The sequence below is a fragment of the Dendrosporobacter quercicolus genome (genome assembly GCF_900104455.1).
In the GTDB taxonomy this organism is placed as follows: domain Bacteria; phylum Bacillota; class Negativicutes; order DSM-1736; family Dendrosporobacteraceae; genus Dendrosporobacter; species Dendrosporobacter quercicolus.
The window spans coordinates 1-57,671 of the sequence record NZ_FNHB01000007.1; the positions used below are offsets into that span (position 1 = coordinate 1).

55 protein-coding genes and 1 other annotated feature are annotated in these 57,671 nt (G+C 50.4%); of the genes, 41 read left to right on the plus strand and 14 right to left on the minus strand.

Going from position 1 to position 57,671, the window contains the following annotated elements; all coding sequences use genetic code 11:
- From BLR06_RS13135 to BLR06_RS13170, 9 genes are all read left to right on the plus strand, one after another.
- Positions 1-276: sodium ion-translocating decarboxylase subunit beta (locus BLR06_RS13135; protein WP_139164494.1), on the plus strand; the 276-nt coding region annotated here is incomplete at its 5' end.
- An 18-nt stretch (positions 277-294) separates the two neighbouring features.
- Positions 295-432: a hypothetical protein gene (locus BLR06_RS19580; protein ID WP_173812694.1), complete on the plus strand. Its 138-nt coding sequence runs from the start codon at positions 295-297 to the stop codon at positions 430-432.
- Positions 433-652: 220 nt separating this feature from the next.
- The gene (locus BLR06_RS13140) at positions 653-2,029 is read left to right on the plus strand and encodes an SLC13 family permease (RefSeq protein WP_092073963.1); all 1,377 of its coding nucleotides are present in this window, start codon (positions 653-655) and stop codon (positions 2,027-2,029) included.
- 96 nt (positions 2,030-2,125) lie between these two features.
- On the plus strand, positions 2,126-2,629 hold the full coding sequence (locus tag BLR06_RS13145; RefSeq protein WP_092073965.1) for a hypothetical protein: 504 nt from the start codon (positions 2,126-2,128) through the stop codon (positions 2,627-2,629).
- Between the two features lie 182 nt (positions 2,630-2,811).
- Positions 2,812-3,081, plus strand: a complete 270-nt coding sequence (locus BLR06_RS13150; RefSeq protein WP_092073967.1) for a DUF1294 domain-containing protein — start codon at positions 2,812-2,814, stop codon at positions 3,079-3,081.
- A gap of 54 nt (positions 3,082-3,135) precedes the next feature.
- Positions 3,136-3,993, plus strand: coding sequence for an NAD(+) diphosphatase (gene nudC / locus BLR06_RS13155; protein WP_092073969.1), 858 nt, complete (start codon positions 3,136-3,138; stop codon positions 3,991-3,993).
- A 210-nt stretch (positions 3,994-4,203) separates the two neighbouring features.
- The gene (locus BLR06_RS13160) at positions 4,204-4,776 is read left to right on the plus strand and encodes a helix-turn-helix domain-containing protein (protein ID WP_092073971.1); all 573 of its coding nucleotides are present in this window, start codon (positions 4,204-4,206) and stop codon (positions 4,774-4,776) included.
- A gap of 128 nt (positions 4,777-4,904) precedes the next feature.
- Entirely contained in the window at positions 4,905-6,008 is a 1,104-nt protein-coding gene (gene ddlA, locus BLR06_RS13165) for a D-alanine--D-alanine ligase (protein WP_092073973.1), read from the plus strand.
- A gap of 117 nt (positions 6,009-6,125) precedes the next feature.
- Entirely contained in the window at positions 6,126-7,556 is a 1,431-nt protein-coding gene (locus tag BLR06_RS13170; protein WP_173812721.1) for a tetratricopeptide repeat protein, read from the plus strand.
- A 167-nt stretch (positions 7,557-7,723) separates the two neighbouring features.
- On the opposite strand, the gene BLR06_RS13175 is transcribed toward BLR06_RS13170, so the two are convergent.
- The gene (locus BLR06_RS13175; protein ID WP_092073977.1) at positions 7,724-8,365 is read right to left on the minus strand and encodes a flavodoxin family protein; all 642 of its coding nucleotides are present in this window, start codon (positions 8,363-8,365) and stop codon (positions 7,724-7,726) included.
- A gap of 206 nt (positions 8,366-8,571) precedes the next feature.
- Between BLR06_RS13175 and nudC (BLR06_RS13180) the strand changes: the two genes are divergently transcribed.
- Positions 8,572-9,387: an NAD(+) diphosphatase gene (gene nudC / locus BLR06_RS13180; protein WP_245698149.1), complete on the plus strand. Its 816-nt coding sequence runs from the start codon at positions 8,572-8,574 to the stop codon at positions 9,385-9,387.
- Between the two features lie 19 nt (positions 9,388-9,406).
- Here the strand turns inward: nudC (BLR06_RS13180) and ilvA are convergent, their stop codons facing one another.
- Positions 9,407-10,651, minus strand: a complete 1,245-nt coding sequence (ilvA, locus tag BLR06_RS13185) for a threonine ammonia-lyase (protein ID WP_092073979.1) — start codon at positions 10,649-10,651, stop codon at positions 9,407-9,409.
- A gap of 99 nt (positions 10,652-10,750) precedes the next feature.
- Positions 10,751-10,975: a binding site (T-box leader), on the minus strand.
- Between the two features lie 271 nt (positions 10,976-11,246).
- On the opposite strand from ilvA, the gene BLR06_RS13190 reads away from it, so the two are divergent.
- From BLR06_RS13190 to dcuC, 4 genes are all read left to right on the plus strand, one after another.
- Positions 11,247-12,137 (plus strand): LysR family transcriptional regulator, encoded by an 891-nt coding sequence (locus BLR06_RS13190; RefSeq protein ID WP_092074215.1) that lies wholly within the window; start codon positions 11,247-11,249, stop codon positions 12,135-12,137.
- Positions 12,138-12,380: 243 nt separating this feature from the next.
- Entirely contained in the window at positions 12,381-13,772 is a 1,392-nt protein-coding gene (locus tag BLR06_RS13195) for an FAD-binding oxidoreductase (protein WP_092073981.1), read from the plus strand.
- 10 nt (positions 13,773-13,782) lie between these two features.
- A complete protein-coding gene (locus tag BLR06_RS13200) occupies positions 13,783-15,012 on the plus strand; it encodes a (Fe-S)-binding protein (RefSeq protein ID WP_092073983.1) in 1,230 nt (409 codons plus the stop codon).
- 69 nt (positions 15,013-15,081) lie between these two features.
- Positions 15,082-16,341, plus strand: coding sequence for a C4-dicarboxylate transporter DcuC (gene dcuC, locus BLR06_RS13205; RefSeq protein WP_092073984.1), 1,260 nt, complete (start codon positions 15,082-15,084; stop codon positions 16,339-16,341).
- Here dcuC and BLR06_RS13210 read toward each other — a convergent pair.
- The 4 genes from BLR06_RS13210 to BLR06_RS13225 form a co-directional block, all read right to left on the minus strand.
- The gene (locus BLR06_RS13210) at positions 16,322-17,527 is read right to left on the minus strand and encodes a pyridoxal phosphate-dependent aminotransferase (protein ID WP_092073986.1); all 1,206 of its coding nucleotides are present in this window, start codon (positions 17,525-17,527) and stop codon (positions 16,322-16,324) included. The genes dcuC and BLR06_RS13210 overlap by 20 nt on opposite strands.
- Before the next feature lie 138 nt (positions 17,528-17,665).
- A complete protein-coding gene (locus BLR06_RS13215; protein WP_092073988.1) occupies positions 17,666-19,072 on the minus strand; it encodes an FAD-binding oxidoreductase in 1,407 nt (468 codons plus the stop codon).
- 33 nt (positions 19,073-19,105) lie between these two features.
- A complete protein-coding gene (locus BLR06_RS13220) occupies positions 19,106-20,161 on the minus strand; it encodes an ABC transporter substrate-binding protein (protein ID WP_092073990.1) in 1,056 nt (351 codons plus the stop codon).
- Between the two features lie 36 nt (positions 20,162-20,197).
- Positions 20,198-20,983 carry an ABC transporter permease gene (locus BLR06_RS13225; protein ID WP_245698150.1) on the minus strand — a complete coding sequence of 262 codons (786 nt, stop codon included), beginning with the start codon at positions 20,981-20,983 and terminating at the stop codon, positions 20,198-20,200.
- A 408-nt stretch (positions 20,984-21,391) separates the two neighbouring features.
- Between BLR06_RS13225 and BLR06_RS13230 the strand changes: the two genes are divergently transcribed.
- From BLR06_RS13230 to BLR06_RS13255, 7 genes are all read left to right on the plus strand, one after another.
- On the plus strand, positions 21,392-23,506 hold the full coding sequence (locus tag BLR06_RS13230) for a sigma 54-interacting transcriptional regulator (RefSeq protein ID WP_092073992.1): 2,115 nt from the start codon (positions 21,392-21,394) through the stop codon (positions 23,504-23,506).
- A gap of 130 nt (positions 23,507-23,636) precedes the next feature.
- Positions 23,637-23,780 (plus strand): hypothetical protein, encoded by a 144-nt coding sequence (locus BLR06_RS19585; protein ID WP_173812719.1) that lies wholly within the window; start codon positions 23,637-23,639, stop codon positions 23,778-23,780.
- Positions 23,737-24,126 carry a dihydroxyacetone kinase phosphoryl donor subunit DhaM gene (dhaM, locus tag BLR06_RS13235; RefSeq protein ID WP_092073995.1) on the plus strand — a complete coding sequence of 130 codons (390 nt, stop codon included), beginning with the start codon at positions 23,737-23,739 and terminating at the stop codon, positions 24,124-24,126. Before BLR06_RS19585 ends, dhaM begins: the two co-directional genes overlap by 44 nt.
- A 21-nt stretch (positions 24,127-24,147) precedes the next feature.
- Positions 24,148-24,414, plus strand: a complete 267-nt coding sequence (locus BLR06_RS13240; RefSeq protein ID WP_092073997.1) for an HPr family phosphocarrier protein — start codon at positions 24,148-24,150, stop codon at positions 24,412-24,414.
- Positions 24,415-24,418: 4 nt separating this feature from the next.
- The gene (gene ptsP, locus BLR06_RS13245) at positions 24,419-26,146 is read left to right on the plus strand and encodes a phosphoenolpyruvate--protein phosphotransferase (RefSeq protein ID WP_092073999.1); all 1,728 of its coding nucleotides are present in this window, start codon (positions 24,419-24,421) and stop codon (positions 26,144-26,146) included.
- A 111-nt stretch (positions 26,147-26,257) separates the two neighbouring features.
- Complete coding sequence (locus BLR06_RS13250) at positions 26,258-26,965, plus strand: L,D-transpeptidase family protein (RefSeq protein ID WP_092074001.1); 708 nt, start codon at positions 26,258-26,260, stop codon at positions 26,963-26,965.
- Between the two features lie 137 nt (positions 26,966-27,102).
- Entirely contained in the window at positions 27,103-28,200 is a 1,098-nt protein-coding gene (locus BLR06_RS13255) for an FUSC family protein (protein WP_092074003.1), read from the plus strand.
- Positions 28,201-28,271: 71 nt separating this feature from the next.
- On the opposite strand, the gene BLR06_RS13260 is transcribed toward BLR06_RS13255, so the two are convergent.
- The gene (locus BLR06_RS13260; protein WP_173812717.1) at positions 28,272-28,673 is read right to left on the minus strand and encodes a helix-turn-helix domain-containing protein; all 402 of its coding nucleotides are present in this window, start codon (positions 28,671-28,673) and stop codon (positions 28,272-28,274) included.
- A 430-nt stretch (positions 28,674-29,103) separates the two neighbouring features.
- Positions 29,104-29,370, minus strand: coding sequence for a hypothetical protein (locus tag BLR06_RS19260; protein WP_173812715.1), 267 nt, complete (start codon positions 29,368-29,370; stop codon positions 29,104-29,106).
- Between the two features lie 220 nt (positions 29,371-29,590).
- On the opposite strand from BLR06_RS19260, the gene BLR06_RS13275 reads away from it, so the two are divergent.
- Both BLR06_RS13275 and BLR06_RS13280 read left to right on the plus strand, forming a co-directional pair.
- A complete protein-coding gene (locus BLR06_RS13275) occupies positions 29,591-29,884 on the plus strand; it encodes a hypothetical protein (protein WP_092074011.1) in 294 nt (97 codons plus the stop codon).
- Between the two features lie 193 nt (positions 29,885-30,077).
- A complete protein-coding gene (locus BLR06_RS13280) occupies positions 30,078-30,896 on the plus strand; it encodes a hypothetical protein (protein ID WP_092074013.1) in 819 nt (272 codons plus the stop codon).
- 342 nt (positions 30,897-31,238) lie between these two features.
- Here the strand turns inward: BLR06_RS13280 and BLR06_RS13285 are convergent, their stop codons facing one another.
- The gene (locus BLR06_RS13285; RefSeq protein WP_092074015.1) at positions 31,239-31,460 is read right to left on the minus strand and encodes a hypothetical protein; all 222 of its coding nucleotides are present in this window, start codon (positions 31,458-31,460) and stop codon (positions 31,239-31,241) included.
- 196 nt (positions 31,461-31,656) lie between these two features.
- Here BLR06_RS13285 and BLR06_RS13290 point away from each other — a divergent pair, with 196 nt between their 5' ends.
- From BLR06_RS13290 to BLR06_RS13330, 9 genes are all read left to right on the plus strand, one after another.
- Positions 31,657-32,325, plus strand: a complete 669-nt coding sequence (locus tag BLR06_RS13290; RefSeq protein ID WP_173812713.1) for a response regulator transcription factor — start codon at positions 31,657-31,659, stop codon at positions 32,323-32,325.
- Between the two features lie 233 nt (positions 32,326-32,558).
- Positions 32,559-33,212 carry a response regulator transcription factor gene (locus BLR06_RS13295; RefSeq protein ID WP_092074019.1) on the plus strand — a complete coding sequence of 218 codons (654 nt, stop codon included), beginning with the start codon at positions 32,559-32,561 and terminating at the stop codon, positions 33,210-33,212.
- 205 nt (positions 33,213-33,417) lie between these two features.
- The gene (locus BLR06_RS13300) at positions 33,418-33,825 is read left to right on the plus strand and encodes a flagellar hook assembly protein FlgD (protein WP_092074021.1); all 408 of its coding nucleotides are present in this window, start codon (positions 33,418-33,420) and stop codon (positions 33,823-33,825) included.
- A 94-nt stretch (positions 33,826-33,919) separates the two neighbouring features.
- On the plus strand, positions 33,920-35,266 hold the full coding sequence (locus tag BLR06_RS13305; protein ID WP_092074023.1) for a flagellar hook protein FlgE: 1,347 nt from the start codon (positions 33,920-33,922) through the stop codon (positions 35,264-35,266).
- A gap of 23 nt (positions 35,267-35,289) precedes the next feature.
- Positions 35,290-36,771 (plus strand): flagellar hook-associated protein FlgK, encoded by a 1,482-nt coding sequence (gene flgK / locus BLR06_RS13310; protein ID WP_173812711.1) that lies wholly within the window; start codon positions 35,290-35,292, stop codon positions 36,769-36,771.
- A 36-nt stretch (positions 36,772-36,807) separates the two neighbouring features.
- Positions 36,808-38,340 carry a flagellar hook-associated protein FlgK gene (gene flgK / locus BLR06_RS13315; RefSeq protein ID WP_092074027.1) on the plus strand — a complete coding sequence of 511 codons (1,533 nt, stop codon included), beginning with the start codon at positions 36,808-36,810 and terminating at the stop codon, positions 38,338-38,340.
- A gap of 20 nt (positions 38,341-38,360) precedes the next feature.
- Positions 38,361-39,416: a flagellar hook-associated protein FlgL gene (flgL, locus tag BLR06_RS13320; RefSeq protein WP_092074029.1), complete on the plus strand. Its 1,056-nt coding sequence runs from the start codon at positions 38,361-38,363 to the stop codon at positions 39,414-39,416.
- A gap of 25 nt (positions 39,417-39,441) precedes the next feature.
- Complete coding sequence (gene fliD / locus BLR06_RS13325; protein ID WP_217636905.1) at positions 39,442-41,352, plus strand: flagellar filament capping protein FliD; 1,911 nt, start codon at positions 39,442-39,444, stop codon at positions 41,350-41,352.
- 11 nt (positions 41,353-41,363) lie between these two features.
- Positions 41,364-41,771 carry a hypothetical protein gene (locus BLR06_RS13330; RefSeq protein WP_092074031.1) on the plus strand — a complete coding sequence of 136 codons (408 nt, stop codon included), beginning with the start codon at positions 41,364-41,366 and terminating at the stop codon, positions 41,769-41,771.
- 57 nt (positions 41,772-41,828) lie between these two features.
- On the opposite strand, the gene BLR06_RS13335 is transcribed toward BLR06_RS13330, so the two are convergent.
- Positions 41,829-42,485, minus strand: a complete 657-nt coding sequence (locus tag BLR06_RS13335) for a response regulator transcription factor (RefSeq protein WP_092074033.1) — start codon at positions 42,483-42,485, stop codon at positions 41,829-41,831.
- Positions 42,486-42,785: 300 nt separating this feature from the next.
- Positions 42,786-43,469 carry a CAP domain-containing protein gene (locus BLR06_RS13340; RefSeq protein ID WP_092074035.1) on the minus strand — a complete coding sequence of 228 codons (684 nt, stop codon included), beginning with the start codon at positions 43,467-43,469 and terminating at the stop codon, positions 42,786-42,788.
- Between the two features lie 541 nt (positions 43,470-44,010).
- On the opposite strand from BLR06_RS13340, the gene BLR06_RS13350 reads away from it, so the two are divergent.
- Positions 44,011-44,292 (plus strand): hypothetical protein, encoded by a 282-nt coding sequence (locus BLR06_RS13350; protein WP_092074039.1) that lies wholly within the window; start codon positions 44,011-44,013, stop codon positions 44,290-44,292.
- Positions 44,293-44,308: 16 nt separating this feature from the next.
- Here BLR06_RS13350 and BLR06_RS13355 read toward each other — a convergent pair whose 3' ends face one another.
- Both BLR06_RS13355 and BLR06_RS13360 read right to left on the minus strand, forming a co-directional pair.
- A complete protein-coding gene (locus BLR06_RS13355; RefSeq protein ID WP_245698151.1) occupies positions 44,309-45,529 on the minus strand; it encodes a sensor histidine kinase in 1,221 nt (406 codons plus the stop codon).
- Complete coding sequence (locus tag BLR06_RS13360) at positions 45,516-46,190, minus strand: response regulator transcription factor (RefSeq protein ID WP_092074041.1); 675 nt, start codon at positions 46,188-46,190, stop codon at positions 45,516-45,518. The genes BLR06_RS13355 and BLR06_RS13360 overlap by 14 nt, the downstream gene beginning before the upstream one ends.
- 253 nt (positions 46,191-46,443) lie before the next feature.
- Here BLR06_RS13360 and BLR06_RS13365 point away from each other — a divergent pair, with 253 nt between their 5' ends.
- From BLR06_RS13365 to clpB, 3 genes are all read left to right on the plus strand, one after another.
- Positions 46,444-47,511 carry an efflux RND transporter periplasmic adaptor subunit gene (locus BLR06_RS13365; protein ID WP_092074043.1) on the plus strand — a complete coding sequence of 356 codons (1,068 nt, stop codon included), beginning with the start codon at positions 46,444-46,446 and terminating at the stop codon, positions 47,509-47,511.
- Between the two features lie 53 nt (positions 47,512-47,564).
- Complete coding sequence (locus tag BLR06_RS13370; protein ID WP_092074045.1) at positions 47,565-47,882, plus strand: FlxA-like family protein; 318 nt, start codon at positions 47,565-47,567, stop codon at positions 47,880-47,882.
- A gap of 343 nt (positions 47,883-48,225) precedes the next feature.
- Positions 48,226-50,799, plus strand: coding sequence for an ATP-dependent chaperone ClpB (clpB, locus tag BLR06_RS13375; protein WP_092074047.1), 2,574 nt, complete (start codon positions 48,226-48,228; stop codon positions 50,797-50,799).
- Between the two features lie 161 nt (positions 50,800-50,960).
- On the opposite strand, the gene BLR06_RS13380 is transcribed toward clpB, so the two are convergent.
- Positions 50,961-51,296, minus strand: coding sequence for a cupin domain-containing protein (locus BLR06_RS13380; protein WP_092074049.1), 336 nt, complete (start codon positions 51,294-51,296; stop codon positions 50,961-50,963).
- A gap of 268 nt (positions 51,297-51,564) precedes the next feature.
- Here BLR06_RS13380 and BLR06_RS13385 point away from each other — a divergent pair, with 268 nt between their 5' ends.
- From BLR06_RS13385 to BLR06_RS13405, 5 genes are all read left to right on the plus strand, one after another.
- Positions 51,565-52,890, plus strand: coding sequence for an MATE family efflux transporter (locus tag BLR06_RS13385; RefSeq protein WP_092074051.1), 1,326 nt, complete (start codon positions 51,565-51,567; stop codon positions 52,888-52,890).
- A 125-nt stretch (positions 52,891-53,015) separates the two neighbouring features.
- Complete coding sequence (locus tag BLR06_RS13390; RefSeq protein ID WP_092074053.1) at positions 53,016-53,261, plus strand: hypothetical protein; 246 nt, start codon at positions 53,016-53,018, stop codon at positions 53,259-53,261.
- Positions 53,237-53,887 carry an ATPase gene (locus BLR06_RS13395; protein ID WP_092074055.1) on the plus strand — a complete coding sequence of 217 codons (651 nt, stop codon included), beginning with the start codon at positions 53,237-53,239 and terminating at the stop codon, positions 53,885-53,887. The genes BLR06_RS13390 and BLR06_RS13395 overlap by 25 nt, the downstream gene beginning before the upstream one ends.
- 130 nt (positions 53,888-54,017) lie before the next feature.
- The gene (asnB, locus tag BLR06_RS13400; RefSeq protein WP_092074057.1) at positions 54,018-55,862 is read left to right on the plus strand and encodes an asparagine synthase (glutamine-hydrolyzing); all 1,845 of its coding nucleotides are present in this window, start codon (positions 54,018-54,020) and stop codon (positions 55,860-55,862) included.
- Positions 55,863-56,040: 178 nt separating this feature from the next.
- Positions 56,041-56,508 (plus strand): hypothetical protein, encoded by a 468-nt coding sequence (locus BLR06_RS13405; protein ID WP_092074059.1) that lies wholly within the window; start codon positions 56,041-56,043, stop codon positions 56,506-56,508.
- Positions 56,509-57,671 lie beyond the last annotated feature (1,163 nt).

Consider the following 57,671-nt stretch of genomic DNA (forward strand, 5'->3'; position numbering starts at 1 on the left):
CTGGGGGCAGTGGCGTTTGTATTTGATACGGCCGGCGGGGTATTGTTTGCGAAACTGATGAACCTGTTCAGCAAGACGAAAATCAATCCGATGATCGGAGCGTGCGGAATATCGGCGTTCCCGATGTCAGGGCGTGTAATCGCGAAGATGGCGCTCAAAGAAGATCCGACAAACTTTATCATCCAGCATGCGATCGGAGTGAACGTGGCAGGCCAGGTTGCGTCGGTAGTGGCGGGCGGACTGGTACTGGCGCTGATACCGGCGCTGACGAAATAAAAGGGAGGCGATCATCAGATGGAAGATGCAGTATCAAAGGCAATCACATTAGGAACAGTGGCCTTGCCGACGATGTTTTTTGTAATCGGGGTATTTATTCTGGCTACTAAGGCTTTACATGCGGCTTTTCCGGTTAAAGCAGAGGATGAGGAATAGCGGGTAAGACAAGGAACATTAAATTGATTTCCCAATCGTGATATTGGCGTACGTCTCAGGTTTAACGTCCCAGGCGCTTGAATAAGGAAGCTGGCGGCAATTTGCGGTCCGCGAAAACTTTATCTGATGTATTGCATATTTGCTATTGTGCAAATTTGCAAGGCAGGTAGAGGCCTGATTTTGGCCCGGGCGGAATTACCATTAAGGGGAGGGGAAACTTATGCTAGGAATGTCTGTTGCAGCCTTAGCGTCACTTGTTGCTATTGTTATTGTTGTTGGAATCTCCATGATTAACGAGGAACTCAATATCGGAATTGTTGCCATTGCCTTTGCCATCGTCGTCGGCAGCTTTTTCGCGGATCTTAATGCGGTACAAATAATGTCATCCCTGCCGATCAATTTGTTCATGATTTTAGTCGGCGTGACCTTTTTGTTTGGCATAGCCACTACCAACGGGACTTTGGAAAAGTTAACGGCGAATGCCATCCGCCTGGCCAAAGGCAACACGGCGCTGATCCCGCTGATTATCTTTATGCTGATCACCATAATTACCACCATCGGCCCGGGAAATATCGCCACAGTGGCCTTAATGGCGCCGGTAGTCATGGCGATCGCCGCCCGGATTGGCATCAATGCATTTTTGATGACTCTCTTAATCGTCGGAGCTGCGAATGGAGCTGCCTTCTCGCCAATCGCGCCAAGCGGCATCATCTCCAATTCAATTGTAGCTAAAATTGCTCCGCAGCTGGACGCACTGGGGCAGAGTATTGGCGATTTGAATACGTTTGGCTGGAAAATTCATCTAAATTCGGAGATTGCCCAGATTGCCGCCAATATTGGCGGATTCATGGTGCTTGGCGGCTGGAAGTGGATTGTCAGTCAGCGCAACTCCAGTCTGAATATTGATGATATTGCTCCCAAGCCGGAGCCTTTCAATAAAAACCAGATTATGACGCTTGTTGCCGTTGTTATTTTGGTGCTGCTGGTTATCCTGCCCAGTATGGCGGTAACCAAGGGACTGTTTTCACCATCTGTATTAAAACTCATTGGTACCGGAGACTCCGTCAATGTCGGGGCAATTGCATTTTTGCTGTCCAGCGTGCTGCTCATCCTGAATGCCGGCGACAGCAAGGCCACGGTGAAATCGATGCCCTGGCCGGTCATCATTATGGTCTGCGGCATGGGGATACTCATTGACGTTATGGATAAAGCCGGCGGCTTGAATGCTCTGGTTAATATTATCGCATCAGTATCCAATGAGACAACAATAACCGGTGTTTTGGCTTTAGTGACCGGGGTGATTTCCGCTTACTCCAGTTCGTCCGGCGTAGTCATGCCGATGTTCCTGCCGATGGTGCCGGGACTGATTCAAGAGCTGGGGGGCGGCAGTGCGGCGGCAATGATTTCTTCCATCAACGTCGGCTCGCATCTGGTGGACACCTCTCCCTTGTCCCTGTTCGGCGCAATCTGCATTGCCTGCGCGGACGAGAAGGAAGACAAAGGCAAGCTGTTCCGCAATTTGATGATTTGGGGCTTTTCGATGGCGGCGGTCGGCGCCGTTATCTGCTATATCTTCTTTGGCTTACTCAGTTTATAAAAGCCAGGCGCAGGCCGGAAAAGCTTGAAGCTTTTCCGGCCTGCTTTCCTATGGTCAGGGGGATGGTGGAGCAGCGCAACGAAAGGAGGCTGGCTAATGGAAAATTTGATGGTACGCTCGGAGACAAGCCGGAAGAATTTTTATGTTTTAATGGTTGCAATTATTTCTTTTATCTTCTTATTGGGATTTTCGCTGTACAAATATTTGGTTCTTCACATTTTTCAGCCGCTGGAAATGATGGCAGAGCTGCTGGTCTTATTTGTGCTTATTGAACGGATGGCGGCGCAATACAGCTATGAAATGACCCCAAAAGGCCTGTGCTTGACTAAGCGCAGCCTGCTGGGAACGGTAACCCATGAAATACCTTACGGTGCTATTTTCAGTGTTTACCGATATAAGCCCCAGCTGATCGGCCTTATTAAGTTTCGCCGGACTTACCGTTTTCACTCGGCTCTTGACGGGCGTGATGTCTGGACTTTGGCCTATACGGTAACCCGGTCGAACAATAAGGAGGAGAAGCGGCGGATTTATTTTAAGCCCGGTGATCAGATGCTTGCGGCCCTGCAAGCAAAACTGCCGGCAAAAGTGATGGCGCATTAACCAGTTTCAGCAGGCCGCCTCTGTTCCGGGCACTTTCTCAAGCTGGCCGGTCTGGAGGCCGCTCCTTCACGGTGGAAGAAGAGGGGTTAAAAAACCAGTCACATATCTGAGGTGTGACTGGTTTTTTTGTTGGCGGAAAGGGTGTATAATAAGTATAGGATCAGATTCGCAGGAGTGCAGGCATGATTATCTGGATAGCTGTTTATGTCATTTGGAACACAATTGCCTTTTTCCGGATGGGGGCTGATAAAAACTACGCCAAAACCGGCAGGGCGAGAATACCGGAACGGACTTTTTTTCTGTGGGCGGCGCTATTTGGCGCGGCCGGCATCTGGGGCGGTATGCTTTTTTTTCGGCATAAAACCCGCCACCGGTCTTTTCGCATCGCCATTCCGGCATTGCTGGCCCTCAATATTGGCCTTCTGGCAGTTCAGTTGGTCAGCTTTTACTAGCCCGGTTATGATAGGATACTGAAAGTTAAATTGCAGATTAAGGTGGGTACTCTAATGAACGATAACAATGCTGTAAAGGCGCCGGAGCCTGACGATAAGAAAAACGCGTATTTACTGCTGTTTTACAAAGATGAGATTTTGGTCGAAGTCCAAAACGGCGGTTGGCGGATACCCGCACTGGGGGCGGTTCCTTTATCGCGGACTGAGGCAGCCGCCCAGTATATCGGCGAATGGGCTGGCAAGCGTTACTATGGCGCCAACATCAATGAAAAACCGGAGTTTCCGGGCCTGACGTTTGTCAGGCTGAAGCAACTGTCCCAGCATACTCTCAAAGAGTATTGGCCGGTTGCCTTCCGGGCATATCATTTACTGAACTGGCTGAAAAACAACCGGTTTTGCGGCCGGTGCGGCCAGGCTATGCAATTGGTGGTCCAAGGGCAGGAACAGTCGTTAAATTGTACGTCCTGCAGTAATATTGTGTATCCCCGGATCTCGCCGGCGATCATTGTCGCCGTGTTTAAAGAAGATCAGATTTTGCTGGCTCATGCCAGCCGGTTTCCGCCGGGACGGTATAGTGTCATTGCCGGTTTCGTCGAACCAGGCGAAACCATGGAAAACTGTGTAAGGCGGGAACTGCGGGAAGAAGTGGGCCTTGAGGTGGATAACATCCAATACTTCGGCAGTCAGCCCTGGCCGTTTCCTGATTCCCTGATGATCGCGTTTACCGCCAATTATGTCAGTGGGCAGATTGCTGTTGATCATAGTGAAATACTCACGGCTGACTGGTTTTCGGCCCATACGCTGCCGGAAATTCCGGAAAAGGGGACGATTTCCCGCCAGCTCATTGACTGGTTTCTTCATCAACAGCAGCCGCCGGGGCAAATAGGTACCAACCATCATTCCCAGGATTAATATCAAATAACTGCTCATGGCCGGCGCTTTTTGTTATCGTCCTGTAACAGGAGCAATCCGGCTAAGGATGCGGTGATCATTGGGGTAATCCGGTCCAGCCGGCCGGAAGCAAATGCAGTTTGTCGATGAGCACATAGCTGAATTTTTTGCGGCTTTGAGACGTACCGCCAGTGCGGCGTTCATGAGAATGACAAGTAGGGGTGGGTATAATTGCAGGATTTAAGTTTAGTAATCGCCGCCAATTTGAAGCGGATTCGCGAAGAAAAGAAGCTGAGCCTGGATAAGGCGTCTGAGCTGACCAAAGTCAGCAAATCAATGCTGGGACAAATCGAGCGGGGCGAATCAAATCCCACGATTAACACCATCTGGCGGATTGCATCCGGGTTAAAGGTATCGTTTACTTCGCTGATCCATTTACCGCAGGCTGATGCCGTTATTGTACGCCGGGCTGAAGTGGAGCCGTTGATCGAGGATGGCGGCAGATACCGGGTTTATCCGGTATTTCCGTATGAAGACGGCCGCCGCTTTGAACTGTATCTGGTTGAAATTGATCAGGGCGGCTGCTATCACAGCACCCATCCCCATGTTGACGGCAGTAAGGAGTTTATTACTGTTATGGCCGGGGAATTGACGTTATTAACCAATGGCCAGACCTATACGCTGCAGCAAGGCGATTCCATCTGTTTCCGGGCGGACAAACCTCATGCCTACAAGAATACGGGCAGGGAACTGATCCGTTTAAGTATGGCCATTGATTATCCGGCAACGGTTGCAGCCGGCTAGCGTCAGGATGACAAAAGCATTCCGGGGGGTTCCCCATTCCTGGTGCTGCGAGGCGCTGTTTGGCCACCGGCCGGTGATGATGGGGCGAACGGTAACATACAATGACAGCTGCAAAGGGGATGGTAGTTTTGTCTAAAATCAGGGTTGGAATTTTATTTGGCGGCAAGTCGGCGGAGCATGAGGTTTCCCTGCAGTCAGCCCAAAATATTATTGATGCAATAGATAAAAGCAAATATGATGTTACCTTAATCGGCATAGACAAGGCGGGGCATTGGCGGTTGTACGACAGCTCACGGTTTTTACTGAACAGCAATGACCCGCGCCGTATTACCCTGAATAAGACCGGCCGGGAGGTCGCTTTGGTACCGGGTGCCGGTGTCGGGCAGCTGCTGGAAATCACCGGGCGGAAATCAGGCGCTGGAATTGATGTTATATTTCCCGTTTTGCATGGGCCGTACGGGGAAGACGGAACTGTTCAGGGCCTGCTGAAACTGGCTGACCTTCCTTTTGTCGGCGCCGGTGTGTTAGGGTCTGCGGTTGGTATGGATAAAGATGTAACCAAGCGTTTGCTGCGGGATGCGGGAATTCCTATCGCCGGATTCTTGACTTGCAGCAAGTGGGATCAGGCTGCGGCGAGATTTGACGAAGCTGTGCAAAAGTTAGGGCTGCCGCTGTTTGTCAAACCGGCCAATGCCGGTTCTTCCGTCGGGGTGAGCAAGGTTGTCAATGAAGAGCAGTTTACTGCAGCGCTGGCGGAGGCTTTTTGTTTTGATACTAAGGTTCTCATTGAAGAATGCATCACCGGCCGGGAACTGGAATGTGCTGTTCTGGGCAATGAAGCGCCGGTTGCTTCAAGTATCGGTGAGATTGCAGCCCAGCGGGAGTTTTATTCTTATGAAGCAAAATATATTGATGAAGCCGGCGCTGTTCTGACTATCCCGGCTGAACTGCCTGCAGCGGCCGCCGCGCGCATTCAGGCGCTGGCGGTCAGGGCTTTCCAGACGCTTTGCTGTGAAGGCATGGCCAGGGTGGATTTCTTTTTGACAAAGGACAACCAGGCTGTTGTTAATGAAATTAATACCATTCCCGGCTTTACTGCAGTCAGCATGTACCCTAAATTATGGGAAGTCAGCGGGATAAGTTATGGCGAGCTTATCGATAAACTGATTCAACTGGCGCTGGAACGGCAGGTCAGAGAGCGGCAGTTGAAAACTTCTTATCATAAACCCTGATCGCCACAGCCGGCAATGGCGGTTGTGGCTGCAATAATATAGCTTGCCGGTTTTCATGTAAACCTGCTATAGTTAAAGAATAGCGTGTAAATGACGGCAGGGATGGAAGGCAAGCAAATGCGGGGTGAAAGTGTGACAGACAACAGCTTGGATTATCAGGGAGCAACCATAGAAGAATTAAGCGCAATGATTGCGGCGGAACCGGAAAATGAAACGCCTTATTATTATCGGGCCGCCGCTTACTGTGAGCAATGGCAGTATGAAGAGGCGATTATGGATTATACCACCGTGCTGGAAATGAATTCGTATCATACAGATGCCTATTATCACCGGGCAGTTGTTTATGCCAAGTTAAACATGTATGACGCCGTTATCCTGGATTGCAGTATGGCGCTGGATATTGATCCCGAATATGCAGGGGCTTATTTGGAACGGGCGGCGGCGTATTATGAGCAACAGCGGTATGACAAGGCTGTCATTGACTATGGTAATTTTATTCAGTTGCGGCCGGAGTTTGCCGCAGCTTATGATTTCCGCGCCAGCGCTTACCGGGCATTAGGAGAGTATGAAGCAGCCATTGCGGACTATAGCCGGGCGATTGAGCTGGCCCCGGAGGCGGCGGGCAGTTATTACCAACGGGCCGCGGTTTACCGGCAGCAGCTGCTTTATCCTGCGGCGATTGACGATTATACCAGAGTCATTGAGCTTGAGCCGCAGCATGCCGATGCTTATTTCAATCGCGGCCTGGTTTACGATGAGCAGAAGCAGTATCAAAAGGCTCTGGCCGACTATCAGCAAACCATTGCCATCAACCTGGAATATAGCGGCGCTTATTATCACCGGGCCGGAATTTACTGCGGTCAAGGCGATTTTGAAAGCGCTCTGGCCGATTATAGCAAAGTCATTGAGCTTTCGCCTGATGATTTTGGCGGTTACTACCGGCGGGGCGCCGTGTACCAGGCGCAGAAACGCTTCCGGCAAGCCATTGCCGATTATACCCGGGCGATTGAACTTGAGCCGGAGCTGGCGGCCTGCTATTACTACCGGGCGACAGCCTATCACGAGTTAAACTGTTACCAGGAGGCGGTCGGCGACTATACCCGGGCAATTGAACTTGAGCCGCGGGCGATTGCCTACTATTACCGGGCGGCGGTCTATCGGGAGCTGGACCTGCTGGCCGAGGCGATAACCGATTACGGACAAGCCATCAGCCTGGAACCGGCGGATGCCGATTATTATTTTTACCGGGGTTCGGCCTACCAGCAGCTGGGCGAACATCAACAGGCTGTTGCCGACTATAGCCGGGCCATTGAGCTGGATGCTCAGGCGGCTGTTTATCATTACCGGGCGGAGTGCTATTATGCGCTTGGCAATTACGCAGCGGCCATTACTGATTACAGCCGGGCGATCGAATTAGAGCCCGATAGCGCCGAGGCTTATTATCAGCGGGCTATGGCGTATTTTGCCAATCGCCGCTTTGAAGAGGCTATGGCTGATATTGACCGCGCCTGGGAAATTGATCCCGCGTATGGCCGGACTGACGGGTAAGCGTAGCCGGCGGCCAGAACGTCCGCAAGCAACCCCAAGACGCCTAGTATTCAAAAATACAGACAGGGATCTTGTTTGAAAACAAGGTCCCTGTCTGTATTTTTTTGTGTGTCCAGGTAAGCGTCCGGGAAGCGTTTTGCGGGGCAAGCTTCGCTTATGCCGCCGATTTATTGAGCAAATCTTGCACCGAGGTCAAAGGCTTTTTGACAGTCCAGCGGAAACTGTTCCCGGCGTCTTTGGGCTTTTGCTGCTTCGTCAAACGCTGTCACAACATATTTGGAATAATCGGTGAACTGATAGGTATCATTGGCAAACAGCGTCTCCAAACTGCCGAAAAGCCGCGCAAGGGCCTGTTCGGTTCCTGCAAAAATTCGGTCATAGCCGTATTCTTTCATGCGTTCTTCGCTGACATTCATGGTGTATATAAAGCCAACCGGGATTTTTCGGGGAAAAAGCGTGGAGTAGGCTTTGTCGTAAACCAGATAGGGAAAAGCCATCCGTTCAAGCAGGGAGCGCATTTCACCGGTGACGCCGTGAAAGTAGATGGGCGACCCCAAAATAACGGCGTCTGCAGCGGCAATTTTTTCGAGCACAGGGGTTAACGCATCTTTTACCGCACACTTGCCGTAGCTTTTTCCATGTTTGAGCTTACAGGCGAAACAGCTGATACAGCCTTTAAAGCTGAGATCGTAAAGATGGATAAGCTCGGTCTCCGCTCCCTGTGCCGCCGCCCCCTCCAGCGATTTCTCCAGAAGGGTCGCCGTATTCCAGTTTTTACGCGGACTGCCGTTAATGGCCAATACGGTCATAAGGCAATACCTCCTTTTGTTTAGTATCTACCACAAAGTTTAAGCTTAATCCGGCGAAAATAAAAGTATGCACTTTTAAGGTATTTACTATACAAAAGGATAGTAGCGTAAGGTTTTCAGAACGGCGGGGCAAGCGTCTGCATCAAATGCCGATTTTGTGGTTACAATTTTAGATGTTACCTTATGCAGTTAGGTGGTTATGTAATGTGCATAATGCTGTTGATTTAACGCCGCCGGCAGCCAACCCTGGGCATACTTATATGATGATATTCTATCATGATGAAATTGCCGTTAAGAACGGGAATGGCAGGCCGAAACTTCCATCAGTGCTGGATGTGATAAACTGGAGTATTGAAGTGGCTGACGCACAGTATGTTGGCTCGCTGAACGGAGCCGGCTGTTATGGAATGATATTGCGCAGTCCGGTCAAATTAGCCGGAGGCTGCTTTGAAAAACTGGCCCAACTGCCGGGCCGTATCGGCAGTCAGGCGCTAGAGCTGGCATTTCGGGCTTTTCATATTATCAACTGGGCAAAAAGCGCTGATTTTTGCGGCCGCTGCGGCGAAAGAATGCTGGTTGCGTCCGCATCCCGGGCTTTTGCCAGGCAATGCGCCGCCTGTGGTTGTACCATTTATCCGCGCATTTCCCCGGCTGTTATTGTAGCCGTTGTGAAAGAAGATAAAATTTTGCTGGCCCGGCCGAACCGTTTTCCGCCGCTGCACCACAGTGTGCTGTCCGGTTTTATCAATCCGGGGGAAACTCTGGAAAACTGCGTGCGGCGGGAACTGCGGGAGGAAGTGGGGATCGTGGTTGACCAGATCCGATATTTCGGCAGTCAGCCCTGGCCATTTCCTGATGTTTTAATGATTGCTTTTACGGCGCGTTATGTGAGCGGCGAAATTGCCGTGAATCAGAGCGAAATTTTATCGGCCGGTTGGTTCTCAGCGGATAATCTGCCTGCTATCCCGGCGTACGGCGGAATTGCCAGGCAGTTGATCGACTGGTTTGCCAACAAGGATTGACGGGGACGGTATGCGGTTATCAGTAAATTTTTTGAATTTCGATGCCGTTGCGCTGAAAGGCGTCTTCTATTTCCGCGACATGGCTGTGTCCGTTGGTTTCTACCGTTACTTCCAGCTGAACCTGCTTAAAGCTGTCCATTACCTTGGACTGATTATGATCCAGCTTAATTACATTGGCATTTAATGCCGAGATGATTTTAGCCACATGCAGTAATTCCCCCGGCTTATCCGGCAAATTAATGGTAAAGCAAAACAGTCTGCCTCTGAATACCAGCGCTTTATTGATAATCGCGGAAATCGTTAAAATATCAATATTGCCGCCGCTGACCAGGCAAACAACTTTTTTGTTTTTAGAGGATATTTTTTTCAACCCGGCTAAGGAAAGAGCTCCTGCGCCTTCGACAATCAGCTTATGCTTTTCGATGAGCAGCAATATTGCTTCAGCAATATCAAAATCAGAAACCGAAATGATTTCATCGACAAACGCTCTGATCAATTCAAACGTCAGGCTGCCCGGACGTTTTACCGCGGCGCCATCGGCTATGGTATCCACTGCTGCCAGCTCCGTTACCTGATTGAGCGCCAGAGAGGCTTTCATACAACAGGCGCCTTCCGGCTCAACGCCGATCACCTTGATGGACGGTTTTAATGTTTTTGCCGCAAAGGCTATGCCGCTGGCCAGCCCCCCTCCGCCGATCGGCACCAGGATTTCGTCAACATCTTCCAGTTGCTGCAAAATCTCCAAAGCGATTGTTCCCTGGCCAATGATGACATCCAAATCATCGAACGGGTGCACAAAAACATAATTATGTACAGCTTCAAGCTCTCTTGCTTTCTTGTAAGCCTCATCATAGCTGTCACCGAATAATACTACATTGGCGCCATAATTCCTGGTGGCTTCCACCTTAATGATGGGGGTGGTCGCAGGCATCACCACAGTTGCTGTAATGCCCAGCAGCTGTGCCGCAAAACCGATTCCCTGCGCATGATTTCCCGCGGACGAAGCAATAACGCCTCTGCTTTTTTCGGCATCATTTAGCCGGCTTAGTTTATGAAACGCCCCGCGGATTTTGAATGCCCCCGTAACCTGCAGGTTCTCGGGTTTAATGAACACAGTATTGCCGCTCTCGCTGCTAAAAACCGGGCTTTCAATAAGTTCGGTCTTTTTTAACACATAATCCAGTTTTTTTGCCGCAGCAAAAACATCGTTAATGGACACACCGGCATCACCCAGCTTAAATATACTGTTATTTTGCTTCGTCATCATTTACCTCCATTGGTGTTGAATATAAACAGAATTACGCTCTAACCGGAGCGCGTGCGGTTGTTAAAATACAAACAAAAAAACCCGTCCTTGAAAATATTCAAGGACGAGCTGTTTTACCCGCGTTACCACCTTTATTGCATAACATGCCGCTTCAGTTCTATCAAACCTAAGCCAGATAACGCGGCTACCCCGGTATTTCTTACTGAATTTCAGAAATACAGTTCCGGAGGGATCTTCAACCACCGCTCATTGATGACTTTCACCAAACGTCAACTCTCTGCAAATTCGCCAGTGGGTTACTTACTCCATCATTACTATTTTTACTATGCTTTGAAATGAATTCTAACACTATTTGCTTACAAATGTCAATATGCATTTTGCAGCTGGTAAAATGATCGTTTTTGGAATAAATGAATTTCAGACTAGCGGAAACATCTGGCTAAATTACGGCCTGTTTTACTGGTTAAACGCCTGTTGGGTGATGGACTTGATCTACTGATTTGTTTAGATGATCAAAATCAATCCGGCAGGGATTGGACGGCAGGCCAGCGAAAACAGTGATAGCATAAAATGCCGTCTGGAGGCCGGGTGTATGGAATTAAGGCAGATCGAATATTTTTGCATGGTTGGCAAGCTGAATAGTTTTACCAGAGCGGCTGAACAATTGCATATTGCTCAGCCTTCAATTACGCAGGCGATCCGTAAGCTGGAGCAGGAGCTGGGGGTACAACTGTTTGATCGCAGTAAAAAGCGGGCCTTGCTTACGGCTGAAGGAAAGGCCTTTTGGGACAGAATGGAGCTTTGGCTCAATGACCTGGCGCAAGCCGTTCAAGAGGTTCAGGATTTTAAAAACTTACGCAAAGGCACATTTAAGGTTGGCATTCCGCCAATGATTGAGGCCTATCTGTTTCCCGAAATATTCTCCAGTTTTAAGCAGCAGCAGCCCGGTTTGAACCTGATTGCCTTTGAGGAAAGTTCTTCGCTGGAGGCTGCGGTGAAACTGGAGAACAATGAACTTGACCTGGCGATTATTATTTTGCCTGAAACCTCGGAGACACTGGATTCTTTGGTCATTGTCCGGGAACAGCTTGTTTTGTGCCTGCACAAGGAGCACTGGCTGGCTAAACGGCAGGCGGCCAAGTTTGAGCAGCTGAAAAATGAACAGTTTATTCTGCTGAAAGAAGGCGCTTATCAGCACCAGATTGTCATCAGCCGGTGCTTGCGGCAGAATTTTATGCCCAATACCATATTTTCGTCAAATCAGATTAAGACCATCAAAGGACTGGTTGCCAATGGACTGGGAATTTCCCTGCTGATGGAGATGGTGGTCCGCAATGACCCCGCGATTATTGCTATTCCTTTAGATGAGCCGATTGTTTTTGATATTGGTCTGGCCTGGAAAAAAGATCAATGCCTGTCAACGGCAGCTAAGGCGTTTGTTAAGTTTATTGAACAGCGGTATACAACTACCGGCGCAGAATAGCCACTGAACAATCTGATATGACGTTTGTTCAGTGCTCTAAATGAATACGTTTTAGCGTTAATTTCAACCACAGAACGCTGTCCGGGCGTTTGCTGTGGTTTTTTTGCAACTTAAATAATGATAGGCGGGCGCTATGATCTTATTGATTATCGATATTTTATTTCTGATGTATTTCGTGATAAGGTATAAACAGGAGATAAAGTAAGAAAATTTACAATTTTAAGAAAATAATGGAGGAAGCGTATGATTACAGAAGCTGTCAAAGCGCAAATCCGCAATATTGTGGGGCCGAATAATGCCATTGATTCTACGATTGAGTGCTTTGGATATTCCTATGATTCGTCCTTTGTGCCAATGGCCAAAGAAAATATACCGGAACTGGTGGTGCTGCCAAGCAGCGTCCAGGAGGTAGCGCAAGTCATGGCAATTGCCAACGCAAATCGGATACCGGTAACGCCGCGCGGCAGCGCCAGCGGCCGGACCGGGGGCAGCATTCCTGCCGCAGCCGGTATCTCCCTGGCGCTTAACCGGATGAACAGAATCGTGGAGCTGGATGAGCGGAATATGATGATAACGGTGGAGGCGGGGGTGAGAACAATTGATATTTATCAGGCCTGTGCGCAAAAGGGGTTGTTTTTTCCGCCTGATCCGGCCAGCTGGAAGTATTCGACCATTGGCGGCAATGTCGGGGAAAACGCCGGAGGAATGCGGGCGGTAAAATACGGTGTTACCAGCAATTATGTCATGGGACTGGAGGTAGTACTGGCTGACGGCACTGTCATCAATACCGGGGGAAAAGCAATGAAAAATGTGACCGGTTATAATCTTACCCAATTAATTACCGGCTCGGAGGGAACACTGGGGATTATTACCAAGGTGTTGCTGCGATTGATTCCAATGCCCAAAACCCGCAACACAATGCAGCTCATGTTTGGTTCTTTGGCTAACGCCTGTCATACCATTCATCAGATGTTAATGAGCGGGCTGGTGCCGGCAGCGGCGGAATTAATGGATAAAATAAGCCTGCAGGCGGTAGCGCGTCACCGCAAGCTGGACATCAGCCCGGGCATTGAAGCCTGCGTAGTATTGGAAATTGACGGTGAAACCAAGGCTGATCTGCAGCAGCAGGCGGAGCGGATTGCGGACATTGCCCGTCGGCTTGAGGTTATTGAGGTCAGGATTGCCGCTTCAGACGAAGAAGTGGAAGAAATATGGGCGATACGACGGGGCTTAAGTTCAGCCATCGGCGCAATGGCGCCAAACCGGTTTGGCGAAGATATTTCGGTGCCGCGTGACGCGTTTCCCAGGGCGGTTGATTTGATCAGGGCAATTGGTGAAAAGTATCAACTGACGATTGCTGTCTATGGCCACGCTGGCGACGGCAACATTCATCCGTCCGTACTGTGCGACCTGTCTAAGCCCGGTGAGGAAAAACGGGTTCAGCAGGCGGTAGATGAAATTTTTGCCGCCGCCTTGTCGGTGGGGGGAACCCTGTCGGGTGAGCATGGCATCGGTCTAACCAAACGGGCTTATCTGGTCAATGCTTTAGGAGAAGCCGGCGTTCAAACGCTCAAAGCCATCAAACAGGCCCTGGATGCCCAAGGCATTTTGAATCCCGGAAAAATCTGGCAGTGAGGAGGCTTTCATGGAGAATTCACTTAAAAAAAATAACTATTTGCAAGCTGTGCAAACAATTGTAAGTCAGTGCGACCGCTGCGGCTCCTGTCTTACCGTATGTCCCCTGTATGAGGCCAGAGATATTGAGTCGTCAAGCGCCAGAGGCAAGAACAATATTGCCAGGGGAATACTTGCCGGTGTAATCAAGCCGGACAGAGAAGCGCAGAAGTCGGTTGATTTTTGCCTGCTGTGCCGGACTTGTATTGAGCATTGTCCCAACAAGGTAAAAACAGATGACGCCATGATTGCTGTGCGGCAGTTTTTGGCCGACCGGAACGGCACGCCGGGGTTTAAATACAAGGTTTTGGGCGGACTGATGAAAAACCGCCGGCTGGTAAAATTGTCGGCGGGAATGCTTACGGTAATCCGCCGGCTGGGGCTGAGCCCAATTGTGCCTTATGGCATGGCGCCCCGTGAATTTACCCGCCGGCAATATCTGGCGGCTTTTGCCGGGCCGGCGGCTCTGGGCAGTTTGCCGGCTGCAGCTCCGGCGGTCATTACCGGCCGGTCGAGGGTGGCCTATTTTAAAGGCTGTGGCATGCAGCTGATGTTTCCTGATGCTGTGCAGGAGAGCATTCAAATTTTGCGCACCGTCACTGAGCCGCAGTTTGTTGACAATTTATGCTGCGGCTTGCCGCAGCTGGCGCATGGTTTGCGGGCTGATTTTCTGGCAATGGCCAAAGAAAATATCATAAGGTTTGCGCAAGCCGATGTTATTGTCGGTGATTGCGCCAGTTGCAGCGGCACACTTAAGCACATCGCCGCTTATCTGGCCGATGATCCGGAATGGGCGGAGCGGGCTGCGGCTTTTAGCAGCAAGGTGATGGGACTTAGCGAGTATTTGTTTCAGGCCGGTTACCAGCCGCGCAATCAGAGCAAGGGTAAAATAACGTTTCATGAGCCTTGTCATTTAGGGCGGGGACAGGGAATAAAAAACCAGCCGCGTGAATTGCTTAAGGCAGCAGGAAATTTTGTTGAAATGGCCGCCGCAAATAGCTGCTGTGGCGGCGCCGGATCCTTTCATGTGGATTATCCGGAGATTGCCGGCGATATTCTGGGCAAAAAGCAGCGAAGCATTGAAGCTTCCGGCGCTCAAATTGTGGTGTCGGAGTGTCCGACCTGTCTGGTACAGCTTAATAAAGCGGCGCTGAACAGCGGGGGTAAATTCAGGGCAATGCATATTAGCCAGGTCTTGTAACCGCTTGGACTTGCAGGGCAGCGGCGGAACTACCTGAGCGACAAAATAGTAGTGAAGGAGGCAATTGATATGATCTGGATCGGTGGTTTCATTATCATCCTGACCTTGGCGGCAATCATCAAACGTTATGAAACACGGCTGGTATTATTTCTGGCCGGGCTGGCAATGGCGCTGGTGGCTGGCAGACCGCTGGAAGCCATGGATGCCTTTGCCAAAGCAATGGTGAACCAGGGGCTGGTAACAACAATCTGTACGGTGATGGGATTTTCCTATGTAATGAAAACGACCGGCTGTGACAGTCATCTGGTCAACTGCCTGACCTCGCTGTTAAAGCGGGTCAAGTTTCTGCTGATACCAGGTTCGGTGGCGTTAACCTGGGTGCTGAATATCGCTCTGCCGAGTACGGCCGGCTGCGCAGCGGCCGTTGGCGCTGTCCTGATACCAATGCTGGTCCGGTCGGGCGTCCATCCGGCAATGGCGGCCGCCTGTGTAATGGGAGGGACTTTCGGCAGTACGTTAAGTCCCGGTCTTGTTCACAATCCGTTTGTCGCCAAACTGGCCAATGTCGATGTCATGACCGTCATTGCCGGACATACTCCGGCCGTATTTGCGGCGCTGGTCATTTCCGCAGCCAGCCTGACCACAGTCTGTTATTTTCGCCAAGAAGGTCCCAGCGCTCAACGGGCGGCGGCTTTTGGCGCTGATGAGGAAAAATTCAAGGTCAATCCGGTCAAGGCGGCAGTGCCGGTGGTACCATTGGCGCTGCTGGTATTAGGCAGCAAAATGGTTGGTGTTATTCCGCCGGTTACTGTGCCGCAGGCGATGCTTATGGGAGCTATGCTGGGATTTGTTGTAACCTGGCAGGATCCGCAGGAAATATCACGGAGCTTTTTTAAAGGCATGGGAGAATCCTATGCTGAAATCATCGGCATTATTATTGCAGCAGCCGTTTTTACCCAGGGATTGGAAATCATCGGGTTAACCGGCGCACTGATCGAAAAAATGAAACAATCCGAGGATATTGCCTTATATGCGGCCTCTTTCGGTCCGTATCTGCTGGCTATTTTAAGCGGTTCCGGCGATGCCGCCGCTCTGGCGTTCAACGGGGCTGTTACACCTCATGCCGTCCAATTCGGCTTTACCATCACCGACATGGGCTCGCTGGCAACCATATCAGGCGCGTTAGGCCGAACAATGTCGCCGGTAGCCGGTGCAACCATCGTTTGTGCAACGCTGGCCGCCGTAAGTCCAATCGAAATTGCCAAACGGACGGCACCCGGCATGGGTATTGCACTCATCGCTATGATCATTATTTTTGCAATGAAATAGTCAGGCTTAGCTTTTTTAATCGTTCGATGGCGGCTGTTAATACTTCTTCCTGTTTACAAAAGGCAAATCTCAGCCAAAGTTTTTTTCCGGCCGGATGTCCGTTGGGGTAAAAAGCAGATAAAGGACGGGCGGACACGCCAATATGGGCAGTCAGATATTTCGCAAATGCAAGATCATCGTCCCAGCCCAGGCCGGAGAAGTCCGCCAGTAAGAAATAACCTCCTTCCGGCGCCAGGCAGGGAATTTCCAGCTCGGCCAAGCCCGCTGCCAGCACCGCCAGTCTTGCGGTATAAGACTTTCTTAATTCCAGGTAGTATTCTTCCCGGCTGCGGATGGCTTCGACCATGCCCAGCTGCAGGGGAAGAGCAGAATTTAATACCAAACAGCTGTGCGCCGTTCGAATACCCTGGGTTAGCTCCGGCGGCGCGATCACATAGCCAAGCCGCCAGCCGGTAACGCTGTAGGTTTTTGAAAAACCGTTGGTGATGATTGTCCGCAAACGCATTCCGGGCAGCTGCCAAATGGCCGGGGGGGCTTCTTTGGTAAAATAGATTTCATCATAAATTTCATCGGTAATGACCAGCAAATCATATTTTTGGCTTAACTCAGCGACTCCCCGGATTTCTGCATCGGTAAAGATCCGGCCGGAAGGATTATGCGGCGAGTTGAACACGATGGCTTTGGTACGCGGGGTGATTGCCGTTTCAAGGCGTTGTTTATCCAGGTGAAAGTGCGGCGCTGTCAATTCCACATAAACAGGTATTCCGCCGGCTAAGCATACATTCCCGGTATAGGCGGGAAATGCCGGCGTTAAAATAATCACCTCATCGCCCGGATTGATGACGGCCAGCAGTGTGGCTGCAAGACTTTCCGTTACGCCATTGCAAATGGTAATTTCCTGTTCGGCGTCATAGCGGATTTGGGTTTTTTGGTGTAATCTTTGGGAAATTCCGGCTCGTAATTCAAGGATTCCCTGAGCGGGCGCATATTGGTTAAAATCGTCCTGTATCGCCTGTATTGCGGCGTCTTTGAACGTTTTTTCCGCCGGAAAGTCAGGTTTGCCGCCGCCCAGATCAATTGCCTGATGCCGGACCGACAGATCGGCAAGCTCTTTGAAGCTTGGCAGCGCAATCCGGTGAATGCGTTCGGATAATACCCCTTCAGGCTTTCCTTGGTTGCGTGTCATGTGTTTTCCTTCTTTCTGTCCTTGTTTTTAAGCCGATGAAGGCCGAAACAGCACTGTTTCGGCCTTCATTCTATTTTGGCCGCGAAGGCCGGGGGCGCATAAGATCAAGTGTTTTTGGCCGTCGCCTGCAGCACCGGCTCAGGGCAAGTCAAAAATTTTACCGGGATTGAGAATACGGTTGGGGTCGAAGGCTTGTTTCAGCGCCTGCATCAATTCCAGCTCAACCGGATCGATCAGGGCGGCCAGGGAGGCTTTGCGTTTGAGCCCAATGCCGTGTTCGCCGGACAGGCGGCCGCCTAATTGATAAACCGCCGCGTAGATTTGGCGCTGAAACAGCGGCAGCGTTTTTTCCCAGACGTCAAGCGGGAGCGGGCCTGGCTGAACCCGCAAGTGGATATTGCCGTCGCCGACGTGTCCGGCAATACGAAAATCAAATTGAAATTCGCTGATCAGCTGTTCCAGTGTTTGCACAAAGCTGTCGATCGCGTCAACCGGAACAACAAAGTCCTCCGATATGCTGACCGGATTTTTGAGGCTGTTCGGTTTCCCCCACATCCGTCTGGCCTGCCAGATTTCCTCGCCATTGGTTTCGAAAAAATCCAGCAGGCCCGGAGCCGCCAAAAGGGTTTGAAGACGGTCGTGCTTTTGTCTGACTTCAGTTTCATCGCCGGCTTCGGTTTGAATAATGACAACATCCCCGGTTTTTTGCCGGAAAAAAGATTTTTTCAGGTAGTCTTCCAGCCCTAACAGTGTTTTGCGGTCAAGCAATTCCAACGATATGGGATCGACCCGCCCATCGGCAAGCACGGTATTGATGGAGGTGAGAGCAGCGTTTAAGCCCGAGAAGACCGCCAGATAATTTTTAATGATGGGGGCAAGCGGCTGTAATTTCAGGGTAGCCCTGGTGACAATGCCAAGCGTTCCCTCAGAGCCGGCGATGAGGCGGGTCAGCGCATAGCCGGTTGAATTTTTTTTCAGGCGTCCGCCTAAGCTGACAATTTTACCTTGCGCGGTAACCACTTCCAGCTGGTATACCTGATCGGAGGTTACGCCGTATTTGACGGCCATGTTGCCGCCGGCATTGGTGGCGATGTTGCCGCCGATGACGCAGTCGTCATTGCTGCAGGGATCGCCGGCGTAAAGCAGGCCGTTTTCTCTGGCCGCCTGCTGGATATCGCAGGTACGGGCGGCGGCTTCAGCAATTAAATAACGCGCTTTCCTGTCAACATGGATAATCCGGTTGAGACGGCAAAGATCGAGCAGAATGCCGTCGTGCCGGGCAACTGCCCCGCCGGTCAGCCCGGTGCCGCCGCCGCGGGGGGTAACCGGTATCCGCTCCTGGTTGGCGAGGCGGACAATCGCTGCCACTTGGCCGGCATCGGCCGGATAAACGACAACGCCGGGGATCTGGCAGAGGTGGGGCGGCGTTCCCTCATCCCGGGCGTAATGGTCGGGAATATCGCTGCCGGTCAGTATATGACCGGCCCCGACGATAGCGGTGATGGCGGAAAGTATAGCAGGGGTTACCGGCTGATAAGGTTTCATGATGATGGCTCCTTTAAAGCGGATTGGCTCGTGCTAAGCAATTTCTTTGATTTCCCCGGTGAGATAAGGATTAAGATCATTGGTATAAATATCGGCGGGATTGACTGAACCTGGTTCGACAAACTGATTTTGCTCCATCATTTTAATCCAAAAATCCACTTTTACCGGGTCAATGGCATTTTCTACCGGATAAACTGTGCCGGCGGCTTTATCCTGTTCAATTTTTAAGTGCTCGGCCGCAATTTTCAAGGCCTCGGGATAATTCCGGTTAATCCAGTGCTGCGTTTTGACGGTAGCGGCGATATAGGCTTTAACGATGTCGGGATTGTCACGGATAAAATCCTCACTGAACGCCCGGGCGGAATAGGAACTGGCGGGGCCATTGCCTGCCGCCGTCCCGATGGCGAAGGTGTTGGTCAGGGGACGGAGGCCGCCGCGTTTAAGCGCTGACTGGGTGAAGACATTGTGAATGCCGGCGACGTCGATGATGCCCTGACGGAGTGAGTTTTCCGCCTGCCCGTCAGGCATGGGGATAAACGTAACCTGATCCCGGCCGATACCGTTTTGCCTGAGATACTCGGAGAACAGCAATTCGGTGCAGCTGCCGATGTAGCTAATCGAAACTTTTTTGCCGATTAAATCCTGAGGCGTTTTGATCGAACTGTCTTCCCGCACCAAATAGGTCATATGGATTTTATCCGGTTCAGGGTTGTCATAAGAACCCTGCAATACCATCTTGATTTTGGCCCCGGCCTGGCGGGCCTGGGCAATGGTTAGCACATGCCCTGCGGCAAAGAGATGATTATCGCCTTTGATGACCGACTGGGCCAGCATGCCGCCGCTGATTGCACCGGTATATTCGATGTTCAGGCCGGCTTCCTTGTAAAAACCAAGCCGTTCGCCAATATAGATTTCATTAAATCCGGTTTGCGTAGGCACTTTGAGCGTGAATTCCTTGGTCAGTTTGCCGTTAACAAATTTTGGCTTGTCGTCATCGGCGGTCGCGCTTTTACTGCAGCCGCTGAGAACAAGGGCGCCGGTCAGTAATAGCACTGCAAGTGCAGTGCTGAGGCGAAAACGATATTTCATTTAACAACACATCCTTTTTAAATTAGTAAATTCTTTTCATTCGCCTACGGTCAGTCCGCTGCGCCATGAGGTGTATTTTTTTTCCAGGTGAACCAGCGTGTAATTAGCGCAGTAGCCAAGCAGCGACATCAGCAGGATGGCTGCATACATCCGGGGAATTTGGAATTTTTGCTGGGTATCGAAAACGAGGAAGCCGAGACCGGCCTTGGCGCCGACCATTTCCGCCGCAATGAGGATCAGAATGGAGGTGGTGGCGCTCAGGCGGGCTCCGGTAAAAATAGCCGGCAATGAGGCCGGTAAAACCACGCGGAAGAAAATGGTCAGTTTAGAAGCGCCCATGGAACGGGCTGATTTAATCAGGAGCGGATCGACATTTTTAACGCCGGAGATGGTGTTGAGTAGAATCGGCCACTGCACCCCCCAATAAATAATCGCGATTTTGGATACTTCGCCAATGCCGAAAAAAAGAATAAACACCGGGAACAGCGCTAAGGCCGAAGTCTGACGGAAGGCCTGCAGGAGCGGATCGGCAAAGCGTTCAACTTTACTGAACCAGCCGATCAGCAGACCGAGCGCCACCGAAACAACAAAACCGAGGAAGAAGCCAATCAGGGTGCGCTGCAGGCTGGCGCCCAGGTGCTGAAAAAGCTCGCCGGTTTTCAGCATGGCCAGGATGGCGTCAAGCACTACCGATAACATTGGCAGAAAAAAGGGATCGACAAAGCCAAATCTTGGCAGCGCTTCCCACAGAGCCAGAAACAGAATAATGGCTAAAAAACGCTGGAAAAACGCGGTAAGACGTTGCAAAATGCGAATGATCAACTCAACTGCTCCTTTCTTGCTTAGTAAGAAAATAAAAGGCAGATACCTCCCTTGCAGGGAAATATCTGCCTTCAGATTTTTTCTGACCAGCGATAATCTTTTGGATGTATGATGAACTCTTAAAATTCCGGGATGAACTGCGCGGGGCTTTTCGCTCAGCCAAGCGACGACAACGCGGCTGGGCGGAAAAGCTGGTGCAGGAACCCGGAAGTTTTAGGGAACAGAATAACTTGATGATAAATAATCTTACACAGTTTTTATAAATTTGTCAAGGTTGAAACACGGATCGTACGGGGAGGTCTGGAAGGATGAGCCGGTCGCTCCGGAGTCCGGAGTGTTGCAGGGAAACAGCGGCATAAACGAGAAACAATACATTGTTAAAGAATGGGCGATAAGCGGGGTGGTGTTGTGTCCCTACAGAAACAGGCGGTCATTACGCACGCCAATGGCCTGCATGCCCGGGTGGCGGCGATGATTGTGCAAAAGGCCTATGAGCTGGAGCATAAGCGACAGGTCAGGCTGTTTTTCCGGCAGCCTGGCGGGGCGGCGGTTCCGGCGGTAGCTCTTATGCCGCTGGTAGCGTTAAGGGTAAAGCAGGGGGATGTGCTGCTGGTGGAAGCCGAGGGATTGGCGGCCGAACAAGCGGTTAGCGAAATGGCGGCTTTTGTTGAGAGCGATTTTCCGTTGGCTGATGCCGGTATTCTTAGTCAGGTTGATACGCTGCTGCAGGGCAATGCGGTTACTGCCGGACAAATTTTTGTCAGTATGGCCAACGGGCTGATCGTCACTGATGTTCATGATAATATCACTGTGTTTAATCCGGCGGCGGAGCGGATTATGGGGTTTGCGGCCAGCGCCGCAATCGGCAGAAAGGCGCAGGAGATCATTCCCGGTTCACGGCTGCATGTGGTGGCTCAGAGCAGGCAGGCTGAACTGGGCTGCCGGCAGAGGATCGGTTCTCTAAGCATTATTACCAACCGTACGCCGTTGATTGCCGATGACGTAGTGTATGGCGCTATGGCTATTTTTGAGGATATTTCGGCGCTGGAAGCGGTTATTGGCGAGTTGAGAGCGGTTAAGGAACTCAAAGAGCGGTTGCAGCTGGTACTGGAGTCGGTGCAGGATGGAATTTGTGTGGCGAATCCCGACGGCTGTATCACCTACGTCAATCCGGCTTATGTTGACTTGACCGGCCAATCGCGGGAACAGCTTATCGGTCAGAATGTCCGGGCCCTGTCGCCGGATGGTGCACGCAGCCGGGTGCTGTCCAGCGGCCAGGCTGTATTGGGCGCTATTGCCGCCAAACCGGACGGGGCGACGTTAATTGCCAATGTCAGCCCGATCATTGTTGATGGCGAGATTACCGGCGCTGTTTCAGTCGTCAAAAATGTCAGTGAAGTGCCTAAATTAATGCATCGTTTAAATCAAATGGCGGCAAAGGCTGAATACTTGGAGCAGGAACTGCGCCGGACGCAAAAACCTGGACCGGCTTTTCGTAATTTTATCGGCCGGAGCGGCAAGGCGCGGGAAGCTTTGGCTATTGCCGCAAAAGCGGCGGACAGCGGTGCGACAGTGCTGATTCGGGGGGAAAGCGGCACCGGCAAAGAATTGGTGGCTGAAGGCATTCATTATGCCGGCAAGCGTTCTGCCGGCCCTTTCATCCGGGTTAATTGCGCCGCCATTCCGGAAAACTTACTGGAAAGTGAATTGTTTGGCCATGAAAAGGGGGCCTTCACCGGGGCAATCAGGCAAAAACCCGGTAAGTTTAGCCTGGCGGACGGCGGTACGATTTTTCTGGATGAGATTGGCGAACTCAGCAAAAGCATGCAGGCCAAATTGCTGCGGGTACTGCAGCAGCGCGAGTTTTCCCGGGTGGGCGGCGAGGCTGTGATTAAGGTGAATGTGCGGATTATTGCCGCTACCAGCCGGAATTTGGAAAAGATGACCCGCGCGGAGGAGTTCCGGGAGGATCTTTATTACCGGTTAAATGTCATACCGATTATGCTGCCGCCGCTCAGGGAACGGTTGAGTGATATTCCCCTGCTGGCCGATTATTTTTTAGCCAAAATCGGCAGTCAGGAGGGCCGCCCTTCTCAGTCCTTGAATGGTGAGGCCTTGCGGGGCCTGATGGCATATTCCTGGCCGGGCAATGTGCGGGAACTGGAGAATGTGCTGGAACGCATGGTAACGCTTTCCGAGGGCGGTGTGCTTACGGCGGAGGATTTGCCGGTTCACATCCGTACCGCAGCGGAGGTAAGCCTGCGTCATTCACCAGCACCTGATTCCGGACTGCAGCCGCCGTTCACTGTCGAGACAGGTGAGCTTCAATCCTGGTCTGAATACGAAAAACAAATCATCACTTTGGCTCTCCGCAAATATGGCAGCTATAATGCCGCCGGCAAAGCGCTGGGGCTTACGCATAAAACCGTGGCTGCCAAAGCGCAAAAGTATGGGATTGAAAAAGTGATATCATGGAAAAAAAGTAGCGCCTTGGGAAAAAGTATCAATACGAAAAGCAATTAATTGATCATTTGGAACAACCCCTGCCGGGCGAAAGGCTGCCGGCAGGGGTTGTTCCTATTGGCATGCTTTTTGCAATGTTAATGGAATTGCCGGATACAATGGATCAATGTAGATGAGGAGGGCTGTTATTGTGAAAAAACTAATTAACGGAGCTGCGCAGGCAGGCGGAGAAATGGTACAGGGGATGACGCTGGCCCAATTTGCCAAAACCCGGCAGCGGGAGGAGTACTATGGTAGGTATTGTGATTGTGTCTCACAGCCGAAAGGTTGCTGAGGGAATCCGGGAACTGGCCCTGCAAATGGCGGCTCCGGCGCAGCTGATTATAGCCGCAGGCGGTACGGCTGACGGACTGATCGGCACAGATGCCTTCAAGATTAAAGAGGCCATTGCCGCCGCCGATAGCGGTGATGGTGTATTGGTAATGGTCGATCTGGGCAGCGCAGTGTTAAGCGCTGAAAGGGCAATTAAAATGCTGGAGGGGGAGCCCAGGCAGGTGAAAATTGCCGATGCGCCCATTGTGGAGGGCACAATTGCCGCAGCGGTTGAAGCTTCGGTGGGGCAGCCGCTCGGCAATGTTGCGGCTACTGCTGAAGGCGCGCGTGAGCTTAGAAAACAATAGGACAAACTGGAGGAATAATGAATGATTGAACTAGCATTGACATTAACCAATAAGGCCGGCCTGCATGCCAGGCCTGCTGCGCAATTTGTGCAAAAAGCCGCCGGCTTTCAAAGTAAAGTGACGATTGCCGCCGGCGGTAAGACTGCCGACGCCAAAAGCATCCTGGCTGTTATGAGCCTGGCTCTGACCGGCGGCAGGTCATTTACCCTGACGGTTGACGGGGCTGATGAACAGGGCTGCGCCGATGCCTTGCGGGCGTTGGTTGAAAGTAATTTTGGCGAGGTATAAGGCGATGGAGAAAATGTGGCAGGGACTTGGCGTTGTTCCGGGTATCGCCATTGGCCGGGTTAAGCTGGTGTCGGCCGATCTTACGGCGGCTTTGGAGCAGTACACTGCCGGCAGCCGGGACGAGGAAAATGCCAAATTAACCGCAGCTTTGGCTACGGCTGACGCTGAACTTGGCCGGCTGGCGGCTCAGGCCCGTCAGGCCGGGCAACCGGGGCAGGCGGAAATTATGGAGGCGCATCAGGCGATGGCATCAGACCCGGAACTGCTGGCCGATACCGGCGCTAAAATCAGTCAGGGCATTCCGGCTCCACAGGCTGTTTTGGCTGCGACGAAGGAATTTGCGGCAATATTTTCCGGCCTGGATGATCCTTATTTTCAGGAGCGGGCGGCCGATTTACGCGATATCGGGCGGCGGATTGCCAGAATACTGACCGGTGGGGAAACGCTGGATTTTGGCTCCGGGCCGGTGGTGTTATGCGCTGAAGAGATTGAACCATCGCTGGCGGCTGCCATGCCGGCCGGGCAGGTTGTCGGCCTTGTACTCGGACAGGGCAGCCGGACATCGCATACGATCATTATTGCCAAAGCGCAGGGCATTCCGGCCGTTGCCGGTTTAGGAGCGGCCGCAGCCGCTTTGCCCGAGGGCGCTGAAATTGTTATTGACGGGTATAACGGCCAGGTGCTGCTTAATCCCCCGGCAGGCAAGCTGGCCGAAATGCAGGCCAAAATCGCCGCTGAGCAAGAGCTGCGGCAGCAGGACGGTATGTTGGCGGACCTCCCGGCGGTCACCCAGGATGGCCGTACTGTCCAACTCGCGGCCAATATTGGCGGACCGGCGGATATGGCGGCTGCGCTTAAGCAAGGCTGCGAAGGGGTTGGTCTGTTTCGCAGCGAGTTTTTATTTATGGGCCGAGAGCATCCCCCTGATGAAGAAGAACAATTTAATGCTTACCGCCGGGTCATTGAGCAATGCGGCGATAAGCCGTGCATTATCCGGACGATGGATATCGGCGGCGATAAACCATTGCCGTATCTTCATATTGGGAAAGAGGACAACCCCTTTTTAGGGCTAAGAGCCATTAGAGTCAGTCTGGCGGAACCGGCGCTGTTTTTGACTCAGCTCAAGGCAATTCTGCGGGCTGGCGTGTACGGCAGGGCCGCCGTTATGCTGCCAATGGTCATTAGTGAGGGGGAAATTCGCCGGGCGCGGCAATATCTCGGCCAGGCCGGAGCTGAACTTGAACAGCAGGGGAAAGCTTATGCTCCGGCGGTGGAACTGGGCATTATGATTGAGACCCCGGCGGCTGCGGTAATGGCGTCAGAACTGGCCGGCGAATGCGATTTTTTTAGTATCGGCACAAACGATCTGGTACAGTATACTTTGGCTGTTGACCGCGGCAATACGGCGGTGAGCGGTCTGTACAGCCATTTTCATCCGGCGGTGCTCAGGCTGATTGACGGCGTTATTAAAGCAGCTCATGCCCGTAACGTCTGGGTCGGCATGTGCGGTGAGATGGCCGGCGATCCTTTGGCGGCTCCTTTACTGACGGCAATGGGCATTGATGAACTTAGCATGAGCGCACCGTTGATCCCGCGGGTCAAGGCGGTGATCAGGCAGCTCAAACTGTCTGATGCCACTGCCGTTTTGACCCGGGCGCTTAGCCAAAACGATCCTCAGGCCGTTCAGTCGCTGCTGACAGACTTTTTAGCTGGCAGCCGGCGGCCGGACTGACATTCTTTACCGGGAAACAGCCCGCCTGCTGGTTGGCGCCAGCAGGTCGGGCTGTTTTTTTGTTCTAATTGGTCAATTCTATCATAAGCATCCTAAAGGGGGGTATGCGTAGTGATATTTGGAGTGGTTAATCGTCCCAAAACCTACTTTGCAATTGTGACCTTTGTCATTTTCAGCTTGTTTATCAGCATCTTAGGCCTGGAGTACTGGGATGAAGTTAACCTGGCGGCCATTCCCAACCAGCCTGCAGCTAAACCGCCAGGCCGGGTATCTATTGTTATTCATACTTCAGCAAGAATACTGGAGCTTCACAACGACGGGAAGCTCTATAAAAAATACCGGATCGCAGTTGGCAAGAGCAGTACGCCTACCCCGATCGGCGAGTGGGTGGTCATTTGGAAATCGTATCGTTCGGGCGATATTTTCGGTACCAGGTTCCTGGCGCTGGATGTGCCGTGGGGCGGTTACGGCATTCATGGCACCAATCAGCCCTGGAGCATTGGGCATTTTGCCAGCCACGGCTGCATCCGTATGCGGAATAAGGATATCGAAGAGTTGTTCGAGTGGGTGCCGGTGGGAACGCCGGTTCGCATTGCCGGACAAATGCTGCGGATGCAGCGAACGCTTAAATATGAGTCGCTGGGCGAAGATGTGGTGCAGCTGCAAAACAAATTAAAAGCATTAGGCTATCTGGAAGGGCGGGCTGACGGCTTTTTTAACCGTGATACCGAGCAGGCGGTAAAACGGTTTCAGCATGACCATGGACTGAAGGCGGACGGAATTGTTGATACTAAGACATTACAGTCGCTGGGCTTTTAAAGGACTGCCCGAAGCGGGAGCGGCCGGGCAGACAAGAACAAAATGATGATAAAAAGGGTTTTGGGCAATGCTATAGAAAATGGTCATATACTGAACGGCAGAGGATAACATGAATTAGGAGCAGGTGACAGCTACAGATGATCTTCGGGGCGCGCATTGTCAAAACCGGTATTGCGGTAATGATTACGATGTATGTTTGTAAATTTTTTAATTTGGAGCCGGCTTTTTTTGGCGCTGTTTCGGCGGTAATCAATATGCAGCCGTCAATACTGCTGACACTGAAGACGGCCAGGGATCAATTTCTGGTGCATATTCTGGGGGTCGGAGCCGGACTGCTGTTTGGCTATCTGTTTGGCGGAAATCCCCTGTCTATGGGGGCAATAACCATTTTTATGATCGCCGTATATTTAAAGCTTAATTTAAAAAGCGGCATTGCCATGGGGATTGTTGCGGCCGTGTTTGTGTTAAGCTCCAGTCAGGAACAATTTTTGCCCAATGCCCTGAACCGGACGGCGGTAATCTTTGCCGGTCTTAGTATCGCCATGCTGGTCAATATCCTTCTGTGGCCGCCGCGTTATCAGCAGCAGTTTAAGGAAAAGCTGGCAGCCGCAAATTCGGCGGTGGTTCATTACTTCTGCCGGGCTGTCCGGGAGTATGTGCGGCTTGATGCCGCAGCGCCGGATTTAAATGCTGCGCAAAAGGAAAAGGTATATCAGCTTAATAAGGAAGTCCGTACGCTGTTTAATCTGTTAAAGCGGGAGGGCGGATTGCTGGCAAGCGGGATCGCGGAGCAGGATGAGTGGATTTTTACTGCCGGGAAACTGATTGAATATAATAAAACTTTAGCTGAAAAGGCCGACCGGATTTATGGACTGGTAGTTGAGCGGTATGATCGCCGCACCAACTCGGGCATACCGCCAATCAGCAATGAGTTTAAAGAAATTCTGGTGATTTTGGAGAGCGGCTGTACGATTGTGCACAGAGTGAACGGCAAACTCCGGCAGGCAGTGATTGAGGGCTTGCCGGTTAAAACCGAGGCCATCAGTGAAGAGTACTGGGAAAGGCTGACTAAGGCAATCGAACAATGGCAACCGAGGCTTACTGCCAGCACGTATTATCTGCATGCATTAATTGAAGCTGCCGTGACGGCCAATGAAATCAAGTGGGCTACCAGGCAGGGGAAAAGATTGCTTATAGAAGCCGCCGCGGAAACTGACGGCGGGAGGCAGAGCTAAATTGAGGTGCTGACATAAAATGACCGGTTCCTGCCTGGCTTGACCGGAAGGGTGAGGCGGCGCCGAAGCGCTTACGCCTGGTGCTTTTTTTCGGCGGCGGCGGTGTAGTAGTCATTAAAGGCTTTCTGAAACTGGATTTTGGCCCAGCCGCGCAGATCAGGGTCGCCGCCCAGCATAAGCTGTTGTAAAATGCCAATCATTTTTTGCAGGTCGGAATCAAATACAGTAAGGGTCTCCGGCTGCGTTTTGCTCTGTTGCGGACCCAGCAGCAGCCAATCGGTGGTAATTTGATAAAAGGTGCACAAGGTGACAATTGCATCGGCGGTGGGTTTGACTTCGTCTTTTTCGTAGCGGCTCAGGTTACTGCTGGATAAGCCGGTTTGTTTAGCCAGGCGCTGCAATGTCAGTTGGGTGGACTGACGCAAAAACAGCAACCGGTTGCCAAGTGTATTCAAATGTACCTGTTTCAGCACTTCCACCTTCTCTGTTAAAATAATTACCAAATATGCAAAAAAATGTTGCATATTAGCCATATATGGGATAAAATAAATTATAGCTGATTACTGAAAGGTTATTACGGGATCAAAGGTGCTTGGGGGCTTTTTTCCTTCAGCGGGATACCGGTAACTAACGCCAGCAACCAGGCAGTCGTTATATTCTTTCATTATTTTGAATTATTTATTGCAAAGTTGGCAAAACCTTTTACTGTAATTTCTCCATGCCGCCGATTCTTGTTTTTATCCGGCTGCGGTGCTGACAATTGCCGGCGCAGTTGAACGGTGTGTTGTGGTCTTTAGGCCTGATGGCTGACAGGAATTTTTTGTCACAGCAATCAAAAAATGTCTAGTGTTCCTATTATAGTATTATAACAATAGATTTTATTTCAGTCCACTTTGGGGAATTTTACCGGACACCGCCCGGATATAATGCCGGGATGTTTCTATTGCCTGCAAAGCCTTCTGCAATTCGTTTGCAGAAGGCTTGTTTTTTTACTGCCTGAAACGTGTTTTCTTTATCGTCGCCTTGCTGGGCGAAAAATTCGCGCAATTCATCCGGTTGCTTTAGACTTGCGGACTGCTGCTTTTCAATATGTCGACAATTTGACATTGAAAAAATCCCATTTATGGGATATAATAAATTTTGTAAAAATTTGCTATTCTTTGTCAACAATAACTTTTTTGCCTCCGGGAAAACTGCGGGGTTTGGTTTGCCGGTTGGTGTATGAAGCCTTTCAAAAACAGGCAAATGATCAAAAGGTAAGGGCGCAAAGCTATGGGCCCAAGGGTGCTGATCGGCAGGCTGTATTTTTTATCTGGAATTGCGTCTGCCGGCACGATAACCAGCTTTGCAACTGCGCTTGTCATAATTTGCCGGAAAGCCAGGGGAGAATATGAAAAGTTTATCGTTTCCTGCCTTAAAAACAGGGTCTAGCCGTAAAAAAGAGAGGGTTGCCCCGGCAGCTACTGAACAACAGCCGGAATTTAACAGGCAGCATTTGGCGCAATTAATTCAAAACTGTGACCGGCTGACAAGGGCCGGCGCTGATATTTCCATGATGTTAAACCAGTATAATAAAGTAATTGAATATTATTTACATATGTTGAATTTTATCAGAGATCATGCGTTGGAGAAAAAATTTATTGCTTATATGAAGGAACAAAAAGCTTTTTTAGATAGAAAATAAACCGGCTTTTACCGGTGTCACCCATCAAGGGGTGTTTTTACCATGCAGAAAGCAGGTAAAGGCACCCCTTGATGGGTGTGGTGCGCCGGAGACAGGGATGGCGAAGGAGTTTTGCTAAAATAGTTGAATAGTTATAGTAGAAAATTTTGCTAAGCGGGGATTCACCCCGGATCAAGACAAAAGGAGGAGGGAAATGACGGTGTTAAGATTCTGTCCGGCTTGCGGTCAAAAGCTGTTAAAGGCAAGCCTGATGAACTATTGCGCCAGTTGCGGGCAAAAGCTGGCTGACCTGGCCGGCTTAGCTGAAAGTCCCGGTGCGGCGGCCGCCGCCAAGCTGCCCCGCAATGTTCATCCAAGTACTCCCGATGCTGACTCAGGTCAGCGGAGCAAGCCGCCGGAGTCGGCTGAATATTATAGTGTGGTATTAAAGTCCTGCGGTAATCAGCAACGGGTGACTGAACGACTGAGCAAAGTTCTCCGCCGCAGTATTACGGCTACCAGAATGGCGGTTGAATTAATTCCCTGCCTTGTACTGTATAAAAGTAAAGCTGCTGCTGTGCAGGCGGTTACAACTATTTTTGCAGAAGAACGGCTGCATTATACGGTGATCACAGGTGAGGCCAGAGCCAGTGCGCCTGCTTTACCGGGATTGGATCAGGAAATGCAGTATCTGCTGAAGCATGCGCCCGCCGGTTTGTGGTTAGGCGAATTTATCCGGATGGTTATCCCCTCAGTTGAACGGAAAAGCGGTTTTGCTGCGTTGATTGCAACAGATTGCGGCCTGTACTTATTTAACCGGCCGTTTACCGGAACCTGTTCGGACAGAGTGATTATTCCTTACGCCTGGCTGGCCGATATTCTTGTAGCGAATGACAACCGGTTAATTTTGGTAGATAAAGAGGATGCCGGTGAGGACTGGCTGCGTGTTACTGAGGCGGGGCAGCTGGCGAGCTTGTATCGGCTGATTAAACAAGTCCTGGTACGGGACGCCGGGAATTGTTGTCCACAATGAGCTTAGGCCTGCATTTATCAGGTGCAGGCCTAAACCGGAAATAGCAAGCAAGGGACTTTCTAACGATTGCTGGCGAACGTTGTTAATCGTTATGAACCCAGAAGATCGCTACAAAAATAACGAGTATGAACCAAATCCAGTTTCCGTTGTTGTGATGTTTATGGTGATGGTGATTTCTTTCCATTAAATTTCCTCCTCGTCAAATGATATAGGATTACCGTATTATATGCCCGGCCGGATCATTTTGACACCGGTTATGAACGAACGCAGACATCGAATAACCAGACAAAACCACCATCCCGGGATGGTGGTTTTGTCTGGTTATTCCTATTTTTAAGGCATCTAAGAATCGGCCGGCGTTAGAATCCCCCCGGAGCGCTGCTCCGGCATCTTCTCAAACCTTTGTCGTAACTGTCGGGCTTTTTGCATTTTAAAATTTTTTTGCGCAAGTTTTTCCTGGTTGACCGGTTCCAGTTTATCGCCATAACGGGCGAACAGCATGCTGTCCAGTTCTTCCTGGGATAAGGTGTATGAGTGTAGTTCCGGCTCCATGTTTTTCTTCATAGCCATCTCCTTCCAAGTACTCTGCAGCCAGTACCTGACCGGATTGAACCTCAAAGCTTTAATCCGGTCAAGGTACTGGCATTATTCTACCCGGAAATATTGAAATACATGTCAATAAAATTCCAAGGGAAATCCAAAAAAAAATTGTTAAGATGTAGATACTTTCAATGAATATTTTGTTAAATGAGGTATGAATATGGACTACAAAATTTACTTGTTGGAAAATAATGCTGCTTTTAGACAAGTTTTGGCGTATTGTTTTGAACAAGAAGGCTGGAATGTTCAGAGCTTCGGCGAAACCGACGCTCCGCTGGCCCGGGTCAGGGAGTGTCCCGACTTATGGATTCTGGACGCCGATGGCGAGGCCGGCTTTAGAGTAATGAAAGCGGTGAAAGAGCAAACGGTCGATGTACCCATTATTTTGACTTCAGAAAAGGAACGGATCATTAACCGGGTACTGGGCCTGGAATTTGGCTGTTACGATGTTGTGATTAAACCTTTTGCTCCCCGGGAGCTGGTTCTCAGAGTCCACCGGCTTATTTTGGAGCATGCCAAACAAAGCAGTTTGGCAATTGACCGGCAGATGATAAAACTGCAGAATTACTTTATTGATTTGGATCAGCGCGTGGTTAGCAGTGATGAAGGCAATTTCAAGCTTACATCAAAAGAGTTTGAGCTGCTGTACCTGCTGGCCCGCAATCAGGGACTGGCTTTATCCAGAGAGCAAATTATCCGGGCGATCTGGGGTGAGGACTATTACGGTTCAGACCGGGTGGTCGACGATCTTATGCGGCGTATGCGCCGCAAATTAAAGAAGCTCCGGGTAGAAACCTTATATGGCTTCGGCTACCGGATCATTGCCTAATCAGCAGTTCGGCTTAAAAAACTGGCGCATTTGCGGCCAGTTTTTTTATGCTGAGAAACGTCCGGCGACATAGGGGCCGCCGATTGCCCGTTTTCGGCCGGCCCGGCGGGAGTCTGCTTTTTCCGCCCATAAAATCGCATTGTCTTCCCATTGTTATCACACATTAATTCCATAAAATAATAAATTATAGGGGAATGCGCCGGGATAATCCCATAGTTGAGGAGGAAAGCTAAATGGCATTTAAAGTTTATTTGGTTGATCAGGACGAAGCTTTTTGTGAAATGTTAGTCTTTTTTCTGACAAGGGAGGGGTGCCAGGTAACTGTTTTTGGCCAGGGAGTCAAGCCTCTTGACCGGGTGGAGGAACGGCCGGATTTATGGATTATCAGTGTGGATGACGGTGCGGGCTTTAAGGTCATGACTGCAGTTAAGGCCATTGACGAAGCTGCAGCGGTTATTTTAACTTCCGCGCGGGAGCAGCTCCTGGACAGGGTGCTGGGCTTGGAGCTGGGCTGTGAGGACTTTTTGCTGAAGCCTTTATCGCCGCGCGAATTGGTGCTCAGAATACGGAAAATGCGGGAGCCCGCCAATCCCTTGCCGGCAGCGGCCGGGGTTAATCTGCAGGAATATAAGCTCGAACCGGATAAGCGTATTGCAGTCAGTGAGCAGGAGGTTGTCGGCCTGACTTCCAAAGAGTTTGAGCTTTTGCTGGTGTTCTGCCGTCACCGCGGCCTCATTTTATCGCGCGAGCAGATTTTACAGCTGGTATGGGGGGAAGGCTATTCCGGTCCTGACAGGGTGGTTGACGACTTGGTGCGGCGGACCCGGCGAAAAATGAAAAAACTCCGCATTGAGACCATCTATGGCTATGGCTACCGGGTATCCTAAGGACAGGTTTGATTTGAGATAACGCAACAATGCCGCGGACTGCGGCGTTGTTGCGTTTTTTGTGCAGGCTTGTCCATGATATCACACTGCCTTCCCATTGTTATCCCACAAAAACTTCGTACAATGAAATCGGGTATCAACAGGCCTGTTTTGCCGGAATTTGTAAAAAAAGATCTCTATATCAACCTTAAGGAGGAAAAAAGTCATGAGTACAATTACAACCACAACTGAGTATTGGTCAAACCCGACGACAGTGGACACCGGAACGACAAAGAGTACATCGACGATTGTCGATTACGACACGTTTTTTTCGCTGTTGATCACGGAATTGCAAAATCAGGACCCGACCGATCCGGTAAGCAACACGGAATATGTGTCCCAGCTGGCCCAACTGGCTTCCTTGGGACAACTGGAGTCGGTAACCACCTCGATCAATGCTTCGCAGGCCTATGCGCTGATCGGCAAAGAGGTAACGTATCAAACCACTGATGACAGCGGAAAAACAGCGACCGGCAGCGGCACGGTTGATTCGGTGGTCATCAGCAGCGGCACCGCTTATCTCAAAATCGGCAGCAACATGGTGAAAACAGATGCCGTCACTGAAGTAAAATAGGCTTCATTTGGATTCCACACCAGCCGGACCCGATGGGAGGCTGGCATCTATTTCTGATGTACCGATGAAATAGAAATGTCAGGAGGAACAGTTTATGATGATGTCCATGTATTCAGCCCTGTCCGGGCTGAAATCGCAGCAGACCAAGCTGAATGTTATTTCCAATAACATCGCCAATGTCAATACTGCGGGTTATAAAAGCCAAACCGTCGGGTTTGCCGACCTGCTTAGTCAGACCATTGCCGGGGCCACCGGCGCAAATGACGCCACCGGCAAAGGCGGTACCAATGCCCAGCAAATTGGCCTGGGGGTCAGTGTTTCTTCGATCACCACCAATATGACAACCGGCAGCAGTCAGTATACCGGCAATGATACTGATTTAATGATCAGCGGCAGCGGTTTTTTTATTTTGCAAGGCGGTTCGACCGGGGAATACCAGTTCAGCCGGGCCGGCAACTTTGGCGTTGACGCCAGCGGCAACCTGACACTTGACGGTTATAAGGTCTGCGGCTGGCAGGATAACAGCTCCGGCAGCTACAACACCCAGACCGAGGTAGAGCCGCTTAATCTGTTTAGCGACAGTTATACCGGCAATAAAAAAGTAATTGCCCCGTCAGCAACCAGTGAGGCTACACTGACCGGCAACCTTGATCCTTCGGCTGAGGCGCACGGAACTTATCCCACGACCATTGACACCACCGGTCTCAGCGCGGACGGAACTTCGACAATGACCGTCGTCGATACCCAGGGCAACAGCTATGATGTGAAAGTGAATTTTTATAAAGTCGGCGTTGACGGCACCGGCACCGACAGCGCGACAACCACCTGGAAATGGGAGCTGGCTGACGCCAGCAGTGCTTTAACGGTTACCGGCGGCGAAGGTTATCTGACCTTTGACGCCAACGGCAAGATCATCACCAGCGATACGGCCTATGCCACCAACCCGTCGGTAACTTTGGCGGCAACCGGCGCCAGCGCCGGTTCGGCGCCGTTTACAGTCGCTTTGGATTTCACCGGAGTTTCCACTTATTCCGGCGATGACGACAGCGGCGTAACCGCTACGGCCAACGGTTATGAGTCAGGTGAACTGCAAAGCTATTCCATGGGCAGTGACGGCATCATCACCGGCACCTACAGCAATGGCAAGCAGCAAACGCTGGGACAAATTGCGCTGGCGGTATTTAATAATGCCAGCGGTCTGGAGAAAATCGGCAATAACCTGTATGCTACGACCGCCAATTCAGGCGATTATACCGGCGGGGTTGTAGCCGGAACCCATGGTTCAGGCGCTTTGAGTTCGGGAACGCTGGAAATGTCCAATGTCGACCTGGCTTCGCAGCTAAGTGAGATGATGATTACCCAGCGGGCTTATCAGGCCAACAGTAAGATTATTACCACTTCGGATACGATTCTCCAGGAGATCATCAATATGGTCCGGTAATCGTTGATCAAATGCAGGAGAGGGTGAAAAGTCTAATGTCAACCTTCGGCGCTTATGGAATAGCCGTTTCCGGGATGTTTGCCAACCGGACCGGGCTGAGTGTGGTAAGCAATAATATTACCAATGTGAATACGGTGGGTTACTCGCGGCAGCAAACCGCTTTGGCTGAAGCCTGCCTGCTGAAATCAAGCGGATCGGAAGGCAGCGGCGTTACCGTCCAGGAAATCCGGCGGGCGCGCAATGCCTTGCTGGACCAGACCTATCGCAGCCAAAATGCGCAGGCTGAATATTGGAACGCCAAGAGCGCCACGCTGACCGATTTGCAAAGTATGCTAAATGAATTTGGCGCGGCGGACGGTACGGACGATACCGGATTGCAGCAGGCGCTGACCGACTTTTTTGGCAGCTGGGACGAACTTGCCAAGGATCCTTCGGCGCAGAGCGCCCGCAGCTCCGTGGTTGAATCGACGGAATCGCTGCTGGGGATGCTGGATCAGCTTGACAGCCAGTTGAGAGCTTTGCAGTCGGATGCCGTCGTAAAAGCCGGCGATGCGGTAACTGATCTGAATGATCTGGCGCAACAGGTGGCCAAGCTGAATGTAGAGATACTGAAAACCGAAACAGCCGATGTTGAAGCCAGTGATCTCCGGGATCAGCGCGATGTATTGCTGGACCAAATGTCGGCTCTGGTCAGTATCAGGGTTGAAGAACAGGATAACGGCATGGTAAATGTCAGCATTGGCGGCATTCCCGTGGTCAATGAAAAGAAAACTTACCCGCTTGAACTGGCCGGCGATGGTTCGGCGGACAGTCCTCTCGTTGTAAACAGTACCAGTTTGGATGGTACTGTTAAAATTAGCGGCGGCAGTTTAAAAGCTTATTTGGAAGAGGCGGACTGGAGCGGTGCGGCCGCAATTGACACGGCCAGTCTGCCCTACGCGTATACGGCTGCGGCTAGTCACTCGGTTGCTAGTTTGTGGCAGGGCCTGAATGACCTGGCGGTCACCGTAGCCAATGCGGTAAACCAATTGCAGCTTACCGGGATTGATCTGGATGGGGAAAGCGGCGTAGCTTTTTTTGTCGCTGTTGATGAGGACCAGCCGTTAGGTCTGGGCAATATCGCAATCAATTCTGCGCTGGATGATCTTGATAAAATAGTGACTTCTACGACCGGTCAATCCGGCGATAACACGATTGCCAATGCCATTGTCGCACTGCAGGATCAGAACTTATTTAGCTTTGACGGCCTGGCCGTTGATCTGAATGGTTTTTATGAAGCCGTGATTTCCTGGGTGGGCACGGCCGGGACAAATGCCGAAAGCACGGCCAGCACTACGGCCAGCCTGGCTACGCAGGCTGAAAATCAGCGGCAGGCTCTGTCAGCGGTGTCGCTGGATGAAGAAATGAGCAGAATGATCACTTACCAGAACGCCTACAGCGCCAATGCCAGAGTGTTAAGCACCATTGACAGCATGCTGGCGGATTTAATTGAAGAACTTGGTTAAAGACCCAATGTTTTTTCTTATGTGGAGGTGAGGAAAATGGCGTCAACTTTTATGGGGCTGAATACGGCTACCAGGGGATTATACAGCGCCGCCACCGGTTTGCTGGTTACCAGCAATAATGTCAGCAATGTTTCTACAGAGGGTTATTCACGGCAGGTGGTTAACCAGTCGGCGACCACTCCGGCGGCTGTTTACAGCAGCAGCGGTATTGTCGGCGGCGGCTCGCAGGTCAATAGTGTCGACCGGGTCAGGAATTTCCGGCTGGACCAAAAATATTGGTCGGAAAACAGCAGTCTGGGTGAATGGGAGAGTAAATCCGGTTTATTGACCGAAATTGAAGAAATTATGGGTGAACCGCAGAGCAACGGCTTTACTACTGTAATGGACGAATTCTATTCGGCGCTGGAGGATTTATCAAGCGATCCCAGTGGCGCGGCAGCCAGAGCCAGTGTTCAGGAAACGGGCAATGCCATCTGTCAGTATTTGAATGATGCTGCAAACAGATTGTCCGATTTACAGGAATCCGTCAATCGCGATGTCGGCACTGCGGTTAGTCAAATTAATTCCTATGCCGAGCAAATTGCCAAACTGAATGAGCAAATCCGGGTGGCCGGCGTGATTGGCGGCAGCACCAACGAGCTTGAGGACCAGCGGGATTTGCTGGTAGACAAGCTATCCGGCCTGACTTCGATCAGTGTAACCCAGACTGTTGTGGGGCAGAATCCGTCAGGCGCAGATATTTACAGTTATACGATCAGTAGCGGCGGTTCGACCCTGGTAAATGCCGGAAGTGCGCAAAAGCTGGAAACCTATGAGAATTCAGCCGGCCTGTATGGCGTTCGCTGGCAGGACAGCGGCAGTGAATATACACCAAGCGGCGGAGCGTTAAAGGGGTATCTGGATGTGCGGGATGGTACGGGGGAAGACGGGCAATACAAGGGAGTTGCCTATTATAGCGCCCAGCTGGATAATTTTGCCCGGATTTTCGCCGAGGCTTTTAATGAGGGCGTCTATGCCGGCGGCGCTGTTTCCGATTACAGCGGACATGCCGGCGGGGTGACGACAGAAGGGGAAACCGGTATTCGCTTTTTCTCTTATGACAAAACATCATCAACGAATATTGCTGCGGATATCGCTGCAAACGGGCTGGATGCGGCCTATGCCAAAATTACGGCAGCCAATATTTCGCTTTCCTCCGAGATTGCGGAAGATGTTAAGAACATTGCAGCAGCTTCGGCGGCAAACCAATCGGAAAACAATGAGAACATTCTTGATCTGATTTCTATTACCAAAGACAGCGGCATGTTTAACAAGGGAACGCCTGAGGATTCGATGAATGCCATTATTGCCACACTGGGAACCAGCAGTTCCTATGCGCAAAACCGGACGGAGAATCAGGAAAAAAGCGTAAAAAATGCCGATGACCGGCGAACCTCGGTATCCGGCGTGTCTTCTGACGAAGAGGCTGCCAATTTAACCAAATATGAACAGGCGTACAGCGCATCGGCCCAGCTTGTGACTGTCTGGAATTCAATCTATCAGACGACCATTAATATGGTGTCCGATTAAGAAGGAAAGGAGGTATTTTGATGCGGATTACCAATAGTATGCTAACCTCCAACAGTGTTTGGAATCTCAATAAAAACCTGCAGCGGCTCAGCCAGGCCCAGCAAACGATGGCGTCTCAGTCCAACATCCAGCTTCCGTCGGACGACCCGGTCATTGCAACACGGGCCATTAAGTACCGCAATTATGTGTCAAATGTGGAACAATATCAAAAAAATACGGAAGATGCCACTGCCTGGATGAAGGTAACCGAGAGCGCGATAGGCGAGCTGACCGATGTGCTGAAGCGGATCAGGGAACTGACGGTAAACGGAGCCAATGATGCAACTTTGGCTGCTTCGGACAAAGAAGCTATTTTGACGGAAGTCAGCCAGCTGAAAGAAAGTGTCGTGGACATTATGAATACCTCGTATGCCGGACGGTATGTTTTTGGCGGTTACTCCACCGATTCCCCTCCTTACGAAATTGTTTCCACTGATGTCGGCGACAAGGTGATGTTCAAGGGAAGCTATCTGAGTCTGGGAGGCCCGGTTTCCGAAAGCGCTGACCTGACTGCGTTTTGCGAGGCTAATGCCGGACAGTCTTATTCCGGGGAAGAAAAGCAGACCATTCGCTATAATGTCGGCTTTGGCAGCCAAATGGCCGTCAATGTCGAAGGCCAGGATGTCATTGGTAAAGAGACGGGGCTGAATTTGTTCGACAGTATTGACAAATTATTGTTGGCGCTAGGCGGTGAGACTTCCTATCAAACGGCTGAAATCACCGATGGCAGTCCGCCGGTGGTGACAACCACTACCCATGAGTTAAACACCAGCGCACTGCTGGATGACTTTGACGCCGATCTTGACAGGATTTCGGCGGCGCGCGCCAGCCTGGGGGCCAGAATGAATGTTGCCAGTATGCGTTCCGACCGGCTGGCCAGTGACGAAATTACTTATAATGAATTGATGAGCAACAATGAAGATGCCGATGTGGCCCAGGCTTCCATTGACGTTTCGACTGCTCAGGCCGTATATCAGGCTTCGCTGTCGGTTTCGGCCAAGGTGATGAGCAAAAGCCTGGTGGATTATTTAAGTTAATGGCTGGGTAAAGGAGGAGAGGATTATGGCTACAACCAGTTCCGGTACGATTACTTCGGTGACCAGCAACGGAACCAGCCGGATTACCGGCTTGTCGTCCGGCATTGATGTGGATTCCCTGGTTGAGCAGTTAATGAGTGCGGAGCAGTATAAACTGAACAGGCTGAAGCAGCAGCAGCAGCTGGCAACCTGGCGGCAGGAGCAATACCGGGAAATGACCACCTCGGTTACGGCTTTTGCCGACAAATACCTCAACACGCTTTCGTCCAGCAGCATGCTGAGTCAGTCCACATACACCCAGTTTGCGGCAACGTCCAGTTCCAGCGCCGTAACCGTCAAAGCCGGCGCAACCGCAACAGCCGCCACGCATACCATTGAAGTCAGTCAGCTGGCTACGGCGGCTACGCTGGCCAGCTCCGGCGGCATAACCGCCAATATTCAGGGCTCGACTGCCGCTGATTTTACTGCAGCGCAGGGCAGCAGTTTTGTTTTGACGGTGGACGGCACCAGCCGAACGGTAACGCTGGGCGCTGATGCCCAAGACGTGGAGGATTTGCAGGAGGCTGTTGATACGGCTGTCGGGGCGGATAAAGTAACCGTCAGTGTGGATGATGAAGGACTGCTGATATTTTCAGCAGCCGCCGACAGCGGTGTGCAGCAGATCACCCTGGCCGCGCCGTCGAGCGGCGGCAGTGCGCTGACAGCGCTCGGGTTTAGCAGCAGCGACAGTCTGACTAACCGGTTAAGTACAACCGATACGCTGGAAACTGTCGCCGCCAAGCTGGGCACAGCCTTTTCATTTAATGACGAGGGACAACTATCTTTTACCATGAATGATATTGCGTTTACGTTTGATATGGATGACACCCTGGCCGAAATGATCAGTGAAATCAATTCCAGCGATGCCGGGGTAACGATGAAATATGACAGTCTGAGCGATCAGCTGTCGCTTACGGCAACTGAGACCGGAGCGGGCGCGACGCTTGTCGCCAGTGAAGACGGGGGAACCTTTCTGGCCGCAGTGCTCAATCAGGCCACTGCCGGAACTGACGCCAAGCTTACTCTGGACGGGCAGTCACTTACCCGCAGCGCCAACACTCTGACCGTTGACGGCGTTACTTATACGCTGAATTCCGTAACAACGGAAGCGGCCACCATTGGCGTAACCAGGGATACGGACGCCATTTACGACGCGATCAATAATTTTATTACCGACTACAACAGTTTAATTGATTTAATTAATACCAAGATCAGTGAAGATTACGATTCCGATTATCCGCCGCTGACCGCAGCTCAGGAGGCGGAGATGTCGGAATCGGAAATTGAGAAATGGAACGAACAAGCTACAACCGGCTTGCTGCATAGTGATTCCATGCTGCAGAATATGCTGTCTTCTCTGCGTGAGACCATGCTGACCGTGGTTGCCGGACAGAGCGCCACCTTCTATACCATCGGCATTACTACCGGCACCTATGATGAAAAAGGCAAACTCCATATTGACGAAGACAAATTAAAAGCCGCCCTGGAAAGCAATCCCGGGGAGGTAATGGATCTTTTCTGCCAGCAATCAACTTCTTATTCCGGGACAACCACAGTACGCTCGCTAACGAGCAGCGAACGCGCCGTAAGGTATAAGGAGGAAGGGATCGCTTACCGCTTCTATGATGTTTTACAGGATTATATTGGCACAACCAGAGATCTGTCCGGCAATAAAGGCTTGCTGCTGGAGAAGGCGGGCATGGAGAATGACGCCTCCAATACGGATAATATCCTCACCGACCAGCTGAACGATCTGGCGGCCAGGATTGAAGCGGAAGAGGAGCGGCTCGAGGCTAAAGAAACCCAGTATTACAACAAGTATACTTATATGGAAACCTATATTTCCACGCTCACCGCCCAGTTGGCGGTCTTCTCCAGCGATAGCAGCAGCAGTTAGGGAGCGGGACGATGACTGAGATGGAACAATATCAGCTATTACAAGGCAAGCTGGCTATTTTAGCTAAAATAGCCGCAAATACCGCTATTCAGCTTAAATTTGTCCGGCGGCAGGAAATCAGGGGGCTGCAGCGGTTGTTGCGGGAACGAACCAAGCTTTTACATTCACTTGGCATGTTTGATGAAAGATTAAAAGGCAGTCAGGCTTTAAGCCCAAGATGCTTGGCGCTAAAAGCGCAGATCGACGGCCGCCGGCAGCAGATCATCGGTTTAAACAAACAGACCATTGCGGCTGCGGTGGAGGAACGCGACAAGCTGGCTGCCGCGCTGCGCGGGTCCAAAAAACACCGTACAGTCATTGCCAATTATCAGTATGTCTCGCTGCCGGCCAGCGGCAGACGGTTTAACAGCAAGGGGTGAGGAAATTAAGCAGGGCGTCCGTAAATGCCGTTCATTTACAGACGCCCTGCTTGCCGTTTAGCACAGGATCCGGTAGCCATAGCCATAGATTGTTTCCAGACGGAGGTTAAACATTTTTTTGCGCATGCGCCGGATCAGGTCGTCAACGACACGGTCGGAGCCAAAATAGTTTTCACCCCACACCTGATGAAGAATTTGCTCCCGGGATAAAGCTGCATTTTTATACTGGAGAAAAAACAACAGCAGATCAAATTCCTTAGAGGTTAAAGCGACGGGCTGATCCTGATAGGTGACTTCCCGCCGGTCAAGATCCAGCAGATAGTCCTGCAGCTTAATTCTTACCGGTGCCGCCGCCGTTTTTTTTCTTTTGAGGATTCGGCCGACCCGCAGAACCAATTCCCGTGGAGAAAACGGCTTAACAACAAAATCATCGCAACCGAGTTCGAGTCCCAGAACCCGGTCCATCACTCTTTCCCGCTCAGAAGTCAGAATGATGGCGGCATCTTTCCTTTTTTCCTTAACCTCCCGCATGATTTTGAACCCTTCTTCGCCAGCGGCGTCCAGAATCCAGAGGTTCGGGCGATCAGCCACATGCAGCAGAGGTTGGGCATCCTTGCCAAAAACAGTTACCTGCCAGCCTTCCTTAGCTAAAAAGAATGATAAGATTTCACAAAAAGACTCGTCGTGATCAACTAAATAAATAGTGAATTTCATAGATAATTCCTGCCTGGCCTGTCCGAGTGACGGCAGTTTTCATTTCGGCCCGGACACCCCGGGAAAACTTGTCAAAGGCGCGGTGCTGTTATTCATCGCTATTCCCTTCCTTTCAGCATTGTTTGGACTCAACACTATTTTCCCATATTTTTATTGGATTCTTCTTGGAAAACAGCCCATTCGGTAAAAATATGGCGAAGAAATTCAGAATTACTGCTGCTTTAAGGAATGGCAGCGGAGCTTGCGAGGCGCGCCAAAATAAAAAAGGAGCTGCCTTTTCGCGGCAGCTCCCGGCAAATCCTATTTGCCGATGAATTCCTGAACAACATAAACTGAACCGTCGGAACTGTGAACCACACCAATGCCAACCTCGGTGAAGCTGGAATTGAGAATATTGGCGCGGTGGCCGGAGCTATTCATGAAAGCTGTTTGAGCTGCAGCCACACTGGTATTGATCGCCAGATTCTCACCGGCCGAAGTGTAGGTTATTCCCGCTTTGTCCATACGGTCAAAGGGCGATTCGCCTTCCGGATTGTAGTGAGAAAAATAGCTGCGCTTAATCATATCGGCTGCATAGTCATCCGCCAGACTGGTCAGCTTGGAGTTAAGGGTTAAAGCCGGCAGGCCATTGGCGGCCCGGTCTTTGTTTAACAAAGTGAAGGCTTCCTGTTTTTCCGCAGCAGTGCCGCTGCTGGTGCTGTTGCCTGAGTCTGAACCTGAGTTGGAATCTGAGCCTGAGCTGCTGCCCTGATCTGATTTTTTATCCGAATCGCCGTGATTGGAAAGGGCTGAGATCAGTCCTATGGCAGCAAGACCCAGCAGTATGCCTTTGCCGGAAGTTTTTTCCTCTTTTACCTCTGTGGATATCTCTTCCGGACTGGCTGCCTGAACGGAGGAAACGAAAGCGCCTCCGAACGAAGTGGTAAGAACGGAAAGAGCAAGAAAGCCTGTGAGTACTTTTTTCTTAAAAGATACCTGGATCATGTTGACACCTACCAATCATTTAAATTTTTTATGTTAACTAAAACACCTTGTTACTATTCGTTCTTTTTCGCGATTCTCCTACCTCTGGTGCATGACAGATTTTGTTAGCCTGAGAAACCCAGGCGCTGCGTGCTGTCGCGGGCAAAAAGAAAATCATGCCAGTACAGTTTTTATCCTTAATATTGGTAAAAAACCGGCAAAATATTCAATAACCGGTCGTTTGCCGCTGTTAGACACAACAAAACCCGGTGACCACGCCCTCATTTTTGGAAACAAGGGCGTGGTCACCGGGTTTGACAAGCCAAGGCGGCTTCCGGATATGCCGTCTTTGGTCCTCTAAGAAAATCCTAAAAGTCTTTTGACACAATACGAAAACAGAGCTAGTACCCGGCCAGCCATTATTCTACCGTTTTAAGGCTGACAAGGTACTAATGTCTGGCAAAGTTGTGAATTAGGATTACACTGTCTAATTCTAAGATTTAACTTGGTCAAGACACACTAGTTACCCTGGCATTCAGGGCAGGGCGGAAGGAGGAGAGCAATGAAAAAAATATTGCAGTGCTTAATGACAGGAATTGCAAATGTAATCATGACTTTTTTGCTGATGGCAGCCCCGATTGCGGCAATTGTATTCAGTTCACATTTGGTGGACGCTGCGGCGCTTCCTGCGATCAAAACGGCGATAGCCGCGCCCTACCGGGAGTTGATCGGCGGATCTTCCAAATGGTTTGACGCCGGGTTAAATCATTGGTATGCCGAATTATCGGGCCAGCCGACGGCCATTGATATTGTGTATAAACAGTTAGGAAAGCGGGACAGGTAGTGCTCATGCCGGCCGCTTAAGGCAGCTGGATGGAAAACACTGTTTTTACGCCCGGCTGACTGGTTGCAGTGATCGTACCGTGATGAGTTTTTACAATCCATTTGGCGATTGCCAGTCCCAGCCCGGCGCCGCCATTGAAACGGGATCGATCAGCCTGATAAAAGCGATCAAAGATTTTGGTCAGTGACTCGGGATCAATTCCTTCACCCGAGTCGGTAACTGTAAGCGTTGTCCGGGAATCTGCCCTCGTCAAATGGATCGCGATTGCGCCGCCGGCAGGCGTATGGCGTATGGCATTATCCAGCAGAATGCTGATCACCTGCTTGATTCTGGCTTCATCACCGAAAAAGCTGATTGGATGCGGGCAGCTTAGGCTTAGTGATATTTCTTTTAATGCCGCCAGGGCCTCAAAGGGCGATACTGCCTGTCTGAGTGCGGTATCAAGGGAAAATGAGCATTTAAGCAGCGGCTGCTGATTGGAGTCGGCCCGGGCCAGAAACAGCAGTGAATCGACTACCTGAGCCATTTGGCCGGATTCTTCCTTGATGTTTTGCAGCCACTTAGCCTGACTGGCCACTGTTTCCCCGGGATTGCCCATAACGACATCCAGGTTGGTCTGAATAATGGCCAGCGGAGTACGCAGCTCATGGGACGCGTCCGACAGAAAATCCTGTTGTTGCTGCCAGGCTTTCTGAATCGGTCCCATTGCCCGGTTCGCCATAAAGAAACTGCCTAAAAAGGATAGTAATAAACAGACCAGTCCGGTAACAATCAGGGCAGTCAATTGAATCAACAGCATATTGTTTTCATGGGTGAAATCCTGAAAGAGAATGGTGATTTCATCGTTTTCGCTGACCGCGGATTTCAGGTATTTATATTCAGTGCCGCCGAAGGCAATGATTCCCTGGGCGTTTTGGTCTTTTAGCGCTGCTGCCGACAAGACGGCCAGCTCTTCCTCTGACTGGAGGGAATTAGAGGATTGGTCGGTAATCAGCCCGCCGGGCGAAATTCTGATAAAAAAGAAAACAGGCCCGGGCTGCTCGGGCGGACGAAGCGGCAAATCATCAATCAGGCCGGATTCAATATCCTGCAAGACCTTATGGGCCATCGTTTCTGAGCGATGGTTTATTTCCAGGCGGGAAGAGTAATAAGTGCCGGTAATCAACAGGAAAAACAGCAAAAAGATGACGGTTGCATTAATTAAGGTCAGTTTTAAACGGAGTTTATTGAACATCATTGGCTCCGTGCAGATAATAACCTACGCCGCGGACGGTAATGATGTTTTTGACGCCGAGCTTTTTGCGCAGGTAATGAATATACAGATCGACACTGGCGATATCGGTGTCCGAATTGTAACCCCAGACTTTTTCCAGGATACGCTCTTTGGTGATGACCTGACCTAAATTGCGCATGAGCAAATCCAATAATAAGGATTCTTTAACCGACAGGTGAATGACGGAATTGCCTTTGACAACATCACCGCGCAGGGGATTTAAGGTCAGTCCGGCGGCGGAAATGGTATCACCGACAAAGTCTTTGCTCTTGCGGCGGGTCAATGCCCGTAATCTTGCCAGTAATTCGTCCGTTGAAAACGGCTTGACTACATAATCGTCAGCTCCGGCGTCAAGTCCTTCAATCAGATCGTTTTGACTGTCCTTTGCGGTCAGGATAAGTACCGGGGTGTTAAAGCCAAGACTGCGAAATTCTTTCAGGAGTGAAATGCCGTTCCGTACCGGCAGCATCCGGTCTAAAATAATGATGTCATAAAATCCGGTGGCCGCCATTTCAAGACCGGTATTGCCATCTTCGGCAATATCCACCGAGTAGCCGCTTCTTTTCAGAATGTGCGCCAGTGCTCCGGATAATTTGCACTCATCTTCTACTAATAATAATTTCACTGTATAACCTCTTTATTGAACTGCCGTGTCAAAATTCTCCATCCTTGGATGTTTATGCTATCTAATTTTACCTGAGCATCCTTGGAATTTCCTTGGATTTTTCAAAGAAGATTTAGTATATTGTAGCATAAAGTTTGTAAAAAAAAACATAATTATGGAGAATTCAAAATTAATTCCAAGAAATGCAGTTTAAACTAGTGATAACAGTTTTTACTACATACAATGATTTTGACCAGAAGAAATGAGGCTGAATATGAATTCCATTTGGAGAAAGAAATACAAAACAGTTTTCGTATTTGTGGTGGTTGGCATGCTGATCGCAGCCGGCGGCTTATATTACTTTAAGCAGCGCAACGCCCCGGCTGCCGTTGAAAATACCGTTGCCGTAACCCGCGGCGACATTAAGCAGGTGGTTGCGGCAACGGGCACGATTTCTCCGTTAAATTCCGTAGAAATCAGCTCACGGGTTACCGGGCTGATTACGGATGTCAAAGTAAAGGAAAACGATCTGGTAAAAGCCGGTCAAGTCTTGCTGGTACTGGATGACACCAGCTTAAAAGCCCAGGTTGCCCAATATTATTCACAGTTGCAGAATTACAGCGCCATTTATGAACGCAGCAAAAAGCTGGCGGCAGTGGGCGGTCAGTCGGATCAGCAGCTGGATGCTGATATGACCAACTATCTGGTGGCTAAGTCCAATTATGACAATTATTCATCACAGCTTGAGTACTATGTCATCAAATCTCCGGTGGACGGCATGGTGATTGGCAAGCCCACTCCGGCCGGCCAGACGGTGGCGCAAGGGATTTCCACCCCGCAAGTCATCATGACAATTGCCGATATGTCCCAAATGCAGATCAAGGTGCTGGTAGATGAAACCGATATTGGCAAGGTGAAGTTAGGTCAAAATGTTACGTTTACGGTTGACTCCTATACCGATCAGAGCTTTTCGGGTAAGGTAACCAGTATTTCCCGCAGCGCCACGACTTCTTCCAATGTCATTTATTATCCGGTCTATGTCGATGTTGAATCGTCGGAAGGCTTATTGTTTCCCACAATGACGGCCAGGGTTAATATTGAAACCGGAGCGGGCAGTGGTGTGCTGGTTTTACCGGCTGCCGCCGTAAAAGAAGAAAATGGGCAAAAATATGTACAATTAAAAGTCAACGGACAAACGCAGAAACAGCCGGTTCAGGTCGGCTTAAGCGATGATTCCAGCGTGGAAATTATCAGTGGCCTGCAAGAGGGCGAAAGCGTAATTCTACCTGCTGTTAAGCCCAGTACTGCGGCCGGCAATCGGATGGGGCCGCCGCTGTTTTAAAAGTACAGCACGTACTGTGCTTAAATAAAAACAATGTTTAGGGGGGAGTTGTCATGCAGATTTCTGCAGCAGGCAGTTCGTATGGTCAGACCAGCCAGTCTAATCAAAGCCAGATTAAGACACTGGAAAAAAAGAAAGAGCAGATTGAGCAAAAGATCAGCAAATTAAATCAGGATAGTCAGGCTTCCGAAGATAAGGAAACCCAAATCCAGACGCTCCAAGCGCAACTGCAGGTAATTGAAGCGCGTATTCAACAACTACAGCAAAAGCAGGAGCAAGCGCAAACGAAAAACGACGCCGGCCAGGCCCCGGCGCAAACTGAACAGCGTACAGGCATTTCCGTCACCGCCGGTGTTGATATCGCCATATAGCGGCCCGAAGCCCTGGGATGATTTTTCATCCCGGGGCTTTTTTCTCTGTTTTCTAATGCAGAAGTTTAGCCAGCAAATGAGGCCAATCGGCTACAATTCACTATTTCCGGGAAATAGCGACAGAATATGCCGGTGGCTTTGTCCCGCTTTAGGGGCAGTTACATTAGCTGACGAAATGGCGCAAAAAATTGTCTTAAAGGTCAAAAAGTCAAAAAAATGATTGCTAAAATTGGCAGGCTTTGTTAAGATAAATTCAAGGATACTGATTGTCAGGTAATATGTAAAGTTACCGCCGACGGTAGACGAATTTAAACTACAAAAAGTAACTGAGGGGGCTGGTTATATGCAACAGGAAAAGTATACGCAGCGCGCACTGGCGGCAATGCAGGGAGCGCAGCAATTGGCTGCAATGTATTATCATCAGGAGATCACTACGGCGCATCTGTTAGCAGCATTGGCCAGAGACGCTGAAGGACTTTTAGGGCAGATTTTCACTGAGCTTAAGGTTGACCCTGGTTTACTGCAGGTGAGACTGGAACAGCTCTTGAAGCAGCAGCCGTCAGTTCGCGGCGACGCGGCCGGCATGCATATGAATACGGCTATGCTGCGGGTATTGGCGCTGGCGGAAAAAATGGCCGCTGATATGAAAGATCAGTTTATCAGCACCGAGCATCTGTTGCTGGCCGTTGTTGAAGACGGCGACAATGAGGTGATCCGGATATGCCGGGAATTCAATCTGGTGCGCAACCGGATTAAGTCTATTGTAACCGGGCATCGCGCCGGTCAGGGCATTACCTCTGATAACCCGGAAGAGGCCTTTCAGGCGCTGCGTAAATATGGCCGCGATCTTACGGCGCAAGCTCAGCAGGGCAAGCTGGACCCGGTGATCGGCCGGGATGACGAGATCAGGCGGGTAATTGAAATACTGTCGCGCCGGACCAAAAACAATCCCGTACTGATTGGTGAACCTGGTGTAGGCAAAACAGCCATTGTCGAGGGTCTGGCCCGCCGCATTATTGCCGGAGACGTGCCGGAGTCATTAAAAAATAAAACATTATATTCACTTGATTTGGGGGCGTTGGTGGCAGGCGCCAAGTTCCGGGGCGAATTCGAGGAACGGCTGAAAAATGTCTTAAACGAAATTGCCAAATCCGAAGGGAAGATCCTGTTATTTATTGATGAGCTGCATACTGTTGTCGGCGCCGGCGCGGCTGAAGGGGCGATGGATGCGGGCAATATTTTAAAACCGATGCTGGCCAGGGGCGAATTGCGCTGTGTCGGGGCGACAACCCTGAATGAGTATCGCAAATATATTGAAAAGGATACTGCATTGGAGCGGCGTTTCCAACCGGTAATGGTCGGGCAGCCTACGGTGGAGGATACCATCTCGATCTTGCGGGGCTTAAAAGAACGTTATGAGATTCATCATGGCGTTCGGATTAAGGATTCGGCGCTGGTATCGGCCGCTGTTTTATCCGACCGCTATATTTCCGACCGTTTTTTGCCGGATAAGGCGATTGATTTGGTAGACGAGGCCGCAGCCAAGCTGCGTACGGAGATAGATTCGATGCCCAGTGAGCTTGATGAAATACTGCGCCGGATCATGCAGCTGGAAATTGAGGATCAGGCGCTGAAGAAGGAAAGCGATGTTTCCGCACAGGATAAAACCAGGCACATCGAAGCGGAACTGGCCGGCCTGCGTGAGCAGGCCGACCAGCTGAAAGAGCAGTGGCAAATGGAAAAACAATCGATATTGCGGGTCAGAGGATTAAAACAGGAAATTGAGGCTGTAAAAAGCGATATGGAGGCAGCCGAGCGCTCGTATGATTTAAACCGTCTGGCCGAATTGAAATACGGCCGCCTGCCGGAACTTGAACGGCGGCTGCAGGATGAGGAAAAAGCCCTGGCTGATAAAAAGAGCGGCGGCACACTGCTGAAAGAAGAAGTAAGCGATGAGGATATTGCCAAAGTGGTCAGCCGCTGGACCGGTATTCCCGTCAGCCGGATGCTGGCCGGGGAACGGGAAAAGCTGGCCAGATTGCAAGAGGTATTGCACGCCCGGGTAGTAGGCCAGGACTATGCGGTGCAAGCGGTAAGCGAAGCAATCATCAGAGCGCGGGCCGGGATTAAGGACCCGAACCGGCCCATTGGATCGTTTATTTTCCTGGGGCCGACCGGTGTGGGCAAAACTGAGCTGGCGAAGGCCTTAGCGGAAATTCTGTTTGATGATGAACGCAATATTGTGCGGCTGGATATGAGTGAATATATGGAAAAGCACGCGGTGGCCCGCCTGATTGGGGCTCCGCCGGGCTATGTCGGCTACGACGAGGGCGGCCAGCTTACGGAAGCAGTACGCCGCCGGCCTTACAGCGTTTTGCTGTTGGATGAAATTGAAAAAGCGCATAACGATGTATTCAATGTCCTGCTGCAAATTTTAGACGACGGCCGCTTAACAGATAGTAAAGGGCGCACCGTTAGTTTCAAAAATACCATTATCATCATGACTTCCAATTTAGGCTCGGCGGAAATATTGCAGAACGATTTTGCGGTTGCCAAAGAGCGGGTGCTGAACATGCTGAAAAGCTATTTCCGGCCGGAATTTCTAAACAGGGTCGACGATACCATTGTTTTTAACGGCCTTTCAGCGGAGCAGGTCCGCACAATTGCCGGAATTCTGCTGGAAAACCTGAACAAGCGGCTGCAAAAACAGGTTAATATTACCTTAACCTGGGATGATGCGGTACTGGATTTACTGGCCAGGGACGGGTATGACCCGGCTTATGGCGCACGGCCGCTGCGGCGCTTGATCAGCAGGACAATTGAAACCGAGTTAAGCAAAAAGATTGTTTTAGGCCGGTTTGGTGAAGGCAGCGAGGTCCGGGCCATTGTGGAACAAGAAAAAATTGCTTTGCTCTAACCGGTAAATACCGGTAAATAAAAGGCGTGTCGCAAAACGTGTTAGCAAACGCACAGCGACACGCCTTTCTGCGCAAGAAAGAAAGAGCGCTTAAACCCAAGACGATTTCCGGCTGCGCCGACCGCCGTCTTGGGTTTGCTTGCGGACAGCGGAGTGCTGTGCTATTTGATTACAATCAGCAGCATTTTGAAATTATCGACGGCTTCCAGTCCGTGGGGAATGTTGGCCGGCATGACCACTGCTTCACCGGTGCGGGCGGTGAGTTTGCTATCGCCAACGGTAATTTCGGCCTCGCCGTCCAACAGGTAGACCAGGGCATCGCCGGGCGCGGCGTGTGTGCTGATTGCCTCGCCCTTGCTGAAGGCGAACAGGGTAATGCTGACCGCCTCATTCTGCACCAGCGTCAGGCTGACCACGCGGCCGGGCTGGTAATCGACAAGACCGGCCATGGTCAGCGTTTTGGCGAATTCTATATTCTTGATGAATTTTTGTTCCATGTTGCTGTCCCTCCTAATTTGCTTTTCGCTTTGTAATACTTTTACCAACCCTGAATGCTGCAGTTACTGATCGTTTGCAGTTTAAAGATTGGCACAGTACCAGTATAGGCTTTATTATCCCTCGTTGCTGTGACCGCCATCACAACCTGGGCAAGCGGGACGAATTTTTGTTTTGACAACAAAATCTGTTTCTGATAATATGAGTAAATGAGCCATTGCGGCTATGAAGGCAGGGCAGGCGAATATCAACACAAGCTGGGGGATAAAAGTGAACAGGTTTTCCTTATTTAAATTGGCCTGGCCGATATTTTTGGAACAATTTCTAATTATGCTGGTAGGCTTTGTCAATGTGTATATTTTAAGCAAGTATGACAGTGTGGCTGCGGCGGGAGTGGAAGCCACCAATCAGATTATTTGGAATTTTTTACTGGTGTTTGCCATTATTTCGATGGGAACCTCGGTTCTGGTAGCGCAGAATGTTGGCGCAAAGCGGCCGGAGGCAATTGATAAGATTGCCGCCGTATCACTGCTGTTTAATGCTCTGCTGGGCGCGGCGGTCAGTCTTATTCTGCTGACCTTCGGTAAAGGCATTCTGATGCGTCTGGGCATAGCGGATCATTTACTGAGCTACGCTCACACCTACATGCAGATTGTAGGTGGTTTTATTTTTTTTGATGCTCTGCTGTCATCGGCGGACGCCATTTTAAAAGGTTTCGGCCGGACCAAACAATGCCTGGCCATTACGGCTTTTATGAATGTATTAAATTTGACGGGTTCGATTCTGCTGGGACTGGGCGTGGCAGGCTTTCCGGCGCTGGGCGTTCAGGGGGTCGCCATTGCCGCCGTATGCGGCAAAGGCGTGGCCGTTATGGCGGCCCTGGTTTATGTGTTTACCAAATTGCTGAAAATCGGTATTTTGCGTCATCTGCTGGCTTTCCCGGTTCGTGAATTAAAGCAACTGCTCACCATTGGCTTCCCGGCTGCCATGGAAAACATGTCCTATAATTTGAGCCAGACGATTCTGATGATGATCATCATTGTTCATTTAGGCGCTGATGCCTATATTACGCGTACGTATGCCTGGTCGGTCATTAAAATGGCGTTTTTATTTTCACTGGCAATCGGACAGGCCAATATTATTATGATCGGGCAGCTAGTGGGTGCCCGGAAATTTGCCGAGGCGGAGCAAGCCGGTATGCAGAATTTTAAGATTGCGTTTGCCGGCGCCTGGGTCATTGGCGGATTGCTGTTTCTATTCCGGTATCAGCTTATGGAAATATTCACCAGTGATCCCGGAATTATTGCGCTGGGCGCGACGGTATTTCTGATTGATGCTTTTTTAGAGCCCGGACGTACGTTTAATATTGTGTTTATCTATGGTCTGCGGGGCGCCGGCGACGTCATATTCCCGGTGTTTGTCGCGATTATTTCCATGTGGTCAATCACCATTGGCCTGGGCTATTATCTTGGCGTCGTCTTGGGCTATGGCTTGCCCGGACTCTGGCTGGTTATGCTGCTTGATGAGTGGTTCCGCGGCCTGGCTATGCTGTGGCGCTGGCGAAGCGGCGACTGGAAGTCGAAGGCGATGGTTTAGCCGGCCCATAGAAGCACCAGTACTACCAGCAATTTTAACAGCGCTTTTTATTTTCGGACGAACAATATTTGCCGTAAAGATGATATAATAAAGTATAATAATCTTTGGTGTAAAGGAGCGTTCGTATGGAAGCACAAAAGAGCTTTTGGGCTATGGGGAAACGTCAGCAGGAAAGCTTTCTGGCCGAGACCACCCATGAGGCCATTGCCCGCACGCAGGCTTTAGGCCAGGCAACTTGCCATAAAGATGAAAAAGGACTGTACTTTTTAGCGCCTACAGGCGAAAAACGCTATGTGATTGCCAGAAAATACAAAGGCCGGAGACGGTCGGTCAAAGGTATGGACATATGGGCGAACAATACGCTCGTTTAGTGGTGATTGCCGGTCCCAACGGTTCAGGGAAAAGTACAATAACTGAAAAAATCTATGCGGCAAATCCCGGTGATTTGCCGTCTTTGTATATTAATGCCGATGAAATTGCCAAACAATATCAGCTAAAGGCGCTGGCGGCGGCCGAGGAGGCCGACCGGCTGCGCCGTACCGCCATTAGGCAGGGGCAGTCTTTTGCCATGGAAACAGTGATGTCGACAGATGCTAAAATTGCTTTGCTAAAGGCGGCAAAAGCGGCCGGGTATGTCATTTATTTTCTGTTTGTTACCACCCAGGATCCGATGATTAATGTGGAGCGGGTCCGCAACCGGGTGCTAAAGGGGGGCCACGATGTTCCCGCGGATAAAATCAGATCCAGATATCACCGGACGATGGCCCGGCTGGCTGAGGCCACGCGGATTGTTGATGTGGCGCGGATTTATGATAATTCCGGCGAAGGGCCGGTGCTGATTGCGGAGAAGCTGCCAAGCGGAGTGCTGGTGCTTTATCCGCAGGGGCGGCTGAGCCTGTGGACCGGTCAGGCCTTGCGAGCGATGTTTGGCCTGAATGGCTACAAAAGAGTCATGTTAAAGACAACCAAGAAAAGTAACCGTCCGCCGTCTTGCTAAGTTTGTAGCAAAACTACGGCTGCCTGCATATTTATATCCTGTAATTAACACGCGAGGCAAAGGCGCCTATAACACTGCTGTAAAGTGGTCTGATAGGCGCTCATTTCTTCTCGAAGGGGAGATGCATAACATGTGCGGCATTACTGGATGGATAGACTGGGACAATGATTTGGAGCAGGAGCGCGCTATTTTAGATGCAATGGTCGCAACACTGGCAGCCAGGGGGCCCGATGCATCCGGAACTTACGTTAAACCGGCGGTAGCGCTCGGTCATCGCCGGTTAAGCGTTGTTGACCTGGTCAATGGGGCGCAGCCGATGATCAGGCGGCGCGGCGACTGGAATTATGTCATTACGTATAACGGGGAGTTGTATAATACCCCCGAACTGCGGCAGGAACTGGAAGCCCGCGGCTATCACTTTACCACCAGCTCCGATACGGAGGTATTGCTGACAGCTTATATTGAATATGGTCCGGCGTGTGTCGAAAAACTGAATGGAATATTTGCTTTCGGCATTTGGGATGAACAGAAGGAACACTTATTTTTAGCCAGGGACCGCATTGGCGTCAAGCCGCTGTTTTATGCCGAGCGGGGCGGCAGGCTGCTGTTTGGTTCGGAATTAAAGGCCTTGCTGGCCAATCCGCTGGTGCAGCCGGAAATCGATGCCGCAGGATTAGCTGAAGTCTTTATGATTGGGCCGGCGCGGACGCCGGGTCATGGTATATTTCGCGATATTTACGAGCTAAAGCCCGGTCATTCGCTGCTGTATAACCGCAATGGAACACGGATCGTGCAATACTGGGCTTTGCACAGTAAGCCCCATGAAGATGATTTTACCCAGACAGTAAAGACTGTCCGCGAGTTATTGCTGGATACGGCCCAGCGGCAGCTGGTTGCTGACGTGCCGGTCTGCACGTTCCTGTCAGGCGGGCTGGATTCCAGCGCTCTTACCGCTCTGGCGGCCAATACTTACCGTCGTGACGGCTTAGGGCAGCTTCATACGTATTCGGTTGATTACCGCGACAATGAAAAATTTTTTCAGGCCAGCAGTTTTCAGCCTAATGCCGATGCGCCCTGGGTAAAGCGGATGGCGGAATATTTTCATACCAATCATCATGAAATTATCCTGGAGAATCAGGAATTGGCGCAAAGTCTGCCCCAGGCCGCCGTTGCGCGTGATTTACCGGGAATGGCTGATATTGATACATCGCTGTATCTATTTTCCCGGGAAATCAAAAAAGGCGCTACGGTAGCATTGTCGGGAGAGTGCGCTGATGAGGTCTTCGGCGGTTATCCCTGGTTTTATCGCGAGGAAATGATCAACGCAACGACCTTTCCCTGGGCGCCGCGGCCGGAAATAAGGTTAGACTGGTTATCGCCGGAATTTAAAGCCAGGCTCAATTTAAGCGACTATGTCAAACAACGCTACAGCGATGCCCTGGCTGAGGTTCCGCGCTTACCGGGGGAGGCGGCCGGCGCTGCCCGGATGAGGGAAATCTTTTATTTGAGCCTGACCCGCTGGATGCCTACCCTGCTTGACCGCAAAGACCGGATGAGTATGGCCTTCGGCCTTGAGGTCCGGGTGCCTTATTGCGATCACCGGCTGGTCGAGTATGTCTGGAATGTTCCCTGGGAAATGAAAAATTATCAGCAACGGGAAAAAGGGCTGCTGCGGTATGCGTTAACCGGGATATTGCCGGACGATGTGTTATGGCGGAAAAAAAGCCCTTACCCTAAAACGCATAATCCCGAATATCTGAACACAGTGCGGAAATGGGCGCTGGAGGTTTTGGACGATACGTCTTCACCGCTGCTGCCGCTGATTGATGCCGGCAAGATTAAGGCGATTGCCCAAACTGACCTGGCGGCTTCCAATATCCCCTGGTTTGGGCAATTGATGGGCGGGGCGCAGTTGTTTGCCTATCTGGTGCAGGCTGATGCCTGGATGCGCCGCTATAAAGTGAAAATTGTATAATCCTGGAGGGTGTCTCAACATGCAAGCCATGTGAGACCCCTTTTTTATTAGGCTGGACGCAACCGGCGCCTGCTATTGTATAATGCCAGTTTTAGCCAGTGACTAGTCAGTCAATTTGTGTTATGCTGGGAAAGGCAAGAAATTACTTATGCAGTCAAGCAGAGAGGATGAATACTGGATGCCGAAAAAATCGCTGAAAACTTTGGCTGTCGCAGGCTTACTGCTCTTCGTGATGTTAGTGGCCGGCTGCGGCGGCGGTTCGAATGCCAAGCGAATAACCGGACTTGAGCCGGATGGAGTGGTTAAAACCTTCGTTGACGCCGCTCAAAACAGCAAAATGAAGGAAGCCGGATTATATATATCGCCAGCTTCAAGCGGAAACGCTAAGACTGTGGTCAAGTTTCTGACCGGTGATTCAGGTTTGGCTCAACTGAAAAAGTCCAATGTAATGTCGGTCAAACAAGCCGCCCGCGAGGGCAATTATGCAGTCGTGGTTGCCACCCTGCAGGAGCAGGACACCTTTAATTTTACCGTTAAACCGGTAGGCTTGGAAAAAATCAAGGGTGAATGGTATATTGTGGATTTTGATCAAATCTACAATGACGCCAAATACCAAGCGCTGGAAAAACTGCTTAACAGCATTTGACGGTAAAACTGCCTCAATGATCAATTGGGGCAGTTTTTTTGCGTGTAAGCGAAAACCATATGGTTGGAAATTTACGGCTATGCAACGAAAAAAATTATTTTAAAATGAATGCAGGTTTGCGCTCCACAACCTAACCGATGGGTGCGCAGCTAATTGAGATAGTAAGTTTGCAGATAAAGTAGTTATAAATCCAAAATATTAGTATAATTTAAGTTTCCATTTTTTAGAGCAGTTTTCCTAAACTTATGACTTATATAAACTCGTAAACTGTTGATTTAATAGTGTTTATTCTTTTACTGGAGGACTATGGTTTTAATGTCCAATAGTATTATACAATTGGAAATCCGTGAATGTACTATAATGTTACAATGATGAAGATATCTATAAATAATGGTTGATTAATAGATAAATATATTTTATAATGAAAAAATAAGGAAAACAATGACAAACAAGGGAGGAAATGTAATGTGTGTTGATTAATTGAGGTTAAAGATAGATTGGATTATGGACAAGTTTGACAGAGTATTGCTTTGGCGGAGCTTTATCAAACCAGGAATCACAATGCTTTGGCGTTAACAGTGACGGCGAGCAGTTAATCACTATGTTTTCGTTATGCAATTTTGCGTAAGCGAGACCAGATGTCTGATTTGGATACCAAATTGGTCTATCACTATGTGTCTTAGCATAGCATGTCTGGTACTTAATATTGATTATGTTAGTGATATCATCTAATATAAAAAGTTCGAATAGTGCCTGTTGAGGCTCAAACTGAAGTTTTTGGGGCCTGGATTTTACCAAGAGTAAGCAGTATCGGCTATTATAAATCTTGTACCAGTAAATAGATTATTTAGATTATTAACAGTTTTCATCCTAATAACGAGGCAAACCCATAATCATAAGGCTTCTTGGCGGAAACAATGATTATAGGTCAGCAGCTGATAGCTTATGCTTATTTTCTTTGCCAATTTTACTATTAGTTAATATTGTATTTATATCAAATAATCTATCTATAAGTAGATTTAAATACTTTATCAATAAATGAGGAAGTAAGGTGAATGTTATGTAAATAATTAAATTTAGTAATAGAGAATAGCAGTGAAAATTATACATGGCAAAACCCATAATCATAAGGCTTCTTGGCGGAAACAATGATTATGGGTTGC

Excerpts from the sequence above, each read along its gene's own strand:
- BLR06_RS13255 (WP_092074003.1), top strand. The coding sequence starts at position 27,103 with ATGATCTTCGGGGCGCGCATTGTCAAAACCGGTATTGCGGTAATGATT.
- fliD (WP_217636905.1), top strand. The coding sequence starts at position 39,442 with ATGGCTACAACCAGTTCCGGTACGATTACTTCGGTGACCAGCAACGGA.
- BLR06_RS13370 (WP_092074045.1), top strand. The coding sequence starts at position 47,565 with ATGCAGATTTCTGCAGCAGGCAGTTCGTATGGTCAGACCAGCCAGTCT.
- BLR06_RS13390 (WP_092074053.1), top strand. The coding sequence starts at position 53,016 with ATGGAAGCACAAAAGAGCTTTTGGGCTATGGGGAAACGTCAGCAGGAA.
- BLR06_RS19580 (WP_173812694.1), top strand. The coding sequence starts at position 295 with ATGGAAGATGCAGTATCAAAGGCAATCACATTAGGAACAGTGGCCTTG.
- BLR06_RS13405 (WP_092074059.1), top strand. The coding sequence starts at position 56,041 with ATGCCGAAAAAATCGCTGAAAACTTTGGCTGTCGCAGGCTTACTGCTC.
- BLR06_RS13215 (WP_092073988.1), bottom strand. The coding sequence starts at position 19,072 with ATGAAACCTTATCAGCCGGTAACCCCTGCTATACTTTCCGCCATCACC.
- BLR06_RS13330 (WP_092074031.1), top strand. The coding sequence starts at position 41,364 with ATGACTGAGATGGAACAATATCAGCTATTACAAGGCAAGCTGGCTATT.
- ilvA (WP_092073979.1), bottom strand. The coding sequence starts at position 10,651 with ATGACGAAGCAAAATAACAGTATATTTAAGCTGGGTGATGCCGGTGTG.
- BLR06_RS13290 (WP_173812713.1), top strand. The coding sequence starts at position 31,657 with ATGGACTACAAAATTTACTTGTTGGAAAATAATGCTGCTTTTAGACAA.
- BLR06_RS13175 (WP_092073977.1), bottom strand. The coding sequence starts at position 8,365 with ATGACCGTATTGGCCATTAACGGCAGTCCGCGTAAAAACTGGAATACG.
- BLR06_RS13300 (WP_092074021.1), top strand. The coding sequence starts at position 33,418 with ATGAGTACAATTACAACCACAACTGAGTATTGGTCAAACCCGACGACA.
- BLR06_RS13195 (WP_092073981.1), top strand. The coding sequence starts at position 12,381 with ATGATTACAGAAGCTGTCAAAGCGCAAATCCGCAATATTGTGGGGCCG.
- BLR06_RS13240 (WP_092073997.1), top strand. The coding sequence starts at position 24,148 with ATGATTGAACTAGCATTGACATTAACCAATAAGGCCGGCCTGCATGCC.
- asnB (WP_092074057.1), top strand. The coding sequence starts at position 54,018 with ATGTGCGGCATTACTGGATGGATAGACTGGGACAATGATTTGGAGCAG.
- BLR06_RS13220 (WP_092073990.1), bottom strand. The coding sequence starts at position 20,161 with ATGAAATATCGTTTTCGCCTCAGCACTGCACTTGCAGTGCTATTACTG.
- BLR06_RS13395 (WP_092074055.1), top strand. The coding sequence starts at position 53,237 with ATGGGCGAACAATACGCTCGTTTAGTGGTGATTGCCGGTCCCAACGGT.
- BLR06_RS13305 (WP_092074023.1), top strand. The coding sequence starts at position 33,920 with ATGATGATGTCCATGTATTCAGCCCTGTCCGGGCTGAAATCGCAGCAG.
- dcuC (WP_092073984.1), top strand. The coding sequence starts at position 15,082 with ATGATCTGGATCGGTGGTTTCATTATCATCCTGACCTTGGCGGCAATC.
- BLR06_RS13200 (WP_092073983.1), top strand. The coding sequence starts at position 13,783 with ATGGAGAATTCACTTAAAAAAAATAACTATTTGCAAGCTGTGCAAACA.
- BLR06_RS13210 (WP_092073986.1), bottom strand. The coding sequence starts at position 17,527 with ATGACACGCAACCAAGGAAAGCCTGAAGGGGTATTATCCGAACGCATT.
- BLR06_RS13170 (WP_173812721.1), top strand. The coding sequence starts at position 6,126 with ATGCGGGGTGAAAGTGTGACAGACAACAGCTTGGATTATCAGGGAGCA.
- nudC (WP_092073969.1), top strand. The coding sequence starts at position 3,136 with ATGAACGATAACAATGCTGTAAAGGCGCCGGAGCCTGACGATAAGAAA.
- flgK (WP_092074027.1), top strand. The coding sequence starts at position 36,808 with ATGGCGTCAACTTTTATGGGGCTGAATACGGCTACCAGGGGATTATAC.
- dhaM (WP_092073995.1), top strand. The coding sequence starts at position 23,737 with ATGGTAGGTATTGTGATTGTGTCTCACAGCCGAAAGGTTGCTGAGGGA.
- BLR06_RS13275 (WP_092074011.1), top strand. The coding sequence starts at position 29,591 with ATGAAAAGTTTATCGTTTCCTGCCTTAAAAACAGGGTCTAGCCGTAAA.
- BLR06_RS13285 (WP_092074015.1), bottom strand. The coding sequence starts at position 31,460 with ATGAAGAAAAACATGGAGCCGGAACTACACTCATACACCTTATCCCAG.
- BLR06_RS13340 (WP_092074035.1), bottom strand. The coding sequence starts at position 43,469 with ATGATCCAGGTATCTTTTAAGAAAAAAGTACTCACAGGCTTTCTTGCT.
- BLR06_RS13365 (WP_092074043.1), top strand. The coding sequence starts at position 46,444 with ATGAATTCCATTTGGAGAAAGAAATACAAAACAGTTTTCGTATTTGTG.
- BLR06_RS13295 (WP_092074019.1), top strand. The coding sequence starts at position 32,559 with ATGGCATTTAAAGTTTATTTGGTTGATCAGGACGAAGCTTTTTGTGAA.
- BLR06_RS13335 (WP_092074033.1), bottom strand. The coding sequence starts at position 42,485 with ATGAAATTCACTATTTATTTAGTTGATCACGACGAGTCTTTTTGTGAA.
- BLR06_RS13280 (WP_092074013.1), top strand. The coding sequence starts at position 30,078 with ATGACGGTGTTAAGATTCTGTCCGGCTTGCGGTCAAAAGCTGTTAAAG.
- flgL (WP_092074029.1), top strand. The coding sequence starts at position 38,361 with ATGCGGATTACCAATAGTATGCTAACCTCCAACAGTGTTTGGAATCTC.
- BLR06_RS13150 (WP_092073967.1), top strand. The coding sequence starts at position 2,812 with ATGATTATCTGGATAGCTGTTTATGTCATTTGGAACACAATTGCCTTT.
- clpB (WP_092074047.1), top strand. The coding sequence starts at position 48,226 with ATGCAACAGGAAAAGTATACGCAGCGCGCACTGGCGGCAATGCAGGGA.
- BLR06_RS13140 (WP_092073963.1), top strand. The coding sequence starts at position 653 with ATGCTAGGAATGTCTGTTGCAGCCTTAGCGTCACTTGTTGCTATTGTT.
- BLR06_RS13350 (WP_092074039.1), top strand. The coding sequence starts at position 44,011 with ATGAAAAAAATATTGCAGTGCTTAATGACAGGAATTGCAAATGTAATC.
- BLR06_RS13380 (WP_092074049.1), bottom strand. The coding sequence starts at position 51,296 with ATGGAACAAAAATTCATCAAGAATATAGAATTCGCCAAAACGCTGACC.
- BLR06_RS13355 (WP_245698151.1), bottom strand. The coding sequence starts at position 45,529 with ATGATGTTCAATAAACTCCGTTTAAAACTGACCTTAATTAATGCAACC.
- ptsP (WP_092073999.1), top strand. The coding sequence starts at position 24,419 with ATGGAGAAAATGTGGCAGGGACTTGGCGTTGTTCCGGGTATCGCCATT.
- BLR06_RS13145 (WP_092073965.1), top strand. The coding sequence starts at position 2,126 with ATGGAAAATTTGATGGTACGCTCGGAGACAAGCCGGAAGAATTTTTAT.
- BLR06_RS13190 (WP_092074215.1), top strand. The coding sequence starts at position 11,247 with ATGGAATTAAGGCAGATCGAATATTTTTGCATGGTTGGCAAGCTGAAT.